The organism is Teretinema zuelzerae (assembly GCF_021021555.1).
In the GTDB taxonomy this organism is placed as follows: Bacteria; Spirochaetota; Spirochaetia; order Treponematales; family Treponemataceae; genus Teretinema; species Teretinema zuelzerae.
On sequence record NZ_JAINWA010000001.1, the window covers coordinates 113,981 to 171,651 of the forward strand.

General features: G+C 51.6%; 54 protein-coding genes, 3 tRNA genes and 1 pseudogene (2 of these 58 running past the window's edge). 15 read left to right on the forward strand and 43 right to left on the reverse strand.

The features are described from left to right. The 19 genes and pseudogenes from rho to K7J14_RS00645 form a co-directional block, all read right to left on the reverse strand. A pseudogene (gene rho, locus K7J14_RS00555) lies at positions 1-471 on the reverse strand (transcription termination factor Rho) (its annotated part extends 795 nt beyond the left edge of the window); the annotation flags it as partial. 607 nt (positions 472-1,078) lie between these two features. Further along, complete coding sequence (locus K7J14_RS00560; protein ID WP_230752113.1) at positions 1,079-1,549, reverse strand: CinA family protein; 471 nt, start codon at positions 1,547-1,549, stop codon at positions 1,079-1,081. A gap of 26 nt (positions 1,550-1,575) precedes the next feature. Further along, positions 1,576-1,998, reverse strand: a complete 423-nt coding sequence (locus K7J14_RS00565) for a bactofilin family protein (RefSeq protein ID WP_230752114.1) — start codon at positions 1,996-1,998, stop codon at positions 1,576-1,578. 19 nt (positions 1,999-2,017) lie between these two features. Continuing rightward, positions 2,018-2,161 (reverse strand): hypothetical protein, encoded by a 144-nt coding sequence (locus K7J14_RS00570; RefSeq protein ID WP_230752115.1) that lies wholly within the window; start codon positions 2,159-2,161, stop codon positions 2,018-2,020. Between the two features lie 70 nt (positions 2,162-2,231). Further along, positions 2,232-2,909, reverse strand: a complete 678-nt coding sequence (locus tag K7J14_RS00575; RefSeq protein WP_230752116.1) for a response regulator transcription factor — start codon at positions 2,907-2,909, stop codon at positions 2,232-2,234. 12 nt (positions 2,910-2,921) lie between these two features. Then, on the reverse strand, positions 2,922-4,550 hold the full coding sequence (lnt, locus tag K7J14_RS00580) for an apolipoprotein N-acyltransferase (RefSeq protein ID WP_230752118.1): 1,629 nt from the start codon (positions 4,548-4,550) through the stop codon (positions 2,922-2,924). Then, the gene (locus tag K7J14_RS00585) at positions 4,550-4,888 is read right to left on the reverse strand and encodes an HU family DNA-binding protein (protein WP_230752119.1); all 339 of its coding nucleotides are present in this window, start codon (positions 4,886-4,888) and stop codon (positions 4,550-4,552) included. The genes lnt and K7J14_RS00585 overlap by 1 nt, the downstream gene beginning before the upstream one ends. A gap of 112 nt (positions 4,889-5,000) precedes the next feature. Beyond that, positions 5,001-5,270, reverse strand: coding sequence for a 30S ribosomal protein S20 (gene rpsT / locus K7J14_RS00590; protein ID WP_230754734.1), 270 nt, complete (start codon positions 5,268-5,270; stop codon positions 5,001-5,003). Positions 5,271-5,659: 389 nt separating this feature from the next. After that, positions 5,660-8,134 (reverse strand): helicase C-terminal domain-containing protein, encoded by a 2,475-nt coding sequence (locus K7J14_RS00595; RefSeq protein ID WP_230752120.1) that lies wholly within the window; start codon positions 8,132-8,134, stop codon positions 5,660-5,662. Between the two features lie 70 nt (positions 8,135-8,204). Then, positions 8,205-8,276: transfer RNA gene (locus tag K7J14_RS00600), tRNA-Glu, on the reverse strand. Between the two features lie 57 nt (positions 8,277-8,333). After that, the gene (locus K7J14_RS00605) at positions 8,334-9,593 is read right to left on the reverse strand and encodes a (p)ppGpp synthetase (RefSeq protein WP_230752121.1); all 1,260 of its coding nucleotides are present in this window, start codon (positions 9,591-9,593) and stop codon (positions 8,334-8,336) included. A gap of 80 nt (positions 9,594-9,673) precedes the next feature. Further along, positions 9,674-10,732, reverse strand: coding sequence for a flagellar filament outer layer protein FlaA (locus K7J14_RS00610; RefSeq protein WP_230752122.1), 1,059 nt, complete (start codon positions 10,730-10,732; stop codon positions 9,674-9,676). 68 nt (positions 10,733-10,800) lie between these two features. Next, on the reverse strand, positions 10,801-11,352 hold the full coding sequence (locus K7J14_RS00615; protein WP_330165581.1) for a GerMN domain-containing protein: 552 nt from the start codon (positions 11,350-11,352) through the stop codon (positions 10,801-10,803). Next, positions 11,349-12,407 carry an N-acetylmuramoyl-L-alanine amidase gene (locus K7J14_RS00620; RefSeq protein WP_408033962.1) on the reverse strand — a complete coding sequence of 353 codons (1,059 nt, stop codon included), beginning with the start codon at positions 12,405-12,407 and terminating at the stop codon, positions 11,349-11,351. Before K7J14_RS00620 ends, K7J14_RS00615 begins: the two co-directional genes overlap by 4 nt. Beyond that, positions 12,385-13,944: an ATP-grasp domain-containing protein gene (locus K7J14_RS00625; RefSeq protein WP_230752126.1), complete on the reverse strand. Its 1,560-nt coding sequence runs from the start codon at positions 13,942-13,944 to the stop codon at positions 12,385-12,387. The genes K7J14_RS00620 and K7J14_RS00625 overlap by 23 nt, the downstream gene beginning before the upstream one ends. Further along, positions 13,941-14,705 carry a class I SAM-dependent methyltransferase gene (locus tag K7J14_RS00630; RefSeq protein ID WP_330165588.1) on the reverse strand — a complete coding sequence of 255 codons (765 nt, stop codon included), beginning with the start codon at positions 14,703-14,705 and terminating at the stop codon, positions 13,941-13,943. The genes K7J14_RS00625 and K7J14_RS00630 overlap by 4 nt, the downstream gene beginning before the upstream one ends. A 539-nt stretch (positions 14,706-15,244) precedes the next feature. After that, positions 15,245-16,378, reverse strand: coding sequence for a cytidylyltransferase domain-containing protein (locus K7J14_RS00635; RefSeq protein ID WP_230752127.1), 1,134 nt, complete (start codon positions 16,376-16,378; stop codon positions 15,245-15,247). After that, the gene (locus K7J14_RS00640) at positions 16,375-17,382 is read right to left on the reverse strand and encodes a glycosyltransferase family 2 protein (protein WP_230752128.1); all 1,008 of its coding nucleotides are present in this window, start codon (positions 17,380-17,382) and stop codon (positions 16,375-16,377) included. Before K7J14_RS00640 ends, K7J14_RS00635 begins: the two co-directional genes overlap by 4 nt. After that, on the reverse strand, positions 17,357-18,928 hold the full coding sequence (locus tag K7J14_RS00645; RefSeq protein ID WP_230752129.1) for a spiro-SPASM protein: 1,572 nt from the start codon (positions 18,926-18,928) through the stop codon (positions 17,357-17,359). The genes K7J14_RS00640 and K7J14_RS00645 overlap by 26 nt, the downstream gene beginning before the upstream one ends. Before the next feature lie 68 nt (positions 18,929-18,996). Between K7J14_RS00645 and xseA the strand changes: the two genes are divergently transcribed. The 3 genes from xseA to mutL are packed head-to-tail and all read left to right on the forward strand — an operon-like array spanning position 18,997 to position 22,179. Next, positions 18,997-20,208 (forward strand): exodeoxyribonuclease VII large subunit, encoded by a 1,212-nt coding sequence (gene xseA, locus K7J14_RS00650; RefSeq protein ID WP_230752130.1) that lies wholly within the window; start codon positions 18,997-18,999, stop codon positions 20,206-20,208. Further along, positions 20,195-20,434 carry an exodeoxyribonuclease VII small subunit gene (gene xseB, locus K7J14_RS00655; RefSeq protein ID WP_230752131.1) on the forward strand — a complete coding sequence of 80 codons (240 nt, stop codon included), beginning with the start codon at positions 20,195-20,197 and terminating at the stop codon, positions 20,432-20,434. Before xseA ends, xseB begins: the two co-directional genes overlap by 14 nt. Further along, complete coding sequence (gene mutL / locus K7J14_RS00660; RefSeq protein ID WP_330165582.1) at positions 20,434-22,179, forward strand: DNA mismatch repair endonuclease MutL; 1,746 nt, start codon at positions 20,434-20,436, stop codon at positions 22,177-22,179. Before xseB ends, mutL begins: the two co-directional genes overlap by 1 nt. Here mutL and K7J14_RS00665 read toward each other — a convergent pair. Together K7J14_RS00665 and K7J14_RS00670 are read right to left on the reverse strand one after the other, a co-directional pair. Next, the gene (locus K7J14_RS00665) at positions 22,176-24,320 is read right to left on the reverse strand and encodes a tetratricopeptide repeat protein (RefSeq protein WP_230752132.1); all 2,145 of its coding nucleotides are present in this window, start codon (positions 24,318-24,320) and stop codon (positions 22,176-22,178) included. The two genes, mutL and K7J14_RS00665, sit on opposite strands and share 4 nt — an antisense overlap. Then, a complete protein-coding gene (locus K7J14_RS00670; protein WP_230752133.1) occupies positions 24,313-25,050 on the reverse strand; it encodes a tetratricopeptide repeat protein in 738 nt (245 codons plus the stop codon). The genes K7J14_RS00665 and K7J14_RS00670 overlap by 8 nt, the downstream gene beginning before the upstream one ends. A 37-nt stretch (positions 25,051-25,087) precedes the next feature. Between K7J14_RS00670 and K7J14_RS00675 the strand changes: the two genes are divergently transcribed. The 6 genes from K7J14_RS00675 to K7J14_RS00700 are packed head-to-tail and all read left to right on the forward strand — an operon-like array spanning position 25,088 to position 30,694. Next, complete coding sequence (locus K7J14_RS00675; protein WP_230752134.1) at positions 25,088-26,470, forward strand: tetratricopeptide repeat protein; 1,383 nt, start codon at positions 25,088-25,090, stop codon at positions 26,468-26,470. A gap of 8 nt (positions 26,471-26,478) precedes the next feature. Further along, positions 26,479-27,162 carry a metallophosphoesterase gene (locus K7J14_RS00680; protein WP_230752135.1) on the forward strand — a complete coding sequence of 228 codons (684 nt, stop codon included), beginning with the start codon at positions 26,479-26,481 and terminating at the stop codon, positions 27,160-27,162. Beyond that, positions 27,159-28,064 (forward strand): transcriptional regulator, encoded by a 906-nt coding sequence (locus K7J14_RS00685; protein ID WP_230752136.1) that lies wholly within the window; start codon positions 27,159-27,161, stop codon positions 28,062-28,064. The genes K7J14_RS00680 and K7J14_RS00685 overlap by 4 nt, the downstream gene beginning before the upstream one ends. 33 nt (positions 28,065-28,097) lie before the next feature. Continuing rightward, the gene (locus tag K7J14_RS00690; RefSeq protein ID WP_230752137.1) at positions 28,098-29,756 is read left to right on the forward strand and encodes a PP2C family protein-serine/threonine phosphatase; all 1,659 of its coding nucleotides are present in this window, start codon (positions 28,098-28,100) and stop codon (positions 29,754-29,756) included. Positions 29,757-29,780: 24 nt separating this feature from the next. Then, positions 29,781-30,119, forward strand: a complete 339-nt coding sequence (locus tag K7J14_RS00695; protein WP_230752139.1) for an anti-sigma factor antagonist — start codon at positions 29,781-29,783, stop codon at positions 30,117-30,119. 23 nt (positions 30,120-30,142) lie between these two features. Continuing rightward, complete coding sequence (locus K7J14_RS00700; RefSeq protein WP_230752140.1) at positions 30,143-30,694, forward strand: ATP-binding protein; 552 nt, start codon at positions 30,143-30,145, stop codon at positions 30,692-30,694. A gap of 34 nt (positions 30,695-30,728) precedes the next feature. Here K7J14_RS00700 and K7J14_RS00705 read toward each other — a convergent pair whose 3' ends face one another. Together K7J14_RS00705 and K7J14_RS00710 are read right to left on the reverse strand one after the other, a co-directional pair. Then, on the reverse strand, positions 30,729-31,556 hold the full coding sequence (locus K7J14_RS00705) for a hypothetical protein (RefSeq protein ID WP_230752141.1): 828 nt from the start codon (positions 31,554-31,556) through the stop codon (positions 30,729-30,731). Next, on the reverse strand, positions 31,531-32,094 hold the full coding sequence (locus tag K7J14_RS00710; RefSeq protein WP_230752142.1) for a hypothetical protein: 564 nt from the start codon (positions 32,092-32,094) through the stop codon (positions 31,531-31,533). Before K7J14_RS00710 ends, K7J14_RS00705 begins: the two co-directional genes overlap by 26 nt. A 156-nt stretch (positions 32,095-32,250) precedes the next feature. Between K7J14_RS00710 and K7J14_RS00715 the strand changes: the two genes are divergently transcribed. The 6 genes from K7J14_RS00715 to K7J14_RS00740 all read left to right on the forward strand — a co-directional run bounded on the left by K7J14_RS00715 (position 32,251) and on the right by K7J14_RS00740 (position 38,230). Beyond that, complete coding sequence (locus tag K7J14_RS00715; protein WP_230752143.1) at positions 32,251-34,212, forward strand: aconitate hydratase; 1,962 nt, start codon at positions 32,251-32,253, stop codon at positions 34,210-34,212. A gap of 15 nt (positions 34,213-34,227) precedes the next feature. Further along, entirely contained in the window at positions 34,228-35,517 is a 1,290-nt protein-coding gene (locus K7J14_RS00720) for an HD domain-containing protein (protein ID WP_230752144.1), read from the forward strand. A 31-nt stretch (positions 35,518-35,548) separates the two neighbouring features. Further along, entirely contained in the window at positions 35,549-36,262 is a 714-nt protein-coding gene (locus tag K7J14_RS00725; protein ID WP_230752145.1) for a late competence development ComFB family protein, read from the forward strand. 76 nt (positions 36,263-36,338) lie between these two features. Next, a tRNA-Pro gene (locus tag K7J14_RS00730) sits at positions 36,339-36,411 on the forward strand. A gap of 8 nt (positions 36,412-36,419) precedes the next feature. Further along, positions 36,420-36,493, forward strand: a tRNA-Arg gene (locus tag K7J14_RS00735). Positions 36,494-36,574: 81 nt separating this feature from the next. Beyond that, positions 36,575-38,230, forward strand: coding sequence for a nucleoside kinase (locus K7J14_RS00740; protein ID WP_230752146.1), 1,656 nt, complete (start codon positions 36,575-36,577; stop codon positions 38,228-38,230). A 20-nt stretch (positions 38,231-38,250) separates the two neighbouring features. Here the strand turns inward: K7J14_RS00740 and fliJ are convergent, their stop codons facing one another. The 20 genes from fliJ to K7J14_RS00840 form a co-directional block, all read right to left on the reverse strand. Continuing rightward, entirely contained in the window at positions 38,251-38,682 is a 432-nt protein-coding gene (fliJ, locus tag K7J14_RS00745) for a flagellar export protein FliJ (RefSeq protein WP_230752148.1), read from the reverse strand. Next, a complete protein-coding gene (locus K7J14_RS00750; RefSeq protein ID WP_230752150.1) occupies positions 38,682-40,100 on the reverse strand; it encodes a FliI/YscN family ATPase in 1,419 nt (472 codons plus the stop codon). Before K7J14_RS00750 ends, fliJ begins: the two co-directional genes overlap by 1 nt. A gap of 6 nt (positions 40,101-40,106) precedes the next feature. Continuing rightward, positions 40,107-41,042: a flagellar assembly protein FliH gene (fliH, locus tag K7J14_RS00755; RefSeq protein ID WP_230752151.1), complete on the reverse strand. Its 936-nt coding sequence runs from the start codon at positions 41,040-41,042 to the stop codon at positions 40,107-40,109. Between the two features lie 12 nt (positions 41,043-41,054). Further along, positions 41,055-42,125, reverse strand: coding sequence for a flagellar motor switch protein FliG (gene fliG, locus K7J14_RS00760; protein ID WP_230752152.1), 1,071 nt, complete (start codon positions 42,123-42,125; stop codon positions 41,055-41,057). A gap of 3 nt (positions 42,126-42,128) precedes the next feature. Next, positions 42,129-43,832 (reverse strand): flagellar basal-body MS-ring/collar protein FliF, encoded by a 1,704-nt coding sequence (gene fliF, locus K7J14_RS00765; protein ID WP_230752153.1) that lies wholly within the window; start codon positions 43,830-43,832, stop codon positions 42,129-42,131. A gap of 67 nt (positions 43,833-43,899) precedes the next feature. Beyond that, positions 43,900-44,211, reverse strand: coding sequence for a flagellar hook-basal body complex protein FliE (gene fliE, locus K7J14_RS00770; RefSeq protein WP_230752154.1), 312 nt, complete (start codon positions 44,209-44,211; stop codon positions 43,900-43,902). Further along, entirely contained in the window at positions 44,211-44,666 is a 456-nt protein-coding gene (gene flgC / locus K7J14_RS00775) for a flagellar basal body rod protein FlgC (protein WP_230752155.1), read from the reverse strand. The genes fliE and flgC overlap by 1 nt, the downstream gene beginning before the upstream one ends. Before the next feature lie 12 nt (positions 44,667-44,678). Next, a complete protein-coding gene (gene flgB, locus K7J14_RS00780; RefSeq protein WP_230752156.1) occupies positions 44,679-45,092 on the reverse strand; it encodes a flagellar basal body rod protein FlgB in 414 nt (137 codons plus the stop codon). 55 nt (positions 45,093-45,147) lie between these two features. Continuing rightward, positions 45,148-46,569 (reverse strand): ATP-dependent protease ATPase subunit HslU, encoded by a 1,422-nt coding sequence (hslU, locus tag K7J14_RS00785; protein ID WP_230752157.1) that lies wholly within the window; start codon positions 46,567-46,569, stop codon positions 45,148-45,150. A gap of 2 nt (positions 46,570-46,571) precedes the next feature. Beyond that, on the reverse strand, positions 46,572-47,111 hold the full coding sequence (gene hslV, locus K7J14_RS00790) for an ATP-dependent protease subunit HslV (RefSeq protein WP_230752159.1): 540 nt from the start codon (positions 47,109-47,111) through the stop codon (positions 46,572-46,574). Positions 47,112-47,126: 15 nt separating this feature from the next. After that, the gene (locus tag K7J14_RS00795; protein ID WP_230752161.1) at positions 47,127-48,029 is read right to left on the reverse strand and encodes a tyrosine-type recombinase/integrase; all 903 of its coding nucleotides are present in this window, start codon (positions 48,027-48,029) and stop codon (positions 47,127-47,129) included. Next, positions 48,026-50,182 (reverse strand): type I DNA topoisomerase, encoded by a 2,157-nt coding sequence (gene topA, locus K7J14_RS00800; protein ID WP_230752162.1) that lies wholly within the window; start codon positions 50,180-50,182, stop codon positions 48,026-48,028. The genes K7J14_RS00795 and topA overlap by 4 nt, the downstream gene beginning before the upstream one ends. Positions 50,183-50,194: 12 nt before the next feature. Further along, a complete protein-coding gene (dprA, locus tag K7J14_RS00805; RefSeq protein ID WP_330165583.1) occupies positions 50,195-51,262 on the reverse strand; it encodes a DNA-processing protein DprA in 1,068 nt (355 codons plus the stop codon). Beyond that, positions 51,180-51,911 (reverse strand): tetratricopeptide repeat protein, encoded by a 732-nt coding sequence (locus K7J14_RS00810; protein ID WP_230752163.1) that lies wholly within the window; start codon positions 51,909-51,911, stop codon positions 51,180-51,182. The genes dprA and K7J14_RS00810 overlap by 83 nt, the downstream gene beginning before the upstream one ends. Continuing rightward, complete coding sequence (locus K7J14_RS00815) at positions 51,908-52,837, reverse strand: tyrosine recombinase (RefSeq protein ID WP_269062391.1); 930 nt, start codon at positions 52,835-52,837, stop codon at positions 51,908-51,910. Before K7J14_RS00815 ends, K7J14_RS00810 begins: the two co-directional genes overlap by 4 nt. Further along, positions 52,834-54,042 carry a cell division protein FtsZ gene (gene ftsZ, locus K7J14_RS00820; protein WP_230752165.1) on the reverse strand — a complete coding sequence of 403 codons (1,209 nt, stop codon included), beginning with the start codon at positions 54,040-54,042 and terminating at the stop codon, positions 52,834-52,836. The genes K7J14_RS00815 and ftsZ overlap by 4 nt, the downstream gene beginning before the upstream one ends. 51 nt (positions 54,043-54,093) lie before the next feature. Next, positions 54,094-55,335: a cell division protein FtsA gene (gene ftsA, locus K7J14_RS00825; protein WP_230752166.1), complete on the reverse strand. Its 1,242-nt coding sequence runs from the start codon at positions 55,333-55,335 to the stop codon at positions 54,094-54,096. Continuing rightward, positions 55,332-56,135, reverse strand: a complete 804-nt coding sequence (locus K7J14_RS00830; RefSeq protein ID WP_230752167.1) for a cell division protein FtsQ/DivIB — start codon at positions 56,133-56,135, stop codon at positions 55,332-55,334. The genes ftsA and K7J14_RS00830 overlap by 4 nt, the downstream gene beginning before the upstream one ends. 1 nt (position 56,136) lies before the next feature. Then, positions 56,137-57,273 (reverse strand): putative lipid II flippase FtsW, encoded by a 1,137-nt coding sequence (ftsW, locus tag K7J14_RS00835; protein ID WP_230752168.1) that lies wholly within the window; start codon positions 57,271-57,273, stop codon positions 56,137-56,139. Further along, positions 57,266-57,671, reverse strand: partial view of a UDP-N-acetylmuramoyl-tripeptide--D-alanyl-D-alanine ligase gene (locus tag K7J14_RS00840; protein ID WP_230752170.1) — the end only. It continues 1,016 nt past the right edge of the window; only the last 406 of its 1,422 coding nucleotides appear in the window; its start codon lies beyond the right edge, outside the window; it ends in the stop codon at positions 57,266-57,268. The genes ftsW and K7J14_RS00840 overlap by 8 nt, the downstream gene beginning before the upstream one ends.

The window sequence follows — 57,671 nt, forward strand, 5'->3', positions numbered from 1 at the left end:
TCTTGTAGAGATCTCGCCGGTCGTCGTTTCAAGGTTCAGTTTTTCATCGGGATACAGGGGCGTAAGATTGTCGAAGGGGATTCTGCTCTGCGCCGCCGCGACTTCGTCGAAGTTTACGGTTTCCACGCGCAGCAGCGCGAAAAATCGTTCGCCCTCTTTCGGAGACCGGATCTGTCCGTATACAGTGTCGCCTGTTTTCAGGTTGAACAGCCGAATCTGGCTCGGAGAAATGTAGATGTCGTCGGGTCCTGGCAGATAGCTGTTCTGGGGCGAGCGGAGAAAACCGTAGCCGTCGGGCAGTATTTCCAGGGATCCCGAGGCGAAGATGATGCCGCCGTGCTCGGTGTGGGCTTTCAGAATCTGGAAAATGATTTCCTGTTTTTTCATCGCCACCATGTCTTCATGTGGCACCCCGTACTGGGTGGCAAGATCCCGAAGGGCATGCATTCCCATGCGAGTCAGTTCGTTGATGGTCAGTTTCGGCTTGTTTTCGTTTTCGCGGGCGGCTTCAGCGTCTATCTGCATCGCCTGAGCGGTAAGGGTTGCGTCGTGGCGGGCATCCCGGTGATCTCTCCCCTGGTCGCGAAACCGGCGCTGGCCTCTGTTATCGCGGTTATCCCTGCCGTCTCTGTTATCTCGGTTGTCTCTGCTTTCCCGATGGTCTCGTGCTTCGTTTGGACCTTGATTTTCATGCGTTGAGGGTTTTCGCTTCACCCGCTGGCGCACTACGACTCTTTTTTCTGTTTGTTCGCTGTATTGTTGGCCGCCTCCGTTCGGGTCGGGCGGGCTGGCCGGAGCAGGTTCTGTCTGATCGACAGTTTCGGATCTCTCCGCAGGGGCAGATGCGCCCATCTCCACAGTATCCTGACGGTTTTCAGGTTGAACAAGATCAAGCTGACCCTGATCAGCCGACTGCTCAACCTCGCCGTCTGTTGCTTCAGCGGTGCGGCGCTTTCTGATTGGTGCCATGAGAATTCTCCATAATTATATAAAAGGACTTCTGGATAATAGACATTATTGTGTTCGGATTGGTTTTCCAGTAAAAAAAGAAAGGATTACAGTAATTATAGATACTGCCTTAGAATCTGTCAAGACAATGATTCGCCAGAGAGCAGGCAGCGCCTATGGTTTTACTGCGAACCGAAGCGCGGGAACCGGTAAACCGATGCAATCTAACCTCGGCAAGGGTGTTTTCGCCGTTTTTTCTGTACGCCGCCGCTATCCAGACCGAGCCTGCGGGAAGGGCGTCTCCCGGTACGGCGGGACCCGCGAAGCCGGTTACCGCGACAGCCACATCGGCACCAGATCCGGCAAGAGCTCCTAGAGCCATGGAAGAAACGGTTTCGCGGCTTACGGCGCCGTATTTTTCAATAGTCTCCCGGGGGACTCCCAAAAGAGCTGTTTTTGCTTCGTTCGAATACACGATAAATCCGCCCCATAGAACCGCGGACGAGCCGGGAATCGAGGTAACGGCATGGGCGATGCCGCCGGCGGTCAAAGACTCGGCAGTCACGAGAGTCAGCGCCCGCGAACGCAGGGCCGCGAACAATTTTTTCGGATAATTGGGCGTAAAAATCACTGATCAGGGTTCAGTCGAAGCTGATCCTTCAACATATCCGGACGCGACGAAAACAAATCGATATCGGCATTCGGACGAATCATCTCGACCTGGCCTTCGAAGGATACGCCGTCGGCGATTTTCAATCGCGACGTGGTAAGATTTCCCCGAACAGAGCCGCCGCTTCGGATTTCGATTCGGTCTCCGGCAGTCATATCTCCGCTCACCTGTCCGTCGACCACTATGGACGCGGCTGTTACATAATCGGCGCTGCAGGAAGCGCCTTTTTTAATAACAAGGGCGCCGAGAGCGTCGATAGTTCCGTTGAAGGTTCCCGCGATATGAAGTTCTTCTGAAAATTTCAGAAATCCCTCAAAACGCGTTTTTTCTCCTAAAACGGTTATATCCCTCTCGGGTTCCTTTTCCTTGTATTTTGCCATCTGATTTCCTACTTTGTCGTCATTGTGAAAACGCCGTCCCAATCATCGGGGGAGGATTGGCGATGTACCAATCGCAGCGTTCAAGATACACCCGCGAGGGCGAATCGGTCGGATCAGCCTCCAGCGCCCTGGCGAAAAAATCGCGGGCGCCGGAAAAATCCATTAATTTATAGCATTTTCTGCCCTGAGAAAATAGATCTATAGCTGTCCGCTTTTGTTCGCTTATCATAGGATTATTCGCTGTACGCTTTGCGCAGTTCATTCTCCAGGGAAGATACTGCGATTTCGCGGCTCTTCAGCTTCACCGCTTCTTCCTGAAGAACGGAAATCTTGTCCTGAAGACGGCTGTACTCAAGCTGGCAGGCGTCCAGAGAAGCTTTAAAGGCGGTATCCTGCGGCACGGCGGGGGAAGAACAGAGCGCGAGCAGTTTTTCCGAAACCAGCTCGACGTAATCGATGAGATTCCGCGAGAGCTGTTCCTGCAGCGCGATGCGGGATTCGCGTTTTTTCAGCTGATCGATCAATTCATGATTTCTGAGCACGGAGCGTATCCGGGCGAGAACTTCGGAAAAATTAAAGGGTTTCGTGATGTAATCGTCGACGCCCAGTTCGAATCCTTCGATTTTATCCTTTACGTCGTCCATCGCAGAGAACATCACTATGGGCACGTCGTGCCATTCAGCGTACTCGGGGTCATTCTTCAGAATCCGCGTAACTTCCCAGCCGGACATCTTCGGCATAATGTTGTCGAGCATTATCAGGTCCGGAGAAAACTCCTTAACTTTTTCGAGACAATCCCGGCCGTTGGCGGCTTTTTCAACGATGAAGCCGAGCTTCGACAGCATGAGGTCGAAGAATTCTACATTAATCTGCTCGTCGTCTACAATTAAAATCTTTTTTCGTGTTTCCATCATCATACCTGCCTAATTTTCGTATACCTTTCGAAGCTTTGTCAACACGGCCGCGATCAAGCCCATGCATGATACTGCAAAGAACGCAATTCCCCAAACGTCACCCCACCGGGTATATAGGGTTGGAGAATAATCAGAGACAAGAGGGATTCTGCCGGCGAGATACGCGGGTTCGGAAGGAGGGGCCATAGCGGTAACGCGGCCGTCGGGATCAACAAAGCAGGTTTGGCCCGAGGCCGTCGATCTTACCAGCGGAACGCGGTTTTCTACCGCTCGAAAGACTGCCATGCTCAAATGCTGGTACTGGCACGGCAAACTCTTCGCCCAGGCGTCGTTAGTCAAATTCACGATCGCCCGAGCGCCGGAACGCACAAAACGGCGGGAAATATAGCCGAAGGTGTCTTCAAAACAGATCGGCGTGGAAAACACCAGGCCGGCTGCCGAAAAAACAGCGGGGTCCGATCCCTTCTCCCAAAAATGCGTATCGTTCGCGATGAGCAAATCATACACCCAGGGAAGCCACTTTCTGTAGGGAAAATGCTCGGTAAACGGAACAAGGTGCATTTTCCTGTATCGCTCGGGCCGGGGAGGATTCACATTCTCGCCCGGCCGGAAAAGGAATACTGCGTTATAGTCGAGCCGTCCGAGTTCTCCCGATTCGAGAGGGCCCATGACGGCGTCGTCGTTGCCGAGTACGAAGGGAACCGGAGCCGAATCAAGATACTGCAAAAGGCGCGAAACCAGCTCCCAGGATTCCCGATCTTCCCGGTACCGGTAATGCCAGTCGATGCGCGGGATAAATGCGGTTTCAGGCCACACGACCAGGGCGGTTTCAGGATGCGCTTCCAAAGCCTGATCGGACAGGCGGGTCAGCGTCTCAAAGTCTTTTTTATAAGCGGCGATTCCGCCCATCCAGGGGTCGCTGTTCGGCTGAATCAGCGCGATCGGAACCGAGTCCTTCGCCGTCCAGTCCTGTTGCTTAACCGTTCCGTAGACTAAAGCCGCGCAAAAGCAAACGCCCCAAGCTATGGCGTAGCCGTAATTGCGCGCGGCGAAGGAACGCACGCCCGTGCCCCAGGTTTTCACCGGACCGGCGCAACCGTCCTTGAATGCCCCCGCGATCCACGCCGAAGGAAACACCGCCAGAGCCGACACGCCCCATACCCCGAAAATCGATGCGATTCCGATAACCGATGGAAGCGTCCACTGCGAGTAGCCGATAATGCCGTAGGAATATCCGTTAAAGCCCAGGGTTTTAACATATTCATACCCTATCCAGATAACCCACTGAAGAATGTACCCGCGCTTCGGAAAGGCCGAATCCGCAAGCTTAAGAAGGGGAATAATGCACAACAGCCAGAAAAAATACAAAATCCCGATGACGTACATCGCCAGGGGATGGAACACGCCCAGCCAATAGGTAAAAAGGCAGTACGACAGAAGTCCGTACATGCCGCCCCATACAAAAGACGATTTAAAACTGATTCTGCGAACCAGAAGAAACAGAGGAACGAACGCTATGTACGCAAGAAAGGGAAAACCGTGAAGAGATATAAGATTCGGTTGCGGGAGGGCGAACAATAAAACGGAAAGAACTAATAGGAAGAAATTGACGAAAAAGGCATTCAGTTTGGAAGCCATTACTTGGTATCCCGGGAGGCTCCGTCGGCGGATCTGCGGGAAGGAATGTCCCATACGGTGTTTTTCAGATCCTTCCCGGACCGGAAAGCGACCACGGCATGGTCTTCCACGCTGACGATTTCGCCGGTTTTCGGATTGCGCGCTTTTTTTCTTCCCTTGCGTTCGCGAATTTCGAACGTGCCGAATCCGCGAAGCTCTACGCATTGGTCGTTCTCGAGGGCGCTTTTTATTTCTTCCAAAAACAAATCGACGATGCCGCGAATATCCTTCAGCTCATGACCGCTTTTTTGGTAGATGTTTTCTATAAGCTCGCTTTTTGTTTGCTTTCCAGAATTCATGAAGTTCCTCTTCAGTGGTATCGTATCATAGAACGATATACTTGTTAAGAAAAAAAAACCGCAAGCGGTAATTAACCGTTGCGGTTCTCGACAAGCGACGAATCAGAAGCTGTTATTTTGCTGCAAAAGAGGCGTTATACAATTTCTGCATCCGCGACTTCTTTCGAGCGGCCGCGTTGCGAGCAATAATGCCTTTGCGAGCGGCGGTGTCGAGTTCTTTCACCAGGGAACGAAGAAGATCGCCGGCTGCAGCCGCGTCCTTGGACTGGATGCTCGCGACATATTTCTTCGCACTTGTGCGTACTGAACTCTTCACGGCCTTGTTCTTGATCCGCCGTACTTCACTCTGCTTATGTCTTTTGACTGCAGAAGAACTTTTCACTGCCAAAGGGAACCCCCGAAATAATACTGTGTAGGAAGATTACCAAAAGAGTTGGAATACGTCAAGTGCGGGACATATAATCTTGAGAAAATCCGCGCCTTTTTGCTTGACACTTCCCGAGGTTTTCACTATTGTGATTCTTATATTTGTTTTCAGGAGATTACACATGGGTGGAGCCAGTAAGAACTCTCGTACGTCAGTTACGACACACAAGTTTGTTTGTACGTGCGGCGGCGAAGTTATCATGAAAACCCTGTTTGAAAGCGGAAAACTGAAGAATGTTGCGGAATGCTCGAAGTGCAAGCGCGTCGAACGCCGTCCGAAGGACTTCAAATAATACCCGCCTTGAACAAGGCTTTCGAAAAGGAACCCCAAGGGGTTCCTTTTTTTTATCTATAGATGAACCGTTCGACCGAATCGGACAATACATGCATCGAATCGAAACAAACAGCTGTTTCGGGAATGCTTTGTAAAAAGACGGCCCCGTACCGCTTCGCAAGCAAACGCCTATCAAGCACAACCACCGAACCTCTATCAGTTTTCCGTCTCATCAATCGGCCGAATCCCTGACGAAATCGCACAACAGCTTCCGGAACGCTTAATTCCATAAACGGATTTCCTCCGGAAAGCGATATTGCCTCCGACCGGGCGGCGTGAACAGGATCGTTCGGTACGCGGAAGGGAAGCTTCACCATGATCACCTGCAGCAGAGCGTCTCCGGGGGCGTCGACGCCTTCCCAGAAAGAGTCCGTGGCGAACAGAACGCTCGATTCGTCTGTCTTGAACGCTTCCAACAGACGGAAGCGGTCGTCGTCTCCCTGGCGGAGAATCTGCATGCCCAGGGGTGAAAGAACCCTTCTCGCGGCTTCGCAGGCCGATCTGAGCGATTCATACGAGGTGAACAGGACCAGCGTATGTCCTCCGGAAGCCTGCAGCAGCGAAATAATGGCTGTTTCTGCCCACAGTTGAAATTCGGGCGAATCAGGCAGGGGAGAATCAGTCGGTATGCCCAAGAGCACATTTCGCGCATAAGGAAACGGAGACTCGAATATGCCGGTTCGTATCCGCTGCGGGTCTGCCCGGGTCACGCCGACCCTCCTGAGCCAGAAATCGAACGAATCCGCTATTCTCAGCGTGGCCGATGTGCAGACTACGGTTCTGAAGGGTTCGAAAACCCCTTCCAGCATCATGGGAGCGATGGATAAGGGGGTCTGCACAAAGCGCGGGTACCACGAAGGCTCTGACGAGTCTCCCCGGGGAGAACGGTTCGCCAACCGCTTTTTTTCGATCCAAAACACCGATTCCGGACGCTCCGACCATTCGCAGAAATTCTGGCATAAGGATCCGATGAACTCGATCCGGCGCAGGGCGAATTTCGATTCCCAGACGATGGGATCATCCTGATCCTCCTCCGCTATGCCTTCCAGCACCGTACGCACGACTCCGGTAAAGACCGATACAGCGCCTCTGAGTTTGGAAAGAACCGGAAAAAGCTCGTTTGCGGCGGAAGCGGTTTCAGAACAAAGCCGCCAGGTAGAGGCATCCCCCAATAAGCGCATCGCGCAGTCTTCCGCGTCCGAGTACGAGGCTTTAATTTCCTGAACGGCTGCAAGGGCGTCCTGAACCTCTCCGGCAGACGAAGAAAGCCGCTCAAGGGAGATGAGATGACCCGCGACCGAGCTTCTGCGGACTCGATACAACAGAGAAAGCTGCTTCAGTACCTTAAAACGGGTGAAATACTCGGAAAAGAAACTGGTGGCCGCTCCTTCCATGGAATGGGCTTCGTCGAACACGATATGATGAAACGGGGGAAGAACCGCCGTATCGTCGTACCCTACCCCGGCCATTCTCACTTCCAGGTCTGCGAACAGCAAATGATGATTGACGATTAACAGAGAGGCAGAAGCGGCTTCCTTCCTGACGCGCATGACGAAGCATTCTTCATGGCGCGAACAACGCATTCCCATGCAGGCATCCGATTCCGAACAAACTCGAGACCAGACCTCTTCTCTGGGCATAAAGGTTAAATCAGAACGGCTTCCGTCGGAAGTGGTTTCCGCCCATTGCTGAATGCGGCGAAGCTCCTCCGTTTCGTCTTCAAAAAAATCGCTTTCGATCGAAGCTTCCCCGACGGCTTCCTGCAAGCGGCGCAGACACACATAATTCTGGCGGCCTTTGATCAGAACCGCCTTTATCGGCTGGCCGATGATTTCAATAGCCCGCGGGATGTCCTTATCGATCAATTGCTGTTGAAGATTGATGGTTCCCGTAGAAACGACGACTCTGTCTTTATTCTGCAATGCCCATTGCATCGCGGGCAGCAGATAGGCATAACTTTTTCCAACTCCCGTGCCCGCTTCGAAAACCCCGATCGAGCCTTCATTAAACGAAGCGGCGATTTCCTTCGTCAATTGCAGCTGAGACGGCCGTTCCTCGTAATCCGAACGATTTTGAGCCAGGGGGCCGGTTTCGTCGAGAAGGGCTGAAACATACTCAGGATCAAGCGGTACCTTCTCGCGGCTCAAAACAGGCTCCACGACGACATAGACGTCGGTGACGTCGTTATTAACGATGTAGAAGCCCAATCCCGACTCCGCCGCCTGGGAGGCGATGTTCAAATCGGCGTCGCTCGGCGTCAAATTGCCGGAAGGATGGTTATGCACGAGAACTTCCGCGTTTTCCGCCGCGGAGCGTATTACAGGAACCGCGCTTTGATGGCCGCGGGCGGCAATGGTGATAGTTGTAATGCATCCCTCGCCGTCAAGGCAGCAGGCCGCGAATACTTCGTTGCCGCCGGCCTCGCTGATGGATGCGGAGAGAATCTCGCGGACTGCGGGGCTGAAACGCATATCCATATCAGACATAAACCCCTCCCGGCGAAAAAAAAAGGTAAGGACCCTAAGTCCTTACCTGAAACGACCATATTAAGGTCAACATCTCCTAGGGGAATTGAACCCCTGTTGTCGGGATGAAAACCCGATGTCCTAACCACTAGACGAAGGAGACATGCAACGTGTTGTTGATGTATGATTTATACAAAAAATCAGATTTTTTGTCAACTACCTATAAGGTATCAATTTTTTTGATTATCTGTTTTCGCAGCTGTTTTTCTTCCTCGCGATTGAATCCGAGCGAGACTGCCGAATCCAGATCGGTGAGGGCTTCCGTAAACATTCCCAGGTGATAATAGGACTGAGCGCGCCTGAAATAGACATAGGGCTGATAATGATTTAATGCCAGCGAAGCCGAAAAGTTCTCCACCGCTTCCGCGTTTCTGTTCAATACGCTTTGAACGATCGCAATATAATAATAGGCGCGGAAATTGTCCTTTTTTGCTTCGGCGCTCAACAAGAAATCTTTAAGCGCGTCTTCATACAGCGATTGGGCGAAATAGGCCATACCTCTGTGCTTGTATATAACGGACAACACTGTTTCATTCGGAGAAGCCTGAATGATGGCGCTATAGATAGATACAGCCCGTTCAAGGTTCCCTGCGTTGTGAGCCTCTATCGCATCCAGAATCATATCGTCTATGGTTCCCTGCACATACGAAAGGGCCGCGCTTCCTTCCGCCGCAGCCGCCGGAGACGCTTGCAGTTGAGATTCAAGCCGCGGAAGTTCGAGCTCAGTTTCCATGTCGGCCTTGTGATAAAAACTGCCCCGCCTCTTATCCAACTCCCTGTTGAGCTTATTCTGATAATCACGTATCTCCTGGAAAATGATGTCTGCGAGGCTTAAACTCGCGTTTATCGAAGCAAGCTTTCTTTTTAAGGGAAGATCGAAGGGCGAAAATTCAGACTTATATACCAACTCATGCTCTACCTCCGCCCAGGCGTCCTGCAATATCGTGCGAACCTGAATCTCGAATATCAAGCCCTCGGGCAGAACAAGGTCTGAACGCATTTCCTCGGGAATGGCCAGAAGCACATGGGTCGACTCGTAGCCGAACTCCCTGAACGTGCGGTCGGCGCCCTTGCGTTCAACCTCGTAGACGGTGAAACAGTCATGAAGCGTTTTTTCTACCACGGATAAATCTTCCAGAAACGCGCAAATAATTCTTATTCCGATTATATCGGTAACTACGGGAAGATCGGTTTTTTGGGTTATATCGTCCGGTATGTTTCGTAAAAGCTTCCGGTAATAGCTGTTGAATCCTTTAACGCGCGATTTATAGGTAGGAACAGAGGAAACGGATATGCATGATCTCAGCTTCAACTCCAGTCGTTCAAGCAGTATCTGAAGATGAGGAGAGTAAGAATCATATTTCACACTAAGAGCTTCGCGGTCTGGAAGCCATGGACTGACGGGAGTTGATGAAATCATATAGTAACTATAATAAGTAACCAAAGCACTTTCAATAAAAAAAGGACCCTTTCGGGTCCTTTTCTAAAGGGTTTGAATCCTTATTCAGCAGTTTCGCCTGCGGCCGCGGATCCTTCAGAAGGAGTAAATCCGGCTTCAGCAGCCATCTTTTCCTGTTCAAGGAAGCGAAGAACCTGAATGCCTCCGAAGCGTGACACTTCGAGAGCCTTCCGATCGTTTTCTTTCTTGGTCTGGATTCCCCAGAGGTCTTCATCAGCGAAATCGCGAACCGTGTTGAGCACGGCCTTGTCGAAGATAACCTTCACATCCTTGAAGTATGCAACGAAGTCTCCGCCGTCATGAGCGGCATCCCTGGTCACGAGGAAGCCAGTGAATGTCTGATAGGGGAAAGCTGTCGGATACACGGGATAGAGGCGCACTTCGCGGGTGCGGACTTCGGAAACGTACTGGGGATTCTGCCATACGAGCTCTTTCCAGCCGTCGAAGTTGAGGTAGCCCATGAAATAGCGGCGTTCCTCGTTGTTCTGGTCCCGAAGAAGGACGTACAGACCATGAGGGAAGTTCATTCCATAGGTGTTAACCGCGATTGATTTAAGAACGCCGACATTCTTCACGACACCGTATCCGCCTTCGAAGCGGGAGATGCCTGCGGCCTTGTCTTCATCGGTAGGCGGCTGCACAGTACCATCGTCTGCAACCTGAGCCATGGGTTCATAGCTCGGGATGTCGAACGAGGGACGAATAACCGCGTTGGCATTCGCATTCCAGGACGGGAAATTAACCCGAACGCCCAGAACGGTCTGGCCGGCGAAATTTTTCGCGTTCTGGCTCACCGGCGAAGACTTCGCGCGGGAAACAGATACGCTGTTAACGTTCCGGGCTGAAGAATTGAGAACTACTTCCCATGAATCAATGGCAAGCGAAGTTCTCATCAGTGCCTTCTGTTCTTCCGTGAAACTGGCACCTGCAACAGTGGAAAAGTCCATGACTGTTCTCCGGTTCATTGTCATCTTGCCGTTGGCATCTTCAACAATGTCCGCGTTGAGCAGTGCGAAATCGATAAGGACCGCTTCCTCTGCCATTGCAAACCCGCCAGCCAAAAGCAGCGCGATTGCAACAAGTATGAATCTCCTTTTCATTCAAAGCTCCTTTAATGCACGTATTATAGCCCTGTCAAGATAGAAGTATACGGAAGAAAAACCTTTTGTCAACGCTTTTCAGTCTGCACCTGCGCGTTACGGGGAGCATCTCCTCCGAATACCTCTACACCTTCTATATATAAATATATTTTAGCAATATTTCTGAAATTTGTACAAACATTTTTTTTAAATATATCACGCGCCGTCGGAAAATCAGGAATTCCGGCTTCGGGAAGGAGTGCTTCTGAAGAAAGATCAATATAAGCGTCTTTTCCGCGCACGAATGATCGCAGAATCCGGGTGCCGCGATTGAAAAGAGGTTTCAAGCCGGGCTCCATCGGACCGAGAACCAGTTCTTCTACATATAACGTAAACTGTTCATCAAGCGTTTTCATATCCGCAAGGTAGCGCACCTCGGTCTTCGTCTTCGAGGAAACTGCGGAAACCGGAAAAGAAAAAAGACTGCGCGTACGGTTCGGAATGAATGCATGCATTACAAAAAGAGCTAAAAGAACGGCGGCGCAGGCCGCGATAACCGCAAGTTGGACCGGGGTATGGGTTCTTCGGGCTTTCGCGGCGAGCATGGACAGAGTTGATGCGAGCGAATCTATGATTTTCATTGCAGCGTGGTAAATCCCCTGGAATTTTCAAAATGAGTTATGAACGAAGATAAACCATTATATATACCCAGCGCGCACTTCCGCAAGTAGGCGGGATCGGCAAGCAAAGCCGCTTCTTCAGGATTGCTGACGAAGCCCAGCTCTACCAGAACGCTGGGCATTTTGGCGTTCCGCACCACAAACCATGCTTCTTCCTTTATTCCGCGGTTCTTGCTCTGCGTTCCGATTTGGGCATCGAGGCTATCGAGGAGGCTTTTCGCTATCAAAATGCTTTCAGTCGTGAACTCTTCCTCCATCATGGAGTTGAGAATGGGAAGGATGGCGGCGGCTTCGTCGTTTCCCGCCTTGTCGATAACGGTCCGCCGATAATCGGGGGAAAGATACCACACCTCGAAACCGGATGATTTTGTATTAAACGCGGCGTTTACATGGATCGAGACGTACAAAATCGCTTCATGGGCGCCTAATTGTATGGAATTGGCCATTTCAACCCGATCCTCGAGAGTCGGATAGGTATCTCCGTCGCGGGTCAACAGGATTTTCTTGTCGGGATACTGGCTGCGCAAGCGCGCGTGAAGATCCTTCGCCACGGCAAGAACGACATCCTTCTCCTTTACTTCGACAGTTTTACCGCCGACGCGGGCCTTGCCGACGGCGCCTGGATCCTTTCCGCCGTGGCCGGGATCTATCAGAATCGCGCCGACGCGGTACTGCACGCTCGGCGCCGGCTGGGCGAAGAAAGACTCGAGCTCGGACACGAAAGAAGATGTCAGGAACACCCCGCGGGAGCTTCTGACCGGCGGATCCATCAGATCGAATCGGGAATAATCGAATAAAACCAACGGATCGTCAGGCCTGAAATTGACCTGATGCCCGTTCTTTGACACCACTATCATGCCCGACAGCGGGTCCCAGAAATATACCGCGTCGATGGTATCCGCCGCGGTTTGCAACGATACCAGCGGCGCACTCTCGGCACCGTGCATCGCGGACGAGAAGAGCGCTGCCAGAAGGGCGCACAGCCAGGCCCGCTTAACTGGACGCATTCGCATCATAGACGTACACCAAACCCTGAGCGCCGCCTCGCAAAAAAGCAAGCCAACAGGGCTGATACAACGGATGAGACGGAACGGAAAGCAGTTCCGACAAGCCGGGCGCTATCGACAACGCTTTTGACAGCGCGCCGGCAACAGTCGATCCGTGCCAGTCTGTTGCCGAATCTTTGCGCGAAAAGAGGGCTTTCGGCATATACACATTCGAATACAAAACGGGTTGATCGAACGAGAGCGGATACGAGTCTTGCGAAAGCGTAAACGCGTCCGGAGGAAATCGGGGTTCGCAGCCGGGAGCAACTGATAAATAGGCGTCGGTTTCCGGATTGCCGGGCTCCAGTCTGATGAAGACGGTCCGGCAAGCTTCTTCGGCGGCGGAAGAGGCCGACAAGCGATCGGGCGCTACGGCAAGGCAGTTGCCGCATTTTTCGACATTATTCGTGGGAAATACGAGGGAAGCGCCCTCCTCTATCCGCGGGAGAATATCGCGGACGAAGGGTATCGTCCGGGCCTTTTGAAGTCCGGAAACAACAGCGGCCGTGCCGGGAATGGATATCCACGCGCGTTCGGCGCACACCATGTCGATAGCAGGAACCAGAGAATCAGGCCTCGATCCCGCGCAGAGATCCAGGGCGGCGCCGGTTAGATCAATCCCGGAAGAATAGGGAAAGGTCCATCCAGACATATATCCGCCGGAAAGGCGTCCGGCGATTTCCCCGACCATCGGACCGAGGGGCGTCAGTTTTATATCGCCTTTTACCGCGCCGTGGGAAAGGCCGAGGGAACGGACGCCTGCTTCGAACACGCGGACAAGCGCTTCTTGCGTTTCAGCCGGGAAGGAGCTTGGAATAGTGTGTCCCATCTCGATGAAATAGGGAGAAAACCGGATATGCCGGTCGGCCAGACCGGTCAAATGGAGGGAGTCGTCGAAAAAGAGCCCTTCGATCGAAAATTCCGGGCCTTCCATGAATTCTTCGACGATCGCGGTGCCGCTTCTCGAAAACCGGAGAGCCGACGAAAGAGCGGAAGACAGGGACGTTTCGGAGTCTACTTTTCTGCAGCCCCGTGCGCCCATGTTGTCCACCGGCTTTACAACGACGGGATAGCCGATTTCCGCTTGCTTCATCAGCGACGCGCAAATTGCGGGGTCGGGATCGCCGACCACGATGTATTTCGGGGAAGGAACGCCTGCTTTCGCAAAACAGGCGCGCATCCGCGTTTTGTCAGAGGCGTTGAGGGCGGCTTCCAGGGAGTGGCCGGGCAGACCGCACGAGCGGGCGACGGCTGCGACGGACGCGGAAAAGTCGGTCGCGGCGGTGAATACGCCGTCGAGGCCGCCGTTCGCCTGTAATTCTTTCGCAAAGGAGGTCAAAGCGCCGACATCCTTCAAATCGATGGGGGCGAACCGATGGGCCGCTTTTCTGCAGGGCGCGTCCGGGTTTCCGTCGCAGGCGACGACTTCCCAGCCTTTCTCTTTCGCGCAGGCGATCGCAACGCCTTGCATCACTCCGGCGCCGAGCATCAATATTCGCTTTTTCATGACCAGTCCTCCACAACGCCGTTTTTCATCGCATACACCTCGAACGTATCGCCGAGCTTGAACAGCCGGCTTAAGGCGCTCGCGGCTCTCCACCTCGGGGAGCCCTCTGCGGCGGTGCCCATGAAGGGGAATCGTTCGGGATGATGGCCTGTGGATACGATTTTCACGACCTGGAAGCCGTAGCGTTTTAAATGAGCCTTGGCAAGGCGCGGCGTCCAGATGCTGAAATGATCCCGGGGACTTTTCGCCAAAAACGAGGCGCGATTTTTTCGCGCTGATATTCCGGAGGCGGAAGGAGTCGAAAACGCGAGAATTCCGCCCGGAACCAACAGCTCGCGGATACGCTCGAAAACGCTCTCCAAATCCATGAAATGTTCGATGACGAACCAGAGAGTCACTGCGTCGAATCGTTTTCCGGTTAAAAAACCCTGAAGATCGGGCGCAGGAAACGCGGAAACGCAGGCATGGAGCTCAAGGCGTTCGCGCACGTAGGATACGGCTTCAGGAGAAATATCTGTTCCGACCGAGTCCCAGCCGGCATCCCGGGCAGCGACCAGGAAGGGGCCGTATGCGCAACCAATATCCAAAAGCGTCGAGCCCTGATGCAGGGACGCGATGATCTTCATCCGCCTCTGCCCCTGCGAGCGGATGGCTTCGAAATCTTCCAGATAGGTTCTGCCGTACTGCGTTCGGTATTCTTCGAAAAAATACGCTCCTCCGTATTCGCGGCCGGGGCCCACGATGAAAGAAGGATAGAGCATTCCGCAGGCGGCGCAAGAGCAGACGGTCCGGTCGTTTCTTCGCACGATGACGGAGCGCGACCGGTGTTCTCCGCACAAGGGGCACGGCAGCACCGTTCGATTTGCCAACAGTCCGAGAAGGTCGGATAAATCGGATTGGACTGTCTTGGGCGTGATAACAGAAGGAACCGGGATACCCTTCTCCAGATAATGCACGATAGAGCGGATAAAGGGAAAATGCGGAGGAATCGCGGCGAACCGGTAGGCTTTAGCCAGGCGGTAGTGATATGCGGTAGGAGAAAACAAGATAACGCGGCAGCCTGCGGCAAGGGCCTCGAAGGCGGTAAAGCCGTAATGGGTCACCACCAGATCGTAGTGGCAGAGGCTCTCCCGCAAATTTTCCACAAGGCCGGAAATCGTGTAGCCTTCGGATGTTTTCCGGGTTCCCCTGGCGCGCGAGTCGATTGCGGTGACATCGATATCGAAACTGGACAGCAGAGCCGCGACGGAAAAGACATAGGGAGAGGGATCGCCGCCGCCGGAAAGTACGAGAGCTGTTTTTATGCCGTCCGTTTCTTCTTTTTTCTGGTTTTCGGCAGCGGCAGATATGAAACATCCGAAAGGTTCGGCTTTGTTTTTCCGGCAGTCAGGGACGGAATGATGTCCACCAGGTAATCGCATTCGCCGCGGCCGGCGCCTCCGTCGTCGAACGACACCACCGGCCCGCACTCGCGGAGCTTTCGGATGAAGGATTCGTCGGAGCGGAAATAATCGACGACCGCGAGATGACAGGAGGAGGGAAGCTCCGAAATCGCGCAAGATTTCATATCGGCGGGAACGGAGGAACAGAGCTCGGAACCGCGGGGAAGATACAACAAACATCTCCATGCATCGCGCATGGAACGGATGAGGGAGACTGCTCTTCTGAAATGTCCGGTTCCGCGCGAAGGATCGACCGAAGGAACAAAAAGAATCGGACGGGAAACGTAGGTCCACGCTTCGATCACTTTCTCTGAGGCCGGAGGAAAGGGCGACGAGGATCGGGCAGAGGTTCCCGTGCCGGTTCTTTGCAGGTATTCAGCCATCAAAACGGCTCGTTCATAATCCTCGCGGGTATCGATCGTCGTTCTGATCTCGGGATGGTACCACTGCGACGGAGCAGTCTCCCGAACGCAATGGAACCGTTCGGGATGATTATACAGAGCCGGACCTACGTGTTCATGCTCGTGGGGAAGGTCGCTCAATGCCGCGGCTTCGAGGAGCCTGCGGGACGAGAAAACCTCTATGCCACTTCCGTGGGGAAGTCCCGCGTAGGTAAAATAATCGGCTGGCCGCGGAGCGCTTTGCAAAGCCGAAAACCGTTCAAGGCTCGCTATGGCGGCGTCGTAAAACAAAAAGGGATTGTCTCCGGTCGCCCGAAGGACTGTGGATATTCCGGTCTTTCTGATCACCCTGCAAAAGCGTTCAAGAACGTCTTCTTTCGGTCCGCTGATGCACAGAAAGCCGCAGGATTCCGCGAGAGGCTGGAACACGGATTCCGAATCGGTGTCGCAGGCCAGCACATACGCGTCGGCGGGAATTTGTGAAAGCGTTTCCATTACCCGGACGATTACCGGTTCTCCGGAAAGGGCGAGAAGCGCTTTTTGAGGCAGCCTCGTCGAGTCAAGGCGAACCTGCAGTATGATACCTGTCATTGAATAAAAGGCTCCCAATTTCGAGTGATTTCTACGGCGTCGCGGGAAAATCGATATCTGTTAACATGCACCCATTTTCGAACCTGAAGAAAAATAGAGAACGCATCGAATATGCCTAACCCTGAACGCGGCAGGAAGGAAAGAAACCGGACCAGGGGAAGCACAGCCTCGTCTTTTCGGAACGAGGGAGCGAGATTTTTCAGATAAAACCGGACGTAGGACCGGTCTGAACTGATGTCCTCCTGCGGGACTTCCCCGTCGTAGGACGCTCTAAAAGACGTCGACAAACGGATCTGCTCTCCCCACAGCGATGCCCGGAATCCGAAATCCAGATTCTGCCAATACGGATTCGAAATAGTATGATCGAAGCCTCCGAGGCGGATGAAACGCTCACGATTATAAATGCCCGCAAAATCGAAAGGATACGAGGTAGGAGAACCATCCTTGATGCAGGGCATCGGCTCAATTTGAAAACGCTTGTTTTTCAACGCCGGAACCATCTGAACCGGAAGGGATTCCATTCGTTGACTCGTCAGAACCGGAGCCGTGCACAGAAGGTTCTCTTCCTGTATCCGGCTCATCAGCCTCTGAGAAAGGGCGCCCTGGGACAATCGCATGTCGTTCCAGAGAACGAGAACCCAGGGAGACGACGTTTCCGCCATTCCGGCGTTTATCATTTCGCCTATCGTGAGATTTTCGAGGGGTACCAGAAAACGAACCGAAGGGAACCGTATTGAAAGATTTTCGATGTCGTATGATTGGGAAACAAGGGAAGCGCCGGCTCCCGAGCCTGAAGAAGGCGCGGGGGGAGACTCAATTGACAGAATGGAATCGAAGCCGGCGCTTTCCAGGGACTGGAACACAGCCGATCGATAATACCGCCCTCCCCTGTTGAGCAGAATGACGGTGAAGGGGCTTCCTTCATCGTCGCTCTTTTTAACCGAGCCTCCGACTATTGTGTGAGACACCTTCCGTTCGTTAAAAATTATAGGTATAGAATTCATCACAGGCTCCGCACAGTCCCTCATAGATACGATTTCGATGCTGTCGATAGACTTCGGCCCCTGCTTTCCAAATTTCCGGTAAAGCCTCTTCAAAAGCGTTGCCCAGCGGACGCAGCGCATGAAGATCTTCCCGGCACTGCGGGACCGTGCCGTCAAGCATGATACACATATCGCGCTTTATATGCCAGCAGGGATGGCGAACCAGCGGAGAAAGATCGGCTACCCGACGATCGGTTATGGAGCCGCAAAAATGATCGTGTTTTTGGATGATGACGCGGCCGAGCTTTTCCTTCCAGAAGCGGTAGAAGGTTTCGACTTCCTGTTCGCTCTCGCGCAGGCGGAGCATCTGAGGCCACACAGCTCCGGGAAACAGCGTCTCCAGCGAAAAGACGAGATCCATGGCTGTCCGCAGATTCGAGTCCGCAACAGCGGAATCGGAAACGCCGTGAACCGAACCATAGAGAGCTGAACCCGCAGCGTCAAGCGATACGATCCAGTTGATGCGCGGCTCTTCTCCGGCATTCCGCACTGAAGCGGAAATCTTCGAAATCCCCTCAATCGCCGATCCGTTCCATCCGAGGCCGGTGGTTTCAATAACGAGAGAGAGCCCCGGATGCGAAAGCGTTTCCCTTGCTATTTCAACGATGTCGGGATGCCCCGAGCACTCGCCCCAAAGGGAAAGCGATACGACGGCTTCGCGGGAAAATTCTGAAATTTTTCCCATCAGGTTCGAGTAGTCGGAAAGGCTCATGAAGTCCGAACGATCGGTGACTTTTTTGCCGGGAGAGCGCGAGACGCCGCCTGAGCTCCATGCCGGATACGGACAGTAAACGCACTCATGCGGACATCCGCCTGCGATCTGAATTTGATAATAGGCGGGCAGGGTTCGAAGCGAATCGCCTCTTTCTTCGACAAGCGCGGGAGCTGTATCCGCAGTAATGTCGGCAAAGGATTCGCAGAGCAGCGTATTGCCGGCCGTATCGCATGAAAAATCAACCCTGAGTTGTCTCAAATCCACCGGCGATAGTACGGTTTCGATATCGAATGAGTTTATCTCGCGTTTTAAAGTGTCGAAAACGAAGTTTCTCGTTACACGCAAAGCCGAATCCCGCGCCATCCGGGCGAGAACGGGGATGATTCCGCGCGCAAGAATTTCCGGCATGAGGCCGGCAGGATAGCCGTCCGCGAAGGTATATTCGGCGCGCGACCGCTCGTGAAGTTCGAACAGTTTCCGGGCTCCCTCCGGATCGTAAAAAGGACGGTCGGCCCAGGCGAACCAGGCGTGATCATAGCCCCCGGATTCCTTCTCCATGCATTCAAAAAGAGAGGCTGCGGTATTTCCATCGGAAAGAACGCACAGGCGATAGTCCGGCGAAGCGGGAATTTCAATCCGGGAATCAGGCGAACAAAGAACAACGATTGCATCGGTTTCCGGAAATTTTCCGGCTCGTTCGATGCTGCGTTCGAAGGCGGATTTGCCGCCGCGGAGGGATGCAAGGGCGTACGAATTGATGTTTCCGGCATAAACGAAGGCTATAGCTTTCATGGTATTATACCTATCGGCATCTGACCTCTCTGCTTGAGGAAAGTCGACCGGCATGATAGGCTTTAGCCATGAACGGAGAACGGCCCGTCAAGATTTCAGAAATAACCGCGATCATCAAAGAAATACTCGAAGGATCCTTTCCCTCGGTCCTCCTGGAAGGGGAAATTTCAAACTACCGGCCTTCAAGCACGGGCCATCTGTATTTCACGCTCAAGGACGACTCGAGTTCGATTTCCGCGGTCATGTTCAAGGGGCGTTCGCGTCAGCTCGCCTTTGTTCCCCGGGACGGCATGCTTGTCCGGGCGAAGGGCAGCATATCTGTGTACGAAGCGCGGGGAACCTATCAGATCATAATCGATTCGATGGAACAGGCGGGGACGGGAGATATACTCCGCCTGCTTGAGGAACGAAAACAACGGCTCGCCCGGGAAGGCCTGTTCGACGAAAAAAGCAAGCGCCCGATTCCTTTTTTTCCGGAGCGCATTGCGGTGATCACCAGCCCGACGGGAGCCGCCGTGCGGGATATCGTCCAGATACTCAGAAGGCGGAACCCTGCCATACATATCGTTATACTTCCGGCGTCCGTACAGGGATCAGAAGCCCCGGAATCCCTCGCGAGGCAGATAGAAACAGCGAATAGATTCGCCATGGCCGACCTCATCATCATCGGAAGAGGCGGAGGTTCGCTGGAAGATCTCCTTCCCTTCTCGGATGAATCGGTCGTACGGAGCATCGCCGCTTCAAAAATACCGGTAATAAGCGCGGTCGGCCATGAAACCGATTGGAGCCTCTCGGACCTCGCGGCCGACGTCAGAGCCCCTACCCCGTCGGCAGCCGCCGAGCTGGCAAGCCCCTTGGCGGAGGACATCCTGGATACGATCCGAACCTCAATCTCGCTTTTGGAACAGAGCATCAGGGGAAAAACAGAAAAAATACGGTTGATGATGGGCGCTTTTACAGCGGAATCGCTTGAAATGCGGTTCCGGAGAATCGCCCAGCCGCGTCTTCTCCGTTTCGACGACGCGAAGGAAGGCCTGCTCGAAGGAATGAAGAAGCAGCTGGATACAGCCCGGCGCCGGCTGGAAATGGCGAGCGCGGGCCTTGAAGGGGCGAGCCCTCGAGCGATACTCAAACGGGGGTATTCGATGGTGCGGAACGCCGAAAGCGGCGCAATCATCCGGTCCGCTTCGGAGGCGACGCCCGGAACGCTAGTGGAAATTATCCCCGGAGAGGGAATCATCTTCGCCAGGGTGGAGGAAAAGCACGATGAAGAAATTTGAAGAACGTCTGGATCGCCTGGAATCGCTGACCGATTCGATCAGAAATCCCGATATTCCGCTTGAGGAAGCTCTTTCTCTTTTTGAAGAAGGGATAAAACTTGCCAAAACTCTTGAAAAGGACCTTGATAAAATCGAAGGAAAAATCCAGATTTTGATGAACCAGCCCGGACTGAACGACGACAAGCCCGAACTGGAACTTTTTTCCGACGAGGATGTCGGCAACTGATGGAATATAAACCGGTCCGCCAGCTTCCCCCTTCCGTAGCCCGTAAAATAGCGGCCGGAGAAGTTATCGATCGGCCTTCGGCAGTCGTCCGCGAGCTGATGGATAACGCTATAGACGCCGGAGCGACCAGAATCCACGTTGAAATAGCAAACGGCGGCATCGACCTCATAAGAGTCACCGACAACGGTTCGGGAATGACAGCGGAAGACCTCGCATTATGCACGCGGACCCATACAACCAGCAAGATATCGGAAGAAACGGATTTGCTTCGCCTATCCACGCTCGGTTTCCGCGGAGAAGCGCTCTCGTCGATCGACGCGGTGAGCCGTCTGGAAATACGGACTTCGCGCGAAAACTCAGGATCATGGATACTCGATCTGGGCAACATCAGAGCTGGAAACCATCCGATAGGGACATCGGTTTCTGTTGAAGGTCTTTTTGAAAACTTCCCCGCGCGCAAACAGTTTCTTAAACGGAGTTCGGCCGAATCAAGCCAATGCCGGCAGATTTTTATAGAGAAAGCCCTCGCCTGGCCCGGTCTCGAGTTCAAATTCTCGGTCGACGGTGAAACCAGATTTCTGCTTCCTCCGGCCGCGACGTATCTTGAAAGGACGCTGGCCGCCCTTGAGCCGAAGGAGCCGGATACGCTTTTCTCCCAGATTCACGGAGTCGGAGACCGCTTTACATTCTCCGCGGTACTCGGTTCGCCGGATGTCGTGCGCGCGGACAGGCGTTTCGAGATGATCTTCATCAACGGCAGACGCATCATGGAATACAGCCTTCTGCAAGCCCTGGAATACGGGTGCGAGGGGCATTTTCCGAACGGATCACATCCTGTAGCATGCCTGTTCATCGATATCGACCCGTCGCTCGTGGATTTCAATATTCATCCGGCCAAACGCGAGGCTCGTTTCCGCGATCCGGGAGCTCTCCATCACAGCGTTAGCTCCGTCGTCAAGGACTACTATCGGCGCTATGCCGTCAGAGAACTGAAACGGGAGGAAGCCGAACCCGCTCAGGACTTTATTTTTCCGTCGGACGGAACCCGCGAACACCCGCTCCAAAGCCGATCATCTGAGCCCCTTTCCAAACAAGAAGCATTCTTCGCCCCCAAAACCTACGCCGAGTACGCGCTATCCGCCGGGACCCATCCGCATCAGGCGGCCGCAGAACGCGAATCTCCGATCCCGGAGTCCGAAGCACAAGACTTCAGATATCTCGGGCAGGTGCTTGGAACCTTTCTCGCGGTAGAAAAGCGCAATATCTTCTATTTAATAGACCAGCACGCGGCCCATGAACGAATCCTGTATCAAGAATTGATGGAAACAAGACATGAAAGCCAGAACCTCCTGATACCCTACCGGATTGAGCCCGCGGGGGAAACAGACACCGAAAGGTTACGGCGCATTCAAAGAGATCTTGCGGACGCCGGCTTCGACATCGAAGAGGAATCCGACGGAGCATGGCAGGTTGCATCCGTTCCGTCGAGGTGGGTGGGAAAGCGGACTGATTTAATCGGGGAGATCCTTGATCCCGCGGTCGAACCTGAATCGCTGGTGACGCATCTCTATGCCACGGCTGCCTGCAGAGCCGCCTGCAAAGACGGAGACGTTCTCGACAGCGGTACCGCGATGCGGATTATTCGGCAGGCCTTCGAGCTCGAGGAACCCCTGTGCCCGCACGGAAGGCCCCTTTGGATCATGATGGACCGGGAGGAGCTCTTCCGTAAAATCAGGCGGACTTAAAGAGTGGAGAGCAGAGCGCGAACTTCAGCGGCGTTCTTGTAGTCGGGCTTCTTCTGAATCAGTTCCTGCAAAATCGCCTTGGCTCCGGCCTTATCTCCGAGGCTTATATGCAGCTTGCCCAATTCATGATAGGCCTCCCAGCGGGACGGATCGAGAGCGATCAGCTCTTTGTAGGTGTCGCGGGCCTTCTCCGTAAGCCCGGCGCTGACGTAGGCCACCGCGAGATTCGCCCGCACGGTCGGATCCCGAGGAGCCTTGTTCAATGCCCTGGCATAGTGTTCCACCGATTTGTCGAACGAGCCCTTCAAGGCCCAGGCCTTTCCCAGATTATTGTTCACTTCGAAGTTGTCTTTCTCCACCAGGTACGCGGCGTTGAACTGGTTCAGGGCCTCGTCGAGACGGCCGGCGTCCAGATACATAATACCCAGATTGATCCTCGGTTTTACGTATTTCGGATCAGCCGCGATAGCCTTTGCGTACTGCTGAATAGCGACGTCCGGCATGCCGTTCAATTCACCTGCCAATCCGTAGGTATACAAATATGTTCCGTTCTGAGGCTCGGCCTCGACAGCTTTGCGCGCATAATCCAGCGCCTGGGCGGGCTTTTGCAGTCCCAGCTGAACGACAGCCATGTTGTAATTCGTCATTGGGTCCGAACTTCCCAGAACCAGAGCTTCCTTGAAAAAGCGCTCTGCATCCGCGAAACGGCCTTCCTTGCTATAGAGCGCCGCCAGCTCCCTGAGGGCTGAAACATTTCCGGGCTCATGAACGAGCGCTTCTTTATAAGCGGTTTCGGCGCCTTTGAAATCTCCGTTCTTATCCAGCAACCTGCCGATCTCGATCTGCGCCCTGCTGTAATCCGGTTTGATTTTAATCGCCGAGCGGAACGCGGCTATCGATTCAGAGTTCAATCCGAGCGCTTTATTAGTCAAGCCGAGGTTAAAGAAAGCGGCTTCGAAGTCGCTCTTGAGCTGCGTTGTCTTCGCAAAGCTTTGCCGGGCGTCCTTGAATTGCTTGCGCAAATACTGCTGTTTACCCAGCTCGTAATGGTAGAGATAATTTCCGGGCTCCAGACGCGCGGCTTCGAGCAGATCGGCCAAAGCTTCCGCCGATTTCTTTTGTTCTACATATATCTGGCCGCGAGTGAATCGCGCCCGCGGATTTGTCGGGTCGGAGGATACCGCGAGATTGGCGTATTCGAGCGCGGAGGACAGAGCTTCGCTTTTCAAGGTGCTGTCCGACTCGTTTTTCGCCAGGGCAAGCAAACTTTCAGCCATTTCCGTGTATTTGCCCGAGGCATAGGCCTTTTCGCCCTCAGGCAATGAATTGCGAGCTTCGTCGAAGGCAGACAAGGCTGAGCGCAAACTGCCGGCGGACGCCCGTTCTTTCCCTTTCTCGACGGCAGAATTTACGGCTTCTATTCTTTTCCGCGTCTCCGCGTTCTTTTTTGACAATTCTTCTTCAGCCGCTTTTCTTTTTGCCTCTTCTGCGGCGGCCTGTTCTTTCTGCAACGCCGCTTCACGATCTCGAGCTTCTCTGTCTTCTTTTTCTTTTTGAGCGGCTTCCTCTGCGCGGCGCTTGTCGTCCGCCGCTTTAAGACCCGGATCTTCCTGAACGGTTTTTTTCGCCTGCAGCTCTGAAACCTTTGTGCCTGCTCTCTCTTCGTCCGATTCAACAGATTTGCTTCCGGACGCTTTGTTTCGCTCGGCTGCGTCTGCCGAGGACACTGAGGCGGCCCTCGAGGCGGCTGCAGCGGCCGCGTCCGCCGCGGCAGATACGCGGGCGATGGCTTCCCTTGCGGCATCCAAAGCGGCCTGCAATTCCTCTGTGCTGACCGAGCCGGACCCGTCGGCGTAGGCGTTTTTCAATCGGCGGGCTTCGAGCACCGCGTCGAGAAGAGCCGAGGCATCCGAATCCTCGGGATTCTGAATGAGCAAGCCTTCCAGGAGCGAAAGGGCGCGGTCGAATTCCTCGCGTTCAACATAATTACGGACAAGAGTAAGCGTATTCTGCCTCAACGCAGTCGAATCAGAAGCGGCTCCGCTTCTTTTAGACGCAATAACAAGCCCGATGCCGAGCAATAAAAGCAATACCGCAACTCCGGCGCCGATCAATACGATTTTCTTCTGTTTACTATTCAAGCTGTGCCTCCTCGTTGTACTCCATAACATCTTCAGATCCCGCGGACAGAGTGCTCGCGGCGTCGACAGACTGCAACGAAGAGCTCACCTCGTCCATAATCCGTTGATACCGTTCAGCGGCGGCGGCCCTTTCAGCCTCGGCCGCTACGCGCTCAGCCTCCGAGCGAAGCTCTGCGTTCTTTCTCTCTGTTTCTTCGCTTTCCAGCAGCGCGATGATCTGCCTGATCGAATCCTTCTGCCACGTGGCTGGATCGAGCATCAGATAATTCCGATAATCCGCCGCCGCCTCAGCGAATCTGCCAAGACGGACGCGGGCATTCGCCCGGTTCAAATATACCGGCGCCCAGAATGCGTCGATCTCGGCGGCGCGGACATACATGCTTTCCGCCTCGGCGAACAGTTCCTGCAAAAAATACACGTTTCCTGCGTTGAAAAAAAGGACCTTCCGATCCGTTCCCGGCGCTGAAGCTCCGCGCATGAAAGCGCTTACGGCGTCTGCGTATTTACCCGTCTGCTGATAGCCCAAACCGAGGTAGACGAATACCCGGGGATCGACGCCCGGCTGCAGCGACGCCTGATACAGAAGCGGAATAGCCTCCTCGGGACGGTTTTCCCGGAACAGCCGTTCGCCTTCGGCGAAATAATCCAGGGCAAAGGCGGAAAACGACGTTAGCATGAGCATCGAGAGGCTTAAAATCAACGTCCGAAGCGCTCGTCTTTTTGCATTCATATTTGACATTACCCCATAAAAGCTATAGTCTTGACATATGTCATCAATGTTTATCGGTATCATTGTAATTCTCGGCGCGGGAGTTGCGGTCCTGATGGTATTCGTCGTCAAATCCTTCATCGCCCCGCAAAAGATAGCTGGAATCGACAAACTCATATCCAACGGTAAATACGGTCCGGCAATAAAAGCCGCGAAGGCGATTATAGCGAGAAATCCCAGAGACACGGAAGCAAGATACCTCTTGGGCAAGGCATACCTCGCAGACGGCAAGGCCGAATTGGCCCTTATGGAGTTCAAGACGGTCAACGCGACGGCTATTTTCTCCAAAACAATCCCTGAAGCAGAGTTCAGAAAAACAATAGCCCAGCTCTTCTTAAAATACAACCAGCCCGACGAAGCCCTGAAAGAATTTCTTCTTCTCATAAAATTGGAGCCGTTCCAGGCCGAACACTATTATAACGCGGCCCAGATGTTCGAACAACGGGACAATTCCGAACAGGCTATCCAGTATTATAGAAAGGCGGTTGAAACCGACCCAAAGCACGCGACCGCGCATGCAGCCCTGGGTTTTCTGTTATTCAAGAACAAGCAAATGACCGACGCGAAAACAGAAATTTCGCTGGCGCTCAAACTCGATCCTAAAAACTCGAAAGCCTACTTCTTCCAGGGAAAGCTTCTCCGGGAAAGCCATGATTACGCGAACGCCCTGGCTGCCTTTGAAAAAGCGCTTCGGGAACCTGAGTTCAAGCAGAAAGCCCTCATAGAACGCGGATGTTGTTATATCGAAGCGAATAGCCTGGAAAAAGCCATTGTCGAATTCGACAGAGCGATCAAGGCATCGACGGACGATTCGTCCAACGACACCCTCCATGCACGTTATTTCCTGGCGACCTGCTACGAGAAGCAACGCGACATCGATAAGGCCATCGGACAATGGGAGAAAATTTTCGTTAAAAAACGCAATTTCCGCGATGTCGGAGAAAAACTCACCCAGTATCAGGAACTACGGTCTAACGACCACATGAAAGAATATCTGACCGCGTCGAAAGACGATTTTTTTACCATCTGCAAAGCGCTCACCAATAAGTGCCTTGAACTTGCGGTACGGGAAATAAAGGAAACAAAGTACGGCTGTTCTTTGATTGCCGTAGAAAACGACGCGGAAAAATGGCGCAATGTTCGAAAAATGCCGCGCATGATCCTTTTTTACCGCGATCCCAACATGATAGAAGACGCCTTCTTGAGAACTCTGCAGGAGGAGATGAAAAAACAATCCATCATCAGAGGAATAGTCATTACCAGTTCTGGCTTCACCCGCGCGGCTCTCGAATTCGCGGAAAGCCGGCCGTTGGAGCTGATCAACAAGGACAAGCTCGAACAGATGTTGTCTCAAGCTGATGTTTTCGCGGAAAACCAGTAGCATCCCACATGAAAATCCTCTGCGTATCCGATCAGATTGATCCTCTTGTATACAGCAGCAACGTTAAAGAAAGATATAAGGACGTAGATCTCGTTATTTCCGCAGGCGATCTGCCGATGGAGTATCTGGAGTTCATTGTTTCGTCGCTGAACAAACCGGTTCTCTTCGTGTTCGGCAACCACAATTTAAGCGAATTCGGACAATATCACTCCGTCAACCCTGAAAACGCCCCGAACCCGAGGCAGATGAATCCGCTGACAAGAAGCATGACCGGGCACGGCACGACCTATATCGGATTTAAAACGATAAAAGAAAGCGGATTATTGATCGCGGGCGTTTCCGGCTCGCTTAATTACAATAACGGATTAAATCAGTATTCCGACGCGCAGATGAAACGAAAGCTGTTAAAACTCTTTCCCGCACTCCTGTACAACCGGATCAAATACGGCAGGTGGCTCGATATTCTGGTAACCCACGCATCTCCCGCCGGAATACACGACAAGCCCGATCCCTGCCATCAGGGTTTTTCATCATTCCTCTGGTTTATGAAGAAATTCCGGCCGAGGTGGCTCATCCACGGCCATATCCATTTATACGATCTGCAGGACATCCGCGTTTCATCCTTTGAGCAAACAACTGTCATCAACGCATATAGTCATTTTATACTTGATACCGGAGCACCGTCAAAATGAGCGACCTAATTAAGCATCAAGCGGAAGATGATTTCAACAAGGCACGGAACAAAGCCCTTTTCAATGAAATACAGAATTTCTTGAATCCCGACCGATCGAAACTCCTCTCGTTTCACGATGTCAAGAAAATCCTGAAACCGAAAAACGAAGTATATGCGGGAATGCAGACCATTCCGATAGACAGAATCGTAGGAAGCGAAGGCCGGTATCAGGATTTCGACAGCCATTTTCTTCCGAAATCGAGAAACCTCAAGGAACGATGGGAACGAGTGGACAGCGCGCATCTCTCCGATACAGTGCTTCCCCCTATCCAGCTGTATGAAATCGGCGGGCTGTATTTCGTGAGAGACGGAAACCATCGCGTATCCGTCGCGAAAGCCCAGGGCGTCGGATATATCGACGCCGAAGTAATCTCCTTGAAAAGCGAGATCACCCTGAAACCGGGATTGAATCCCGAATCGCTGTTGACCGAAGTCATCAAATATGAAAAGAGAATCTTCTATACGGAGACATCTTTCGGAGATCTGACTGATTACTGGGATCTGGAGTTCACCAGCCCCGGTCAATACGACGTTATATATAATCATATTCTTGTCCATAAATACTTTATCAACGAGACAAAAAAGGAAGAAATCCCCTTTCAGGACGCCCTCCTTTCATGGTTCGACAATGTATACAAGCCGGTGCTTCACGTAATTCAAAAGAAAAAGCTTCTGAAGATGTTTCGCGACAGGACGGCAAGCGATCTATACGTATGGATCATCAAACAGTGGGACGAACTGAAAAGAAAATACGGATTGGAATTCAGCCTGGATCAGGCGACGCAAGTCATTGCAGACACTCACAACAGAAACCCCTTGCGTGTCGTGTCGGACTGGTTCAAAAGAACCTTTCAAACTTGACGGCGAAAAATATCGATGCTACACTGAATTACAATGCAAACAGCACTACTAGAAACGTACACCGCACTTCCCCTGATAGCGAGTTTGTTGGTTCAAGGGGCAAGCGGCTTGTTTTTATTCCGGATTGCAAAACAATTCCCTAATAAAATCACCAGCCCGTCGTACATCAAACTTGCTTCGCTGTTTATAGCTCTTCTCGGTTTAAACAGCATCGTCGCCATTTTCATTCCAAGCCTGCTTATTTTCTCAACCGGCGTTTTCATCGCGAACATCGTTTTTCTCGCATTCTTGATTCTTGCGGGAAAAAATCTTGCCCAAATACGCATCGAGGAAGCCCAAACGCAGGAAATCGCGACGGTAACCGAGAACGATGCGGATAACGGCGAAGACCCCCTTATCGAAGTAGGCCGTTCGGTTTTGTCGTATGTATCCGAATCCATCACCGGCGAAATAAACCTCGTGCGCCTTTTGGACTTCGTCAATCAAACGCAAATGGCGCATACGAAAGCGGACGGAGGAGTTATTTTCCTTGCGGACGATTTCGACGATCTTATCGCGGCAAAATCCTTTGCGGGAAACTTTCCGCCGCCCTATAAGCTTCCCGTGGATCTTCCCCACAAACCGGTTCGGGTTGAGACGAATTTCAGATACACGCAATTTGCGCTGGGCGAAACAATCTTCGGAGAAGTAGCATCCACCGGAAAACCGGCTTTGATCGTCGATGGAGAAAAAGATTCGCGAATATTCAGCAACGGACCTGAAGAGTTCTTGAAGCCGGGCAGCTACATCGTCGTTCCGCTCATGGTAAAGGACAGAGTTGTCGGCGTTTCAGGCCTTGCTCGCCTTCCTGAAAACGCCCCGTTCGGCGAAGCCGAACTGCGGACAGCCACGATCCTGGCTGGCTTTGCGGGAGCCGCAATAAATAACATCTTCAGCGTTCAGGAAATTCTTGAACGAGCCGATTTGGAGCGCGAGGCCAGCATAGCCTCGCAAATTCAGAAAACGTTGCATCCGAAACGGCTCCCCGAACTTCCCGAGATCGGTTTCGGATCCTTCTTTAATTCGACGAAGGGCGTTTGCGGAGATTATTACGATATTATTCTGGCCCGACGCGACAGAATAGCGGTAGCTATCGCAGATGTCGCCGGAAAAGGGATTCAATCGAGCATGGTAATGATCATGCTCCGCTCGATACTCCATTTGGTGACCAACACCACGAAGTCCGCAGGAACTATCCTCGACTGGGTGAACAAGGGCATCACCGGCAAGATCGATATGGACCACTACGCGACGCTCACCTACATCAGCTTCAGTCCGGAAGATCACACCCTTGAATACGCGACCGCGGGGCATCAGCCCATGCTGATATGGCGAGCAGACTCAAAACAAGTAGAGACCATTCATCAGAAAACGGATCCAATCGGAATCGAACGTTCTTCTACATACGCGGAAATGAAGTTGACAGTCGGTAAAGGAGATATTATTATTCTCTTCACTGATGGACTGATCGAGGCGTTGAACAGGGATGGAAAGCAGTACGGAATAGAGACTCTTTCTAAAACAATATCTGCGAGCACACATAAAACGGCAAAAGAAATAGCGTCAGACGTGAAACACCACATCCAGGCTTTTATCGGATCAGCAAGTCTCCATGACGACCAAACATTGGTCATTATGAAGATAAAAGCCTAGTTTATAGAAAGGAGCAACATCGGTATGGAACTGAAAATCAGAAAAAACGGTGAAGTATACATCATAGATGTGAACGGCGAGATGGATTTGTACAATTCATACAAGCTTAAAGAGCTTGTAATGAAAATGCTTGAGAAGAATGTTCAATCCTTCATCATTAATCTTGAACAAGTTGATTATATCGACTCGTCAGGCATCGGAGCATTGATTTATATATGCTCAACTGTAAAAAAGATGAACCTGAAGCTTGCGATAACAAATATCCACGGCTCGGTAAAAAAAGTTATTGAATTGACGAAATTGATGGGTTATTTCCCAATAACCAACAGCATTGAAGAAGCTCTCCAGCAGATGGAAGGCTGAAATTTGGATCAGGAGATACATACATGAATCCGATTAAGGAACTTCGAGCGGATGGCAGCGATCCGCTGTTTGATAAAACAAATATGCTCTACAAGGAATTCCCTTCGGATTTCCGACAGATCAGGTACTTTACCCTGCTCATCGTTCAATCCGCGCCTCTTGAAATCAAGGAGATTAATCTTCTTGAGCAACAGATCAGCGAAATTATTAAAAACGCGGTAAAACACGGAAACGATTGCGATCTTAACAAGAAAGTTCGCGTTTGGTATTCGTTCAGTTCAACCCACGCGCACCTCATTGTCGAAGACGAAGGATCCGGTTTCAAGGATCTGGAAAAGTGGAACGATTTCAATCGAAAACGCCTTGAATGCCTGTACCAGCAGGATTTTGAACACCTGGGATCCTTCGTTTCGTTCAGAACGAATAAAAGCGATGAGCAGGACGGCGGAAACGCCTTGTTCGCAGCGCTGGAATATTGGAACGGCGGATTCGTTTATAACGACAAGAAAAACGGCGTAGCGATGTTGAAAAAATATCCGCAAAGACGCCATGGAATAACAATCGACGGGGAATAACCCCAAAATGAAAGGACTGCATGGCAGTCCTTTTTTATATATATCGAGTTCCGTAACAGCTTTCAAATAAAAAACGTCTATCTTCTTCTTGCATCTCGTTAATCTTTAAATGGTAGATACTGTTTATTCGATTCAAATCAACTCTGGAAACCATTTGAGCCCGGCACAGTATTTTTCTTGCTGAAAAAAGCATCTGACAGGAAAGCATCTTGTCGTTCAATACGGATGCCGCAGTTTTCTGAGCAAAAACCAATATATGTTCATGATCGATGAATACCAGGAATTCGGGAGATACACTCTCTGAAAATGGTCCGTGTTTATTTTTATAAGTTTCCAAAACTGAAAGGAATCTGAGCGAAGGACCCTTGTTTTCCGGTTGTAAGCCGATTAACTGTATCAGGTCGACTTTATCAATATGGATCTCGCCGATAGCAGTTCGTTCTGAAACAGATAAAAAAGGCGAATACGCATCCGGACAGGAAAAACTGATGAAAAAGGGATCTTCGCGCAGTATGCGAAACACAGGCTGGGCAGAGAGAGTATCGTTCTCGCTCCAGAGTTGGGCTGGAATTGGAATAGAGGAAGTTAAATCATCAGTAATTATGAAATTAGAATAAAAAACCAGACTATGCTCTTGATGGTAAAACCGTACTCTGCAGGGAATCCTGCCGTCTTTCTGCTGCTTACACTGATCGATCAAGGATGAATGGCTGTGAAACTCGATTCGTCCCGGATGAATTTCATAACTTTGAGGCGGAATTTGGCTGTTCGAAAGTTCAGTAAAAACAGTAAGGGGCTTCTTTGCATTTTCCAGTGAACGGAAAATGAACTCTCGTTCAATTCTGCCCAATAAAGACGGCATATGAATCCCCATCAAAGTATAGTTCGTCGATTTTCCATGCGCCCCCGTCCTGTACGGCCACAACATCGATGAATAATTCAGAGATCGACTGATCTTTGACGAACGATAAACGGAATCGCGAAGTGAAGCGGGAAGATTCATCGCCGGAATTCTCGGGTACGGGCCTCCCGAACGCGACTGAAGCGGGCACGGGAAAGCGATTCAGACGATAGTTAGTTAAGACTGGAATGAATTGTCGAGTGTCGGCGCATATTTCAGCCGGGATGGTCTTATTCCTGAATGCTTGTTCTACCGAACGCAACAGCGAAACAAGGCCATCGGGAGAACCTGAATAATCGAGATAGCCTAAACCATTAAGAGCGGGATAGATCCCTCCCGACGAACCGGAAGATGAAGGACTCATCACCGCGAATGTTTCTGATCCGCCCGGCAGAGTCTTTCCGCTATCGGCGGGCCGGGTAGACATAGAGGGATTGTCGACCCACGAAGCGCCTGAAAAAAAGCTTTCAGCAGTATCCAATACGGTAGCCGGATACATATAAATGGGAATACTCAAAAAAAAGCAAATGACTGAACGATGCATCATACTTTTCCGGATCATACCGGGAAAAGTATAGCATGAAGACGAAGTCTGGACAATCTTGAGTGAACAAGGTAAAGTTTAACTTAAGTTTTTTTCCAGGAGAGTTCAAACATGGCGCTGACCCTAACTGAAAAGATATTACAATCTCATCTTGTAGACGAGAATGCAAAACTTCCGCCCCGGGGAGAAGAAATCGCAATCCGCATCGATCAAACGCTGACCCAGGACGCCACTGGAACTATGGCGTATCTTCAATTCGAAACAATCGGACTGGACAGGGTGAGAACAGAGCTTTCGGTATCGTATATCGATCACAACACTCTTCAGGAAGATTATAAAAATATGGACGACCATCGATACCTTCAGAGCGTCGCCGCTAAATACGGATTATGGTTTTCCCGCGCCGGAAACGGCATCTGCCATCAGGTGCATCTGGAAAGATTCGGCATTCCGGGGAAAACCCTCCTCGGATCCGACTCGCACACCCCTACCGGCGGCGGACTTGGCATGATCGCGATCGGAGCCGGCGGACTCGATGTTGCAGTTGCAATGGGAGGAGGAGCCTTCCATCTTTCAATGCCTAAGGTGTTCGGCGTAAAACTTGCCGGAGCCCTCCAGGGAGGAGCCTCCGCCAAAGACATCATTCTCGAAGTTTTGAGAAGGGAAACAGTCAAGGGCGGAGTGGGAAGCATTTACGAGTATTTCGGCCCGGGCGTGGCAGGACTTACCGTCACGCAACGATCGACTATCACCAATATGGGAGCCGAGTTGGGCGCCACATGCAGCATATTTCCATCAGACGAAGCCACGAAACGGTTTCTGGAAGGCATGGGAAGAGGCTCGGACTATCACGAACTATCAGCCGACGAAGGCGCAGTGTATGATAAGATAATCGAAATCGATCTATCGGCACTCGTTCCGATGGCAGCGCAGCCCCACTCTCCCGACGCGGTGATTCCTGTACGCGAGATCGCCGGAAAAAAGGTGACCCAGGTTGCCATCGGGTCCTGCACGAACAGTTCGCTCGCGGATCTGACCGCGGTGGCCGCTATCGTAAAGGGAAAACACATCGCGCCCGGAGTTGAAGCGGGGATCTCGCCCGGAAGCCGCCAAACCTTGATGCTCGCCGAGAAAAGCGGAGTTCTTGGAGAACTCATACGCGCAGGATTCAGAATCCTGGAAAGCGCTTGCGGACCCTGCATTGGAATGGGATTCGCTCCTAATTCAGAGGGCGTTTCGCTGCGGACATTCAACAGAAACTTCAAAGGAAGATCCGGAACGCCCGACGCTCAAGTGTATCTGGTTTCTCCAGAGACAGCAGCCGCGGCCGCGATCACCGGAGTCATAGCCGATCCGGCTGATTTCGCCGACAGTCTTAAAAACAACGCGGGACTCTATTCCGTAAACGATCCCGCTCTGATAAAAGACGACAGCATGCTTATCGCTCCCCTGCCCCTCGAGCAGGCCCTGCGGACTGACATTATCAGAGGACCGAACATCAAACCCTGTCCGGCGACTCCTGCTCTTCCTGATTCGCTGATTCTTCCGATTCTTCTGAAAACAGGAGACAATGTTTCGACCGACGATATTATGCCAGCCGGCGCGAAAGTTCTGCCGCTCCGCTCCAACATACCTGAAATTTCGAAATTCACCTTTGCCCGCCTTGATGCGGATTTTTACTCCCGGGCAAAAGACGCAGCAGGCTGTTTCGTATTAGGCGGAGAAAACTATGGACAGGGCTCGTCGCGGGAACACGCGGCCTTAGCGCCCATGTACCTCGGCGTTCGGGCTGTGCTGGTAAAATCCTTTGCCCGCATTCATAAGGCGAATCTTATCAACTACGGCATCATCCCCCTCGTCCTTGCCGATCCTTCGATGCATGAAAAACTCGGCCAAAACGATGTTCTTCGTTTCGAATCGATCCGCCATTCGCTTGAAAAGGGAACCGATTTTGTATTGACCCGCGAATCGGACGGAATGAAGATTATTGCGCGCAATGATCTGGATGAACGATCCAGAAAGATATTATTGTGCGGAGGCCTGGCCGCCTGGACGAAGTCCGGAGGGCAATAACCGGGGGACGGAAAAATGGAAATACCTTTCCTGCGGGATCATGCAAGACACTCGACTCCTGTTCGCGATCCCGTCTGGAAAGATATTCCGTTGACTCCTGAATTGCAGGATATAGTCAGATCCGAACCGTTTTTGCGGCTCTACCGCATCCGCCAGCTCGGTCCTACCGAATTGGTCTATCCCGGCGCGACTCATACCAGAGCGGCGCATTCTCTCGGCGTATATAATCTGGCACTTCGAATGTTGCATAAAATGAGCGACCAGGAAACTGATTTCGCTGTTTCCGAGACTTCCTGCCGTTCGTTTCTCATTGCCGCTCTTCTGCATGATTTGGGACATTTTCCCTATACGCACTCCTTAAAAGAGCTCCCGCTGGAAGATCATGAAGCGCTGACGGCTCGTGCGATCCTGCAAGAACCCCTGTATACTCTCATCAAGCGATTCGGCGCGTCGCCTGAAACCGCGGCCGCGATAGTGGATCATTCGATTCATCCGGACGACACAGATACCGAAGTGCATTTTTTCAGGAAACTTCTTTCGGGCGTGCTTGATCCGGATAAGCTCGACTATCTCAATAGAGACGCGCTGTATTGCGGAGTCCCCTACGGAATGCAAGACACCGATTTCGTCTTATCGAAGGTGCAATTTGACAAGCGCTACGGAATTGCAATCGATTCAAGCGCGATCATGTCCATCGAAAACATCCTTTTCTCGAAGTACCTGATGTACCGATCGGTGTATTGGCATCGACAGGTCAGAATAGCCACCGCAATGATGAAAAAAGCCCTATGGCACGGATTATCAAACAAATCGATCGCAGGGGAGGACTTGTATCGGCTGGATGATTCGGGTCTTTTTTCTTTTATGAATACCGTGGGAGGGATTCCTTTTTCTATCGCCGAAAAAGTCAGGAACCGCCGTTTTTACAAAATCCTGGGTGAGTTCAAATTCGAATCTTCCGAACAGGGCATGGGCGCGCTGGAGGATTTGCACGCCAGAACCGAAGCCGAAACCGCGGCGGCAGAATACCTAAGCCGACTAACAGGCACTCCTATCGCATCTGAAGACGTACTCATAGATATACCGGAACGAATATCATTTGAAAGCGATTTGCATATACTCGACGAAAACTGTTCATTCAGCGCCAGCACGACCGTATTCAATCCCGCAATAGTCGGCAATTTTACACGTTCGCTTCGAATGGCGAGACTTGCGATTAATCCGGACGCCTTCGATGCCATGGGAGGCCGATTCCCGGAGCCCGAGAACCTTGCGCGATGCATCGGCGTGGGTTACACTAAATAAAGGAATAAAAAACAAAGGTCGGAGGGGCCCAATGAATGTGCACAATGTAATGGAAGAATTCGTTTATAGCGAGGTTAACAGCCTATTCGATACAGCGCACGAGAACAAGGCACCCTGGCTAACTTGCAATTGCAATCAGTGCAGGCTGGATACGATTTGCTATGTACTCAATAGAATTACTCCAAAATACATCAAATCGGGCAGAGGACTTGCCCATACTCAACAGGACGATTCGATCGATAAGGCGCAGCTTGCCGCCGATATAAACCGGATTGCCATCGAAGGCATGAAACAGGTTCTTTCCACCCAGCGTCCTCATCAAAGAGATGCTTCAGACCTGCCGGAAACCCCGGTATTCAATTTTCCTACTTTTGTGGGAAGGATCATCGACGGAGCAACTTTCGAGCCCCTCAAGAATATTACTGTATTGCTGCTTATCAACGGAAAAAAAGCGGACTCCATAGATTCCTCGTGGGAAAACCCCTACGCAATTTCGAGCCATACCCCCGGGACCTTTACCTTTTGGGTTAAACCGATAGCCAGCAAAGCCGAAGGCATAAAAAAAGTTTTTCCTTTTGAGATAAAAGTGGCCGAGCCGGGATACGATCCTCTTTCATATTTTTTTGAAATAGGCATGACAAGCGAGTCTGTTTTACGAACAGCATACTCGGCAGAACATGCGTATGTGTTGCCGGATCTGCATCTATTTCCCGCTGGCAATGAGCTTGAATCCATGCAGGATTGACCGATACAAGCCGTAGCAGCCCGGATTCGGTCCCGCATTGACAGGATGGGCTGTTTTCTTTATAGTGTCTGAATCACGGGATGTAGCCTAGAGGCTAAGGCGTCTGGTTTGGGACCAGAAGATCGGAGGTTCAACTCCTCTCATCCCGATTACGCTTGGGATCGTAGCTCATCCGGATAGAGCAACTGCCTTCTAAGCAGTAGGTAGGGGGTTCGAGTCCCTCCGGTCCCGCAATTTTTTATAAAATACCGAAAATATGCTATACTGGATTAATAGCCGCTTGCTGCTAGTACTATAATCCAGGAGTCGCATATGTTCAGCATCACCTTTCCGGACGGAACGTGTACCGAATTTTCTTCCCCGATAACCGGGCAAACGCTCATCCCGTATTTCGAACCCCTACCCGCTCCGCTTGTAGCCATGCGCGTAAACAACGAATTGTACTCCCTCAATCGATGCATAGACGTAAAAGCAAGAGTCGAGCCGGTTACAAGCGCGACAACCGAAGGATCGAATGTATCCAGAAGAACGTTGTGCCTCGTACTCGCTGCCGCTTCTCGCGAGCTCTTTCCGGAGCTCAGGCTGGTAATCGGCCATAGTCTGGGCTACGGTTATTACTATACGCTGGAATCTGCAAACTCCGATTTTAATTACGCAGAAGATCTGAAAAAAATCGAACACAGAATGAAAGAAATGATTCGGGAAAATATCCCGGTCGAAACGCAGTATGTATCCTATGAGGAAGCCCTGGATCTGTTTAGGGACAGCAACCAGACAGATACATGGAAGCTCCTCTGTCATATCAGCAAACCGCGGATGCTCATCAATAAGCTGAACAACTACCGCGATCTCTATTTCCAGCCTCTTCTTCCTTCGACAGGGCTGCTTTCGGTGTTCGAATTGCGCAGATACGGCGAAGGATTTCTGTTACGGTTCCCGCCCACATCGCATCCCAACGAATTGGCGAAATTCGAAGACATCCCCGAGCTATTCGAGGTGTACCGCCAGTCCAAAAAATGGGGAAAGCTGGTCAAGGTGTCTTCCGTCGGCGAACTCAACGAGCTTGTCGAAAAACGGAAGGTGAAGGATTATGTCGAAGTCACCGAGACTAAGCAAAACAAAACGCTTGCCGAAATAGCCGATAAAATCGCGGAAAGTTCTTCGGTAAAAGTTGTGTTGATAGCAGGCCCTTCCAGTTCGGGAAAAACAACTACCTCAAAAAAACTTTCAATGCAGCTTAGGGTTCTCGGATACGAACCGACCGTCATCAGCCTCGACGACTATTATCGGGGAGTCGCGAATACCCCCCTGGACGAAGAGGGAAAGCCGGATTTCGAGTGTCTGGAGGCGCTGGACATTGAACTTCTCAACGAACTGCTGATGAAGCTGTTCAACGGCGAAGAAGTGGAGCTTCCCGGCTTCGATTTCAAAACAGGAACGCGAAAATTCACCGGCAGGCGGCTCAAGATGAACTCCCGCTCATTGCTCATTCTCGAAGGAATTCACGGATTGAACGATAAGCTGACTCCTCTCGTTCCGCAGGAATACATATACCGGATTTATCTCTCGGCGCTTACGCCGCTCAATCTCGACGATCATAACCGCATCCCCACTTCGGACAACCGGCTATTGCGGAGAATCGTCCGCGACGCGCAATTCCGCGGAAAGGGAGCTGCTGGAACAATCGCGATGTGGAGCAGCGTCCAACGCGGTGAACGGCTGCATATTTTCCCGTATCAGGACAAAGCGAACGTGATGTTCAATACGGCGCTGGACTATGAATTGTCGGTTCTGAAGGTCTATGCAGAGCCTCTGTTGCGCGCGGTCCGACCGACGGAAAGCGAGTACACGGAAGCTTCCAGACTGCTCACCTTCCTGAATAATTTCTCGCCGATTCCGCCCTCTTATGTTCCCGGCCAGTCTATAATCAGAGAGTTCATCGGCGACAGCGATTTCAAGTATTCGTGATCGGAGAGGCAGACGGGGAATCAATCCCTGTCTGCACGCTTGGAAGAAGTCAGATCGTCAAGCATGGATGCTTCTTCAGACAAATAGTCCTTTCTCCACTCGGCTTGCTTTTTATCCTTTAATTTTTCCAATACCTGGCGGTCGCGCGACGCTAATGTGAACTCCTCTCGAGCTCTTTCCAGAACAAGTTCCGCCGCCGCGAGTTCTTCGAAGAGTTCTTCCTTGCGCTGATCCAGACGAAAAACATATCGTTCAATGGCGATAAGATCTTCCACTGCAACGGTTTCTCCGCGGGATGTCGACGCTTGAACGCGTTTTCTCGCGACATCGTCCAGGAGGGCTTGAACGGCATCGCGATGAGACAAAGCCTTGCCTAATTGAAGTTCAGCCTGTTTTTCCCTGAACTGGCGCAGATCGAACAGTTTATTCAGGGAAAACTCGAAACGTTTCATCAGTCTTCCCAGTCGCTCTGATCATACGCCTGAGCGGATTCTGAGGATTGAACGTACTTTTGAGAAGCGCCCGGACCATGAAGAGTTTTTTCGTCGTCCGGGATTTGCATGGAAGAAACAGCCCCCAAACGATTAAGCGTGTCGAGGATCGGGGCGGGATCGGATACTTCCTGCGTTAGAAAACCTTCAATATTGGAATGATTGGATATCGCTTCGTCGATCGAGGGATTCGAACCCTTTTGATAGGCGCCGACGTTTATCATGTCTTCGGATTCAGCGTAGATGGCCATCATTCGCCTGATGTAACCGACGGCCTTTCTGGTGACCGGCCCGGAGACCCGGTTGGCGAGACGAGAAATGCTGGCGAGAACATCGATCGCCGGATAATGGTATTTCTGGGCAAGTTTTCTGCTTAAAATGATGTGGCCGTCCAAAATACCGCGGACTGTATCGGATATGGGTTCGTCCATGTCGTCGCCGTCGACTAATACGGTGTAGAACCCGGTTATGCTGCCCTTGTCGGAAGTACCGCTGCGTTCCAATAAGCGAGGAAGCGTTTCGAAAACGCTGGGCGTATATCCGCGGGTAGCTGGCGGTTCGCCGATCGCGAGGCCGATCTCCCGCTGGGCTTTAGCGAAACGGGTTACCGAGTCGAACATAAGCATGACGTCCTTCCCCTGATCGCGGAAGTATTCTGCGATAGCGGTGGCAACGTACGCACCGCGAATTCTTGCGACGGGAGACTGGTCCGAGGTTGCCATCACGACGACGGATCTTTTCAAGCCTTCGGGGCCCAAATCGTTTTCGATGAAATCGACCACTTCCCTTCCGCGTTCGCCGATCAGCGCAATCACGTTGATGTCAGCGTTCGTGTTTCGCGAAATCATTCCAAGCAGGGTGGATTTGCCGACGCCGGAACCGGCGAATATGCCCAAACGCTGGCCTCTGCCGACGGCAAGGAGGCCGTCTATTGCGCGGACGCCGGTGACGATCCGATCCGAAATCGGGCGCCGCTTCATCGGGTCGGGAGGAGAGGCGATAACCGGATATCGTAGGGACGATACGATCTCGTCGCCCTGATCGGCCGCTTTTCCCATAGCATTGAGCACGCGGCCGAGAAGCATATTGCCTACCGGAACCGTCAGAACGGAGCCGCTGGCGGTAACCTTGCATCCTACTTCGATGCCCTGGATATCGTCGTAGCTCATAAGTTGAACAGTCGTACCGTCGAGTCCGACGACTTCGGCAAAGACGGGATCGTTGCCGCGCGATAAATGGATGAGGCAAACCTCTCCGATTACGGCCTGCGGGCCGCGGCTTTCAAGAAGCATTCCCTTCACGCGTATGATAGAGCCTGTGTACTTGATGGGATCTGCTTCTTCCACCGCTTCGACGTACTTATTGAATAAATCGATCATCGGCCCTTAATCCTGAGTTACCGGATTCGCCGTTTTCACCCGGGTGCGGATGGGAGAGACTTCCAGAATCCGCTGTTCGATTTCATTGAGCTGGCTGGAAATTCTCGCGTCTATCGCGCCGAAATCCGTCTCTATTACGCATCCGCCGCGATCCACGGTCGTATCCTCTACAACGGTTATATTCTTGACGTTCTCGGCGCTTGAAAGGAAATCCTTGATATGCTGGGTCGTCATGGCGACATCGGCCAAATTAACGCGTATGATCACGTCTCCGCGTCCCTTCACCTTGCGCAAAGCCTGGACCACGTTAGAAACGACGATATTCCGCTGATTCTCGGAAATGACTTTCACTATTTTTCGCGTCATCATTAAAACTAAATCGACGATCTGCTGCTCGGTTTCGGAGAGAATCTCCTGGCGTTTGTCCATCATTCGTTCAATAATCGTATGAAGGCGATCGGTCAAACGTTCCGCTTCGAGGTTTCCTTCCTTGAATCCCGCTTCCTGGCCGCTTGCGAAGCCGTCCTTATAGCCGTCCTTCAGCTGAGCGTCTTTTTTCATCTCTGCTTCGGCGATTATCTCTCTGGCCCGCTTCTCGGCTTGCGCTATTATGGAGTCGGCTTCATCCTGCGCCTGGCGTTTAATAATTTGCGCCTGGTCGGTCTTTCTCTTTACCTCGTCGAAAGCAGCTTTCTCGGCTTCTTTAAGGATTTCTTCCGAACGGGATTGAGCTTCCGCCAGCATGGCTTGCTTGTCGCGTTCGAATTCCATTCTGAAGTGTTCGGCTTCGCGCCTCAGATCGTCGGCGGTGGGACCCTCGTATATCGGTTCTTCCGGACTTTCTTCAACCGGCTCTTCCACGACGAATTTACGGGCAAGCTGCAGTTGCACGTGTTCATTGCTTACCTTTATTTCATTCGGCCGAAAAACTGTTTTTGCCATTATCTACCACCGCTATACGACAAGTTCATCTTCTCCCGAGCGAGCAATTACAATCTCGCCGGTATCTTCAAGATGTCTGATGATGGATACTATCTTTTGCTGCGCTTCTTCAACGTCCTTCAAGCGTACCGGCCCCATGTACTCCATGTCTTCCTTAAGCATGCCGGCGGCGCGCTTGGACATATTCCGGAATATTTTGTCCTGAACCTCGGTATCGACGGCCTTAAGCGCTTTCGCGAGCTCCTGGGTGTCGACTTCGCGGAGAACTTTCTGGATAGCACGATCGTCGAGCATAACAATGTCTTCGAACACGAACATTCGCTTTTTTATTTCTTCCGCGAGATCCGAGTCCTCGTCCTCGAGAGCTTCGATGATGGACTTCTCGGATGAACGGTCGACAAGGTTCAAGATCTCTACGATGCTTTCAACGCCTCCGGCCGCCGTATAGTCTTCGCTTGAAAGCGTCGACAGTTTCTTTTCAAGAACGCGCTCTACTTCGCGAAGAACATCCGGAGACGTTCGGTCCATCGTCGCGATCCGGCGAGCTACTTCGCTCTGAATCTCGTCGGGAAGGTTCTGAAGGATGACAGAGGCTTTTGAAGGCTCTAGATAGGCCAGAATAAGAGCGATCGTCTGAGGATGCTCCTGTTGGATAAAGTTGAGAAGATGGGCAGGATCGGTGCGTCTGATAAAGTCGAAGGGCCGAACCTGCAGAGAACTGGTGAGCCGGTTGATAATATCGATTGCCTTTTGGCTGCCGACGGACTTTTCCAGCAATTCCCTGGCGTAATCGATGCCTCCGGTTGTTATGAAGTTCTGAGCCATCATGAGGTCCTGAAATTCCTGAAGGATGGCGTCCTTAAAATCTGCTTCGACTGTTTCCAGACGCGCGATCTCGAAGGTCAAGGTTTCTATTTCATCTTCTCGCAGATGCTTGAAAATTTCGGAAGAAATCTCGGAACCGAGAGACACGAGAAAAATCGCGGCTTTTTGCCGGCCGGTAAGCGACTTGACGTCCTTGGCTTTTTTCGAGCCGGACGCAGGCGCGGGTTTATCTTTCGGCGATGATGCGGGTGGAGCCATGGGCTATTCCTCCATTAACCAGGTGCGAATAAGCAGGGCGACGTCTTCCGGATGTTCTTTGGCCATATTGATGGCGTTTTCCTGAAGCTCGAGCCTTTTGCGCTCTTCTACGGACATGGAAACCTCCATTCCGGCCTGTTCGGCTTCCCAGAGCGTTTTTTGGCGTTCCATCTGATGCTTGCGCAGCAGTTCTTCTTCTTTCAGGCGCCTGCGTCTTTCCAACTCCCTGGAAATCATGCGGTAAATGATGAACGAAACCAAAATCGCGGCAACCGCGATAAGCGAATACAAAATGGTCTGTTGAGTCTGCTGCTTCTGCAGATACGCGAGATCCTCTTTTTCAAACTGGGTCGAGCGATCGAAACGAATATTCAAGACGCTCACGGAGTCTCCGCGAGAATTGCTGAAACCGATTGCGTCCTGAACGGCCTTTGTTGCGGCCTTAAGTTCGTCGTCGGGGATAGGCGAATACTCTCGTTCGATCGCGCCTTGCTTAATCAGATAATTTCCGTTCTCGTCCCGCTTTTTCGTCCATAAGCCGTCGATGTTGACCGATACGGTTCTTCTACCCATCGAAGGGCTCACGGTTTCGGACGTTTCCCTCTGGCCGATAAGTTCATTTTTCTTAACGATCGACTGTTCGGAAAGCCCGTACAAATTGGACATGTCTTTATACGCGGGAGCGGTTTGGCCTTCTACACCGGCGGGTCCTTCGGGATTAAAGCCCGACCCCTGCCAACGGGTGGTTGAAGTCTCTGACGAAAGAGTGATGGACTGGACGATTTCCGAATCATCGTAGGGAGTTTCAGGATTATCGGGTCGAATGGTCGTCGGAAGATAATCCTTCTGCTGGACCGACTTGTCGGACATGTCCATTTCGATTTTGAGATTCAAATCGCGGACGCGATCGATGCCGTAAATCTGCTGGAGGGCGTTCAATATCTTGGCGCGATACTGGGCTTCCAGCTGAGCGATCAGTTTCTGTTCTTTTTCGATTCGGGTCAGCCGGTCCCACTCGCGCATTCCATCGAAATCGTTGAGCACGGTGCCGTTGCTGTCGGCTATCGTGATATTCTCTGCCTTTAATCCTTCGACGGCGAATAGAAGGAGTTTTTGAATTCCCTCAACCTTTTTGCGATTCGTAGCCAAATCGCTGCCGGGCTTCGGATATACGATTATGCTTGCGGTAACTTCGTTTTGATCCGCCGTGAACAACGTTCGCTCGGGAATATTCACCACTACGCTTGCGTCGTCTATGTCGTCTATAGCTTTGATATGCTGACGCACTTCTTCGACGATCGCCCGGCGTTTGTTCACATTCCTTTCAAAGTCCGTGATTGTCCAGCGTTCAACATCGAATATGGCCCATGGATCAGTATTCGAAGGAAGCAAATCCTCCCGGATGAGAATAGAACGCATTCTCCGCGCCGTAGATTCATCCTCGACAGAAATCACGCCCGTGCTCGAAACAGAAACCCGGACATTTTCCTCATTCAGCCGTAATACGATTCTATCCCGTACAGCCTCGTCGACTACAGGAGAATCGATAAGCGGAACCATCGTAGGCGCGGAAGAAACGGAAAAAAGCAACACTCCCCCGACTATTACCGCGAGAATGATGCCTCCGAAGATGAGTTTTTGTATTATGGTCCATTTGGCCCATACTGAAGAAATCTGTGATATAAGCTTTTTCAGCCATTCGTTCATGTTCCCCTCCCGTTACAGAACGAACCTGTTACAGTTTTGTATATATAGGAGAATATTATATCACAATTTATCGATTTGTGGTAACGTCGTTCCAACCTTTTATTACCCGATCAATCACCGATTGCGCGATCTTCAGCGATAAATTCGCTTCGGCCATCGCAATCGTTACATCATGAACATCGACAGATTCAGGATCCACAATCATCTGTTGAGACAGAGTCTCTGTCTTCATCTGGGAATGATTTACCGAATCGAAAGCCTTCAGCAAGGTTTGCTCGAAACTCTGTGTTTCAGGACGAACCGAAGTATCGATTAAATCGGTGCTTGATTTCATCGAAGCGCGGAAATTATCCACAGAAACAGGATTAACTTTCATCATTACCTACCTATTTCCAAAGCTTTCATGAACATCTCTTTAGAACCTTGAATAACGGAAGAATTGGCTTCATACGAACGGGAGGCCGAAATGAGATCGACCATTTCCGTAACGATATTTACGTTGGGGTATTCGACGTAGCCGGTTTTAGGCCCTGATTGAATCGCGTCGGGATGAGTCGGATCATAAACAAGCCGAAGATCGGCAGTGTCCTTTTCGACCGAGGAAACCTTCACGCCGCTTCCTACGCCCCGATCAAGGGCGTCCGGAATAAAGGGCGTGCGCCAATCCATTCCGGCATCCTTCTGCGAGAGGACTACCCTGCTCCGTCTGAACGCCCCGCCTTCCTGGGTCCTCGTTGTTGAGGCGTTGGCGATATTATCGGATATCACGTCGGAGCGGAGCCGTTCGGCCGCCATTCCGGAAGCCGCTATCTGTATGCTGGTAAACATTCCCATAACAACCTTCCTTTATTTCAATACCGAGTTGGCCTGGGCGAACTGGAAACTCTGAATCTGGGTGAGCATTTGGTAATTAAGCTGAATTCTCAGGATTTCCATCGCTTCTTCTTCAGGATTCACATTGTTTCCGTTCGCTTTTTCCGTAGTCGTATAATCAAGAACCCGGCGGGGCTCGACAGTCCGGTAATCAATGACGCTGTCCGCAGATAGATGGCGGTCGTCGGTTTTCGAAAGTTCGAAGGCTCCGGCGGAGCGCGTTTCGGAGTCCAGAGCCCGTTTGAGCTCGGTCTCGAAGTTTACGACTGTTCGCTTGAAATTGGGTACTTCCGAGTTAGCCAGATTATTCGCGGTAACCGTATAGCGAAGGGTGCTCGCATCCATGGCTCGGTGCAAAAGATCGGTAGTACGCGCAAAACTATTCATTTTCAAGCCTCCACCTGTATATAATCGGCACGATATCCTTCGCGGTTTACCAGTTTTAGAGTATATACCGCGAAAGATCCTGATCGAGCACGATATCCTTCAGGCGTTCGTCTACGTAGGCGGCAGTGATGTCTACAGCTTGACCGCTCATCTCGCTTGCGTTGAAAGAAATTTCTTCAAGAAGCATTTCCAGTATCGTATGGAGCCGGCGCGCTCCGATATTTTCCATCCGGGAATTCACTTCCGCCGCCAGAAAACTCATGCGTTCTATGGCGTCGTCGGAAAAACTGATCGTTACGTTTTCCGTGCCGAGAAGTTCGATATACTGGCGGGTAAGCGCGTTCTTCGGCTCCAACAGAATGCGTTTGAAGTCCTCGGCATGCAGGGACTCGAGCTCGACGCGTAAGGGAAAACGGCCCTGGAGTTCCGGGATGAGATCGCTCGGACGGGAAATGCTGAAGGCGCCGGCCGCGATGAAAAGAATGTGGGTGGTGTCTACGACCCCGTATTTCGTATTCACTTTAGAGCCTTCGACTATCGGAAGGATATCGCGTTGAACGCCTTCGCGCGATACATCCTGCCCGCCGGATCGGCCTCCGCCGCCTACCGCGATTTTGTCGATTTCATCGATGAATACGATGCCCATCTGTTCGACTCGATTGCGGGCTTCATCGGCGATTTTTTCCTGATCCACCAATTTATCAAGCTGTTCCGCGATGATGATCTCGCGGGCGTCCCGAACCGACACGGATTTTCGTTTATTGCGCCCGCCGGTAATAAGATTCGTTATATTCGCCATGCTCATTTCCAGGTCTTCGAGATTAGAAGAACCCGCGAAGACCTCAAAGGCGGGCATGCCCGTCTTTTGAACCTGGATTTCGACCACGCGCTCCTCAAGGAGGCCGTCGCGTAGCATTTTCCTGAATTTCTCTCTGGTGGAGGAATCAGCGGAAGACGAGGCTTCGGCAAATGATTCGCCGGAGAGAGCCTCTTCGGGTCCGTTCAGCGAGGGGAGAAGCTCTGCTGAGGAAGAACTCTGGCCCTTTTTGTTAAAACCCGGCAGCAATAGATCGAGCAGCGCTTCCTCAGCGCGCTTTTCGGCTTCGGCGCGGAGCTGCGTTTGCATCTCCGACTTGACCATCGCATAACCGACGGCCATGAGATCGCGGATCATCGATTCGACATCCCGCCCGACGTACCCTACTTCCGTATATTTCGTCGCTTCAACCTTGATGAAGGGAGCTCCGCTCAATTTCGCCAATCGCCTCGCTATCTCGGTTTTTCCGACGCCGGTAGGGCCTATCATCAATATGTTTTTAGGCGCTATCTCTTCCCGCGCTTCAGGGCTGAGCTTCAAACGGCGGGTGCGGTTGCGCAAAGCTACGGCGCACGCGCGCTTCGCCTTCGTCTGCCCGATAATATAGCGGTCAAGTTCTTCCACAATGGCTTTGGGAGTCAATGATTCGAATTCATTCATCGTTACAGCTCCTCGATGGTGATGCGGTCGTTAGTGTAAATGCAAATCTTGCCCGCGATGGAGAGGCTTTTCCGCGCAATATCTGCCGCATCGAAAGATGTAGACTCAAGATAGGCGAGCGCTGCAGCGTAGGCGTAATTCCCGCCCGAACCGATCGCTATCACATCCTCTGCCGGTTCTATCACGTCTCCGGTGCCCGATATGAGCAGGGTTTTTTCCGCGTCCGCAACGAGGAGCAAGGCCTGGAGATTCCTGAGAGCCTTGTCGGTACGCCAATCTTTTGCCAATTCGACTGCGGCTCGGGTCAAATCTCCGGCGTATTCCTTTATCCTGAATTCGAATTTTTCAAGCAGCGTAAAGGCGTCTGCGGTAGCCCCTGCGAAACCTGCCAAAATACGGCCCTCATATAATCTGCGAACCTTGCGCGCGTTCGGTTTCATAACCGTCTCGCCCATCGTGACCTGTCCGTCGCCGGCCATCGCGACCTTTCCGTTCCGGCGCACGGCGACAATAGTTGTGCTTCGTATTTTTTCGTATTTCATGCGTGGCTCCTTGTGCTACCCGTGGGGATGAGCTCGGTGATACAATCGCCGCAACCGCTCCGGGGTTATATGAGTATATCTTTGAGTAGTCGATATGCTGGCATGGCCCAACAGCTCCTGAACCACGCGTACGTCCGCGCCCCGAGATACAAGGGTCGTTGCAAAACTGTGCCGCAGCGCATGCGGAGAAATGCGACGGCCCGTTCCGGATTGGTCGCTGTAGCGGGAAAGCAGATACTGAGCGCCTCTCGCGGAAAGAGGCAAGCCCCGTTGCGAAACGAATACGGCCGGGCAGGCTTTTCGTTCCTGATATCGGGACAAAAGGGATTTTCGTTCAGCCAGATACGCAACAAGGGCGGCGCGGGCGTCCGCGGATAAAAAAACCTTTCGTTGCTTATCGCCTTTTCCTGTTACGATGGCCGCGGAAAAGTCCCGATCGAAATCATTCAGATGCAAACTGCAAAGCTCTGATACGCGGCAGCCGCTCGTATAGAGGACGAGCAGAAAGGCCTGATCCCGGGCCGGCCAGAGGATGCCTTGTTTTTTTTGCTCTAAGCGTTCCGGGAGCGTGCAAAAATCCTGAGCGTCGTCGGGATACATAAAAACAGGAAGTTTCTTCGGAGTTTTAAGATTTTTGAGAAGAGAACACGGATTGCCGCCCAACAGCCCGAATCGAACGGCATAAGCATAGTACCCTCGCAGGGCTGATAAAACTCGATTAATTCCGGAAGGTTCATACCCCTTCGTCCGCAGATCCGCAAGAAACAGACTCAAATCTTCGGCATTAAGGATGAGAGGATCGGAAGCCGTCCAGGATGACAACAAGGCCAAATCGCGGCGATACGCTGAAAGTGACCGCGGAGAAAGCCTGCGAACCCCCTGGAGGTAGCTCAAGTATTCCTCAAAACGTGGATTCATTCCTCTCCGTCCGCATCTCCATCGATAGATTCATCCATCGGTTCGTCCTGCGTATGCAAATAATCGCACTCGGGATTTATGCATGATTTAAAGGATCCGTTTTTCTTGTCGTATTTTTCGACCATGAACTGGCCGCACTTCGGGCAGACAGCATTGATGGGCTTAAAATGGCTGATGAAATCGCATTCCGGATAGTTGGTGCAGCCGTAAAACTCTTTTCCCCGCCCCTTCGTCCTGCGGGCGACGATCTCGCCGTCGCATCCCGGCCTGGGACACCTCGCCAACGGGATAGACCGGGTATTACGGCACTCGGGAAAACCCGAACACGCAAGAAAAAAGCCGAATCTTCCGAGTTTTTTCAACATCGGCTTTCCGCATTTTTCGCACATATATTCCGTGGTTTCGTCCAAACGGCCCTTCATGCTGTCCAGATTGTTCATTACTTCGGAAACACGGGCATCGAAGGGCGTCCAGAAGGATTCGATCATGCTCGACCACTCGATCTTTCCATCCTCGACCTGATCCAGATCATTTTCTACGGTCACGGTAAAATTAACATCGATCACGGCAGGAAAAAATTCCACGAGAATATCGTTGATGATTCGGCCGAGCTGGGTCGGTACAAGCTGCTTGTTCGATCTATTGACGTAATAGCGGTCTAAAAGAACAGAAATAATCGGAGCATAGGTCGACGGGCGTCCGATGCCTTTCTCTTCCAGGGTCTTAACGATCGAGGCATCGGTATACCTGGCAGGCCCCTGGGTAAAATGCTGTTCCGGATGCAGTTGCGAAACGGTCAATACGTCGCCGACTTTCATGTCGGGAAGCGTTTTTTCCTTTTCTTCTTTTGAAACCAGGGTTTTCATAACTTTGTAGAAACCCTTTTCAAAAATCCTGGTTGAGGACACTCTGAAAACCGCGTTTCCGCAGCGAATATCCAAACTGCTTGTTCTGGATTTCGCGTTGGCCATCTGGCTTGATACAAATCGTTCCCAGATTATGGTGTAGAGGCGCAGCTGATCCCTCGTCAAATGCTCTTTCACATATTCAGGGGTGTAATTAGCGTAGGTAGGACGAATCGCTTCATGCGCGTCCTGGGCTTTCTTCTCGACCGAGTATTCAACCGGGGTTTCAGGCAATTCAGCCGGATATTTCTGCGATATCCATCCGCGTACATCCTCCATCGCCGTTGCCGAGATTCGCACGGAGTCAGTACGCATATAGGTAATCAATCCGACGCGGGTGGAGCCGATATTGATGCCTTCGTAGAGCTGCTGGGCGATCTGCATCGTCTTTTTCGAGGTGAACCCGAGCCGATTAGCGGCCATCTGCTGAAGCTTGGAAGTCGTAAAGGGCGCCTTCGGGCGGATTGTTTTTTCAGTTTGCTTAATATCGATGATTTCGGCCGGAGCTCCGGAGATTTCATCGATGATTTTTTTCACGTCGTCCCCGCAGGAGAGCACCGGTTTTTCGTCTTTGTACAAAACGAGTTGGGCTGTGAACGAAGTCCTGCCTTTTTGAAGATCGGCGTCCAAGGTCCAATATTCCTCGGGAATGAAATTTTCGACTTCCCGTTCTCTTTCGCATATAAGCCTGAGGGCTACGGATTGTACGCGTCCGGCTGATAGCCCGTTTTTAACTTTTTTCCACAACAAGGGGGATAGATTATAACCGACCAACCGGTCTAACACGCGGCGGGCTTTTTGGGCATTGACCTTCGACTCGTCGATGTCCATGGGATGCTTGACGGAATCCTTAATCGCCTGAGGCGTTATTTCATTGAACACAATGCGCCTGATCGGCAGATCTTTCAGTTTCGACTGGATAGCGTTCCGCAAATGCCAGGCTATCGCCTCTCCCTCGCGGTCATTATCGCTTGCTAACAAAACTTCTGTGGATTTTTTCGCGTCTCCCTGAAGCTCCTTCAGAAGTTTTGCCCGCCCCCGGACGGTTATGTATTCAGGCTCGAAATGATTGTTCACGTCGATCGCGATGCGGGATTTCGGAAGATCGATCAAATGCCCCATGGACGCTTTCACCGTATAGCCCGACCCTAAATACTTCTCTATAGTCTTTGCCTTCGCGGGCGATTCGACGATCACTAACGTATTTTTCGAGCTTTTCTTTCCGCGAACAGCCTTTTTTGTGGCCATACTATATACCCCTCAATTCCTCTGCATCGTATGCGAATCTATTTCTCTTCTAAAATCAAATGCAAGCTGTCTGCCGGTCTTTCTGATCAGATGCCCCGAAGAAGAACAACGGTTGTCCGCCGCATTGGTTACAACATCGGTAGAAAGACCCCATTCGTTCAACACATCTTGAGCGCAGGATACCGCAATAGCGCCTTCTTCGAACAGACGCCTGCAACCGGAAGACCGGGGAGACTCGAGCGCACCCTTGTACACCATCAAATCCCTGCCCTGATCAAGTGCGAAATCCGCGGTAATAAGAGCCCCCGACTTTTCAGGAGCCTCGACAAGAACCACGCCCCGGGACATTCCTGAAATAAGCCGATTCCTTTGCGGAAACCTGAACTTCAACGGAGCTTCGCCGGGAGGATATTCAGAAAGAACCGCTCCTCCCGACTCCAGAATTCTCGCGGCGAGGCGGGAATTGCTTATCGGATAAATCCGTTCCACTCCGCAGGCGAGAACCGCTACCGACGGCGCACACCCATCCAGATTTCCCCGATGAGCATACGCGTCGATGCCTCGCGCAAGTCCGGAAATAACCGGAATGCCCGCTTCGCCGAATTCCTTTCCAAGGCGGGCGGCTCCCAGAGCGCCGTCCCCGGAGGGATTTCGCGTACCGACCATGGCTGCCAGGGGTTTCTCGGGATCGGGCAATCGCCCTCGCCAAAAGATTCCGAAAGGCGGATCATGAATTTCCCGCAACAACGGAGGAAACAACGGATCCGAGTACACAGCAAAACCTGTACCATATCTTTCCAGTACAGAAAGGTCCTTCTGCACCGTAATCAAGAGATCATCACCGTTCCAGGAAGTAATTCGCAAGCGCCGGCCTGCTAGTATTTCAAGATCTTCTATTGAAAGTACTGCAAGGGATTCAAGATTGTCAAGATTTTTCAGAACTCTCAATTTTTCTTTGCAAGTAAGAAAATTGATCCTGACCAGCCCAAGAAGCAAATCAATCGGGTGCGTAGAGGTTTTGGAGCACATAGGCTTTGTTTTCTTCCGCTTGCGAACGGCGATCCTTGTCCTTTGATTCATTGATGATTTTATCGTATAGCTCGATTGAACGATCTCCCTGCCCGGTCGAGAAATACGCGCGAGCCAAAAGAAACATCGCGTCGAAATTTCGTTTCTCGATAGTCTGAATCAATTCCAAATGGGGAATGGCGTCGGCAGGCCTGTCCAACTCGAAAATATACAATACGGAAAGACCGTACAAAGCTCTTTCATACCTGGGTTCCAATTCTATCGCCCTGAGATAGGCTGATTCCGCTAACGCGTAATATCGTTCTCTATCCAGAGGTTTTCCCGTCGCTTCGTAATCCAATGAAGCCTTCGCCATATAGCCTGCGCACACGCCGACATAATAAAATAAATTTTGATTCGTCGGATAATATTCAATAGCAGTTCGGAAGTTATCCAGGGCTTTTCCGTACATTTTATTGTCCAGATACCGGGTTCCCAGAATTTTATACCAAATGCCCAGGCGAATATCAGTATTAACCAGATCTTCAGCCCGTTTCTGGAACTTGCCGATCGCATCCGTTAATTCATCGATTGTGGTCGGGCTATCGACGCCCTCTTCGATCATCTGCATGCGTCTGATTTGATTCGTGTTCGCGCCGCACGAGAAAACCAGCACAGCCGCGAAAAAAGCAACGCCAAAAAAAGGAATAGAACGGTTCATATATCTGCCTCCCTGCTATCATGATCTGAAATATCGCTTTCTGCCCGATAATTGTCGAAAAAATCGGCATGGTATAAACGAAGGGAATCGGAGTCAAGGTGAGTATATATCTGCGTCGTCGAAATATCGGCGTGTCCGAGCAATTCCTGGACAGAGCGCAAATCCGCTCCGCCTTCCAGAAGATGAGTCGCGAAGGAATGTCGCAAGGTATGAATTTTACCCGTCAGTCCGGATCGCAGCTCAATTTCCTGAAATCTTTTCCAGATTCCTTTTCTGCTCAACCGCCTTCCATAACGGTTCAGAAAAACAGCGGAGGTTCTCTGTTTTCCGGCTAAATCAGGACGTTCTTCGCGCAAATAGCGGCCCAACCACTCTGCTGCTGTCTGCCCGAAAGGAATCATCCTCTGTCTATTCCCCTTGCCGGTGACAAGAATAGATCGTTCCTGAATATTGATGTCCTGCAGAGAAAGAGAAACAGCCTCGCTGACGCGCAAACCGCAAGAATAGACTAATTCGAACAAACATCTATCGCGAAGCCCGCCTCTGCGGTCGAGCTCGATTGCCGAAAGGAAGGCGTCAACCTGCGTTTGATCGAAAACCCGAGGCAACCGTTGCGAACGCTTCGGAGCTTCGATGAGAGAAGCCGGATTATCGGAACGGATTCCAGACGAAACAAGGAAGGAAAAAAAAGAACGAAGCGCAGCCAAATCGCGGGCAAGCGTTTTACCTTCTATTCCGAGATCGGCCCGTTCAAGGAAAAACTGAATGCAGAGCTCGCGATCGGCAAGGGAGGGATCCGCCTGTTTCCTTGAAGAAAACTCAAAAAAAAGGCGGATAGTTGCGCCGTAAGTCTCGGCAGTCAGCACCGAAGATCCCCGGGCCGTCAGCAAATGCGCTTTATACGTCTCAAGAAGCCTATTGTTCAGTTTTGAACCTTCTGCTGCAAACGCACAACTGTCGGCGTGTCCAGATCGTCAGTAGCCGCAGGAACAGACACTGAAACGGGAGACGATGAAGCATTTCGCGTGCCCAAGCCCTGAGATGATTTTTGCGTTCTTTCGTTCCAAAGCTTCCATTCCGTGCCGGTTACAAAGTCGCCGGATTCTGCTTTCTGAGCTTTTTCAGAAGCAACGCTTACAACCTGTCTGTCGGAGGTTCTTCGGTACTTCGACGAGATAAAACCGGTTGCGATTACGGTAACGCTGATCGATTCTCCCAGGGTGCTGTCGGTCGTCGTTCCGTAAATAATCAAAGCGTCGGGATCCGCATTGGCGGTGACGATTTTAACTATTTCCTCGACTTCCAGGAGGGTCATCTCGTCGTTTCCGGTAATATTGATGAGGATATGGTTGGCGCCTTCGATTTGCGAATCTTCGAGCAGGGGATTGTTGATCGCGTTAGTTGCGGCGTCTACAGCCCTGTTGTCGCCGGTGCCGGTGCCGATTCCCATTATTGCGTCGCCCTGTCCTTCCATAGTGGTTTTAACATCGGCAAAGTCGATATTGATCAAGCCGGGATGCGTTATCAAATCCGAGATACCCTGAACAGCCTGCCTGAGTACATCGTCGGCGATGACGAAGGCCTGTTTGATGGGAGTGCGGCGGTCTACAAGCTTTAATAAGTGCTGATTAGGGATGACAATGAGGGTATCAACCGCTTCGCGGAGTTTTTGAAGCCCGTCTTCTGCAAGCTTTTGTTTCACTTTTCCTTCAAAATCGAAGGGCCGCGTCACGACGCCGACGGTCAAAGCGCCCTGTTCGCGCGCAATTCTTGCTATGACAGGAACGGCTCCGGTTCCGGTGCCGCCGCCCATTCCAGCGGTGACGAACACCATATCCGCGCCGCGAACGGCGTTCGCGATGGCTTCGGTATCTTCTATCGCGGCTTTTTCCCCGACTTCGGGTTTTCCTCCGGCGCCAAGACCTCCGGTGAGTTTGGAACCGATAGCGAGCTTAGTAGGGGCGTTCGAGTAATTCAACGCCTGAAGATCGGTATTGGCGACGATGAAGTCGACATTTTGAAGCCCGCATTCCATCATGCGGTTGACGGCATTCGATCCGCCGCCGCCGGTGCCGACAACCTTGATAACAGTCGGGCTCGTTTCTCTTTCAGAAATTATTTCTACTTTCATCTGTTTTCCCCTCCCAGAAAAAACCGCATACAGGCAACTGTATCGCAAAAATCAAAAAAAACTTTTTAATATTCCCCTCAGTTTCTCTCTGATGGGCTGTGAAACCTGAACAGAAGCCGCCGGTTCCTGAACTTCGGAGCGTTTTCTTTCCCACAGAGAAAGAACGAGCCCAAGGACGGTCGCATATTCGGGGCTGCGATATTCGCTGATCAATCCGCCGAAGGTTCCGGGAATGCCTATGCGTATCGCCTGGGTTTTGAAAATATCCGAGGCAAGCTCGATTACGCCGGGAAGCAGGGCTCCGCCGCCGGTGATGACGATATTTCCTGAAAGCTGGCGGGACCTGGTGATTGACGAGATTTTCGATTCAATCATCGTAAATAGTTCGGCCATCCGGGGCTGAATGATAGAGCAGATTTCGCTTCGCGGAATTACTACGGGAGGACGTCCGCCGACGCCGGGAAGAATAACTTCTTCGTTCTCCTCGACCAAAGGCTGCCAGCAGCATCCGGCATCGATCTTGATTCTTTCGGCGGTTTCCGAGGAAATGCCTTTCACGATGGAGATGTCGTTCGTTACCTGAATTCCGCCAACCGGAAGAACGGCCGTCATGAGCGGTGCTCCGTCCGCCATAACCAGCACATCGGTCGTACCTCCGCCGATGTCGATCAGAATAGATCCGAGCTCGCGCTCGTCTTCCGTCATGACTGCTTTTACTGCGGCAAGGGAATGAAGCATGTAGTCCACGACGTTCAGGGATGCCCGGTTGACGCATTTAACCATATTTTGGACCGAGGTCACCGATCCGGTAATGATGTGAACCTCGGCTTCCATGCGCACGCCGATCATATTTCTGGGGTCTTTGATGCCCCGTTGGTCGTCTACGATGTAGGATTGGGGAATAACATGAAGAACCTGGCGGTCCATGGGAATGACAACTGCCTTTGCGGCGTCTATCACGCGGTGAATGTCTTCCTGGCCGATTTCCCGATTATCGCGGCCCTTGCCGGTAACCGCGACGACTCCCCGGGAGTTGAGACCGTCGATATGAGTACCGCCGATTCCCATCAAACACTGAGTCACTTCGACTCCGGACATCATTTCAGCGGCTTCGATCGCCTGGGAAACAGCTCTAACGGTATTTTCAATGTTGACAACGACGCCTTTGCGAAGCCCTGTCGACGGACTGGTGCCGACTCCGGTAATCTGAAAGACTCCGGAATCAGAAATCTCGCCGATTATTGCGCGTATGCGACTGGTACCGATGTCGAGCCCGACGACGACGTCACTCAAATTGTATTCTCCCTTATGCGATAGGCTACGGTTCCTGCCCGTATATCGATTTCATCGACAGGCAATTCCATATCCTTAACCACATCCAGCACAAGCATCATATACTGTAATGCGTCTTGATTCAACGCCTTATCGGTTCTGACGCGAACGGGAGTATGCACCGGGTACAAGACTAAGTCGTATCCGCCGTATGTCTTTTCGACTATCTTGATTTCCGAAAGCGACGAGAGCAAATCCGGATGAGAAAGCTCCAATCTAGCCAAGTCGTCCAAAAGAGGTTTTAAGCGCGAATTGAGCCGCATTCCCGGCAACGGATTTTCGAAGGTTAAGCCGGTCAACAGAGGCAAGGAACCCGAAGAACAGGTTTTACCGAAGCGGAACGCCACTCCGTTCTGGTCGATTTCAAAAGGAACCATCCGGCCGTCGACGGTGCCGAGAGCGACGGCTACGGGAACTCTTTCCCGAACCCGAATGGTGACACGATCAGGAAAATATCTGTCGACGCTGACGGAGCTGAACAACGGATTGGCGGCCAGCCGGGAGGCGACAGCCGCGGAATCGAAACTAATCCATCGCTCAAAACCGCTGAGTCCGGCGAGCGAACACATTTCGTCGTAACCCAACGAAGCAGACCCCTCGATCTGAAGCCTGACCCGGGATGTCGCCGGAACGTATACCAGATAGAAAAGCACTTCCGCAACAAGAACCAATGCAAGAAAAAACACGGAAGCCTTGACCGCAAGAGATTTCCAGTCGGCGCTATGCGACTTTTTTTCCTCTATGACCACAGATTCAGTCATACTAAACCTCTCCTCTACTTTTAGATCTGGATACATTTATGATAAAACCGCTGAGGCAAAGACTGATGAGCAGGGACGAACCTCCGGACGAGAAAAAAGGGAGAGGAATTCCCGTAGCGGGAAAAGCGCGCACAACGACGCCGCAATTCATCAAAGATTGCACCAAAATCAATGTCACGGAACCGAAACCAAGCAAGAAAGCAAAACGGGACGTGCTGCGCAAACTGATCTGATATCCGCGCACGCAAAAAGTTGAAAGAAGGATAAAATACGCCGAAACCCCCATAAAGCCCATTTCTTCGCCCCATACAGCGAAAATGAAATCGTTTTGAACTTCGGGTATTCCGGAGATTTTTCTTATACCGTTGCCCAATCCCCTGCCCCAGAATCCGCCTTCGGAGAGAGCCGTCAATGCGGCGTTTACCTGATACCCGGCTCCGAGCGGATCGCGCGACGGATCCAAGAATGAAAGAACCCGTTCGACCCGGTATTCTTTCGTCAGGATCATCAATGCGGATAGCGGAAGCAAAACCAGCGAGATTTTAATAAAAAACGAAATCGAAACGCCGGAAACATAGAACATAACCATCACAGTGATAAGAAGAAAAACAGATGTTGAAAAATCGTTCTGCAGATAGACAAGCGAAATGAAAATTCCGGACATTATAGCCGCGGGATACACGGAAATAGTCGGATCATCCAAATATTCATGTTTTTTATCGAATAAATTCGCCAAAAACAACACTAACACGAGCTTCACCAACTCCGAGGGCTGAAAAGTCGATGATCCGATTCCTATCCAGCGAGAAGAACCGTTCTTGGTAATGCCGATGCCCGGAATAAAAGGAAGAATCGTAAGAATGAGCGTCAATAACACAAGCTTCGGAAGCATGCTTCTAAGAAAATCGAATCGAATAAACGAGCAGACGCTTAACGCTGCGATGCCGATGAGCAAATTGACAATCTGTTTTTTTACAAAATACATCGGATCGTTAAAAAAGCGCTCTCCGTAGGACAAAGATCCGGAAAATAAAGTCGTCAACCCGACGCCTATCATCAACGTCAACAACAACACAAAAAGGAGATCGATCTTTTCCCTGCCGAAGGGTTGTTCCGCTTGTATCAGGCGCTCATTCATCGACAGGCTCCGTCTTATGTTGATGCATAATTACGGGAAAAACTCTTTCAAGCTCCATACCGCGCGAACCTTTGATCAATACAAGGTCTCCGAATCTGATATCCTGCGCCAACGCCGCACTCAGATCGTCTATTGACGAACAGCATACGCAACTAATATTCGACCACTCGACCGATTGAGCGGCGGCTATGATTTCTGATCCGAAAAAATATACCGAATCGATTCCCGATTGCGATACAAGGGAACAAATTTTCCGATGTTCCTTAAAAGAATCTTCGCCGAGTTCAAGCATCGAGCCCAGAACGAATACTTTTCTGCCGGACCACGATACATCCCTGCAAAAAGATACAGCGCTCTCCATCGAATCGGGATTTGCGTTATAGCAATCAAGCATCACA

Bases quoted from the DNA above. Each gene is read 5' to 3' on its own strand.
- K7J14_RS00565 (WP_230752114.1), bottom strand. From the start codon at position 1,998: ATGGCAAAATACAAGGAAAAGGAACCCGAGAGGGATATAACCGTTTTA.
- K7J14_RS00570 (WP_230752115.1), bottom strand. From the start codon at position 2,161: ATGGATTTTTCCGGCGCCCGCGATTTTTTCGCCAGGGCGCTGGAGGCT.
- K7J14_RS00575 (WP_230752116.1), bottom strand. From the start codon at position 2,909: ATGGAAACACGAAAAAAGATTTTAATTGTAGACGACGAGCAGATTAAT.
- lnt (WP_230752118.1), bottom strand. From the start codon at position 4,550: ATGGCTTCCAAACTGAATGCCTTTTTCGTCAATTTCTTCCTATTAGTT.
- K7J14_RS00585 (WP_230752119.1), bottom strand. From the start codon at position 4,888: ATGAATTCTGGAAAGCAAACAAAAAGCGAGCTTATAGAAAACATCTAC.
- K7J14_RS00595 (WP_230752120.1), bottom strand. From the start codon at position 8,134: ATGTCTGATATGGATATGCGTTTCAGCCCCGCAGTCCGCGAGATTCTC.
- K7J14_RS00605 (WP_230752121.1), bottom strand. From the start codon at position 9,593: ATGATTTCATCAACTCCCGTCAGTCCATGGCTTCCAGACCGCGAAGCT.
- K7J14_RS00610 (WP_230752122.1), bottom strand. From the start codon at position 10,732: ATGAAAAGGAGATTCATACTTGTTGCAATCGCGCTGCTTTTGGCTGGC.
- K7J14_RS00615 (WP_330165581.1), bottom strand. From the start codon at position 11,352: ATGAAAATCATAGATTCGCTCGCATCAACTCTGTCCATGCTCGCCGCG.
- K7J14_RS00620 (WP_408033962.1), bottom strand. From the start codon at position 12,407: ATGATGCGAATGCGTCCAGTTAAGCGGGCCTGGCTGTGCGCCCTTCTG.
- K7J14_RS00625 (WP_230752126.1), bottom strand. From the start codon at position 13,944: ATGAAAAAGCGAATATTGATGCTCGGCGCCGGAGTGATGCAAGGCGTT.
- K7J14_RS00630 (WP_330165588.1), bottom strand. From the start codon at position 14,705: ATGCTCTATCCTTCTTTCATCGTGGGCCCCGGCCGCGAATACGGAGGA.
- K7J14_RS00635 (WP_230752127.1), bottom strand. From the start codon at position 16,378: ATGACAGGTATCATACTGCAGGTTCGCCTTGACTCGACGAGGCTGCCT.
- K7J14_RS00640 (WP_230752128.1), bottom strand. From the start codon at position 17,382: ATGAATTCTATACCTATAATTTTTAACGAACGGAAGGTGTCTCACACA.
- K7J14_RS00645 (WP_230752129.1), bottom strand. From the start codon at position 18,928: ATGAAAGCTATAGCCTTCGTTTATGCCGGAAACATCAATTCGTACGCC.
- xseA (WP_230752130.1), top strand. From the start codon at position 18,997: ATGAACGGAGAACGGCCCGTCAAGATTTCAGAAATAACCGCGATCATC.
- xseB (WP_230752131.1), top strand. From the start codon at position 20,195: ATGAAGAAATTTGAAGAACGTCTGGATCGCCTGGAATCGCTGACCGAT.
- mutL (WP_330165582.1), top strand. From the start codon at position 20,434: ATGGAATATAAACCGGTCCGCCAGCTTCCCCCTTCCGTAGCCCGTAAA.
- K7J14_RS00670 (WP_230752133.1), bottom strand. From the start codon at position 25,050: ATGAATGCAAAAAGACGAGCGCTTCGGACGTTGATTTTAAGCCTCTCG.
- K7J14_RS00675 (WP_230752134.1), top strand. From the start codon at position 25,088: ATGTCATCAATGTTTATCGGTATCATTGTAATTCTCGGCGCGGGAGTT.
- K7J14_RS00680 (WP_230752135.1), top strand. From the start codon at position 26,479: ATGAAAATCCTCTGCGTATCCGATCAGATTGATCCTCTTGTATACAGC.
- K7J14_RS00685 (WP_230752136.1), top strand. From the start codon at position 27,159: ATGAGCGACCTAATTAAGCATCAAGCGGAAGATGATTTCAACAAGGCA.
- K7J14_RS00690 (WP_230752137.1), top strand. From the start codon at position 28,098: ATGCAAACAGCACTACTAGAAACGTACACCGCACTTCCCCTGATAGCG.
- K7J14_RS00695 (WP_230752139.1), top strand. From the start codon at position 29,781: ATGGAACTGAAAATCAGAAAAAACGGTGAAGTATACATCATAGATGTG.
- K7J14_RS00700 (WP_230752140.1), top strand. From the start codon at position 30,143: ATGAATCCGATTAAGGAACTTCGAGCGGATGGCAGCGATCCGCTGTTT.
- K7J14_RS00705 (WP_230752141.1), bottom strand. From the start codon at position 31,556: ATGCCGTCTTTATTGGGCAGAATTGAACGAGAGTTCATTTTCCGTTCA.
- K7J14_RS00710 (WP_230752142.1), bottom strand. From the start codon at position 32,094: ATGTATCCGGCTACCGTATTGGATACTGCTGAAAGCTTTTTTTCAGGC.
- K7J14_RS00715 (WP_230752143.1), top strand. From the start codon at position 32,251: ATGGCGCTGACCCTAACTGAAAAGATATTACAATCTCATCTTGTAGAC.
- K7J14_RS00720 (WP_230752144.1), top strand. From the start codon at position 34,228: ATGGAAATACCTTTCCTGCGGGATCATGCAAGACACTCGACTCCTGTT.
- K7J14_RS00725 (WP_230752145.1), top strand. From the start codon at position 35,549: ATGAATGTGCACAATGTAATGGAAGAATTCGTTTATAGCGAGGTTAAC.
- K7J14_RS00740 (WP_230752146.1), top strand. From the start codon at position 36,575: ATGTTCAGCATCACCTTTCCGGACGGAACGTGTACCGAATTTTCTTCC.
- fliJ (WP_230752148.1), bottom strand. From the start codon at position 38,682: ATGAAACGTTTCGAGTTTTCCCTGAATAAACTGTTCGATCTGCGCCAG.
- K7J14_RS00750 (WP_230752150.1), bottom strand. From the start codon at position 40,100: ATGATCGATTTATTCAATAAGTACGTCGAAGCGGTGGAAGAAGCAGAT.
- fliH (WP_230752151.1), bottom strand. From the start codon at position 41,042: ATGGCAAAAACAGTTTTTCGGCCGAATGAAATAAAGGTAAGCAATGAA.
- fliG (WP_230752152.1), bottom strand. From the start codon at position 42,125: ATGGCTCCACCCGCATCATCGCCGAAAGATAAACCCGCGCCTGCGTCC.
- fliF (WP_230752153.1), bottom strand. From the start codon at position 43,832: ATGAACGAATGGCTGAAAAAGCTTATATCACAGATTTCTTCAGTATGG.
- fliE (WP_230752154.1), bottom strand. From the start codon at position 44,211: ATGATGAAAGTTAATCCTGTTTCTGTGGATAATTTCCGCGCTTCGATG.
- flgC (WP_230752155.1), bottom strand. From the start codon at position 44,666: ATGGGAATGTTTACCAGCATACAGATAGCGGCTTCCGGAATGGCGGCC.
- flgB (WP_230752156.1), bottom strand. From the start codon at position 45,092: ATGAATAGTTTTGCGCGTACTACCGATCTTTTGCACCGAGCCATGGAT.
- hslU (WP_230752157.1), bottom strand. From the start codon at position 46,569: ATGAATGAATTCGAATCATTGACTCCCAAAGCCATTGTGGAAGAACTT.
- hslV (WP_230752159.1), bottom strand. From the start codon at position 47,111: ATGAAATACGAAAAAATACGAAGCACAACTATTGTCGCCGTGCGCCGG.
- K7J14_RS00795 (WP_230752161.1), bottom strand. From the start codon at position 48,029: ATGAATCCACGTTTTGAGGAATACTTGAGCTACCTCCAGGGGGTTCGC.
- topA (WP_230752162.1), bottom strand. From the start codon at position 50,182: ATGGCCACAAAAAAGGCTGTTCGCGGAAAGAAAAGCTCGAAAAATACG.
- dprA (WP_330165583.1), bottom strand. From the start codon at position 51,262: ATGAATCAAAGGACAAGGATCGCCGTTCGCAAGCGGAAGAAAACAAAG.
- K7J14_RS00810 (WP_230752163.1), bottom strand. From the start codon at position 51,911: ATGAACCGTTCTATTCCTTTTTTTGGCGTTGCTTTTTTCGCGGCTGTG.
- ftsZ (WP_230752165.1), bottom strand. From the start codon at position 54,042: ATGAAAGTAGAAATAATTTCTGAAAGAGAAACGAGCCCGACTGTTATC.
- K7J14_RS00830 (WP_230752167.1), bottom strand. From the start codon at position 56,135: ATGACTGAATCTGTGGTCATAGAGGAAAAAAAGTCGCATAGCGCCGAC.
- ftsW (WP_230752168.1), bottom strand. From the start codon at position 57,273: ATGAATGAGCGCCTGATACAAGCGGAACAACCCTTCGGCAGGGAAAAG.